General features: G+C 71.2%; 60 protein-coding genes and 4 tRNA genes (2 of these 64 running past the window's edge). 27 read left to right on the forward strand and 37 right to left on the reverse strand.

The window, feature by feature from the left end; all coding sequences use genetic code 11:
• The 3 genes from JIAGA_RS28315 to pepN all read right to left on the reverse strand — a co-directional run.
• On the reverse strand, positions 1-271 hold the 5' end (the start) of the coding sequence (locus JIAGA_RS28315) for a type IV toxin-antitoxin system AbiEi family antitoxin domain-containing protein (protein WP_051425854.1). 686 nt of this gene lie to the left of the window's left edge; the window shows 271 of its 957 coding nt (coding positions 1-271); its start codon is at positions 269-271; its stop codon lies off the left edge, out of view.
• A 111-nt stretch (positions 272-382) separates the two neighbouring features.
• Positions 383-1,183: an IclR family transcriptional regulator gene (locus JIAGA_RS0107885; protein WP_026875238.1), complete on the reverse strand. Its 801-nt coding sequence runs from the start codon at positions 1,181-1,183 to the stop codon at positions 383-385.
• Between the two features lie 103 nt (positions 1,184-1,286).
• Positions 1,287-3,845, reverse strand: coding sequence for an aminopeptidase N (pepN, locus tag JIAGA_RS0107890; RefSeq protein ID WP_026875239.1), 2,559 nt, complete (start codon positions 3,843-3,845; stop codon positions 1,287-1,289).
• 125 nt (positions 3,846-3,970) lie between these two features.
• Between pepN and JIAGA_RS0107895 the strand changes: the two genes are divergently transcribed.
• Positions 3,971-4,579, forward strand: coding sequence for a DsbA family protein (locus JIAGA_RS0107895; protein ID WP_026875240.1), 609 nt, complete (start codon positions 3,971-3,973; stop codon positions 4,577-4,579).
• Positions 4,580-4,599: 20 nt separating this feature from the next.
• Entirely contained in the window at positions 4,600-5,079 is a 480-nt protein-coding gene (locus tag JIAGA_RS0107900; protein WP_026875241.1) for a ribose-5-phosphate isomerase, read from the forward strand.
• Here the strand turns inward: JIAGA_RS0107900 and JIAGA_RS34415 are convergent.
• Positions 5,024-5,242, reverse strand: coding sequence for a hypothetical protein (locus tag JIAGA_RS34415; RefSeq protein ID WP_157552870.1), 219 nt, complete (start codon positions 5,240-5,242; stop codon positions 5,024-5,026). The genes JIAGA_RS0107900 and JIAGA_RS34415 overlap by 56 nt on opposite strands.
• Positions 5,243-5,255: 13 nt before the next feature.
• Here JIAGA_RS34415 and JIAGA_RS0107905 point away from each other — a divergent pair, with 13 nt between their 5' ends.
• Together JIAGA_RS0107905 and JIAGA_RS0107910 are read left to right on the forward strand one after the other, a co-directional pair.
• Positions 5,256-6,059, forward strand: coding sequence for an Fpg/Nei family DNA glycosylase (locus JIAGA_RS0107905; RefSeq protein ID WP_026875242.1), 804 nt, complete (start codon positions 5,256-5,258; stop codon positions 6,057-6,059).
• 77 nt (positions 6,060-6,136) lie between these two features.
• Positions 6,137-7,240, forward strand: coding sequence for a PP2C family protein-serine/threonine phosphatase (locus JIAGA_RS0107910; protein ID WP_026875243.1), 1,104 nt, complete (start codon positions 6,137-6,139; stop codon positions 7,238-7,240).
• Between the two features lie 127 nt (positions 7,241-7,367).
• Here the strand turns inward: JIAGA_RS0107910 and JIAGA_RS0107915 are convergent, their stop codons facing one another.
• The 12 genes from JIAGA_RS0107915 to JIAGA_RS0107970 all read right to left on the reverse strand — a co-directional run bounded on the left by JIAGA_RS0107915 (position 7,368) and on the right by JIAGA_RS0107970 (position 20,006).
• The gene (locus JIAGA_RS0107915; RefSeq protein WP_026875244.1) at positions 7,368-8,018 is read right to left on the reverse strand and encodes a Rid family hydrolase; all 651 of its coding nucleotides are present in this window, start codon (positions 8,016-8,018) and stop codon (positions 7,368-7,370) included.
• 38 nt (positions 8,019-8,056) lie between these two features.
• Positions 8,057-9,670, reverse strand: a complete 1,614-nt coding sequence (locus tag JIAGA_RS0107920; protein WP_035812248.1) for a flavin monoamine oxidase family protein — start codon at positions 9,668-9,670, stop codon at positions 8,057-8,059.
• A 158-nt stretch (positions 9,671-9,828) separates the two neighbouring features.
• Positions 9,829-10,497 carry a hypothetical protein gene (locus JIAGA_RS0107925; RefSeq protein ID WP_026875246.1) on the reverse strand — a complete coding sequence of 223 codons (669 nt, stop codon included), beginning with the start codon at positions 10,495-10,497 and terminating at the stop codon, positions 9,829-9,831.
• A 51-nt stretch (positions 10,498-10,548) separates the two neighbouring features.
• A complete protein-coding gene (locus JIAGA_RS28320; RefSeq protein ID WP_051425856.1) occupies positions 10,549-11,283 on the reverse strand; it encodes a hypothetical protein in 735 nt (244 codons plus the stop codon).
• Complete coding sequence (locus JIAGA_RS28325) at positions 11,276-11,881, reverse strand: RNA polymerase sigma factor (RefSeq protein ID WP_211239566.1); 606 nt, start codon at positions 11,879-11,881, stop codon at positions 11,276-11,278. Before JIAGA_RS28325 ends, JIAGA_RS28320 begins: the two co-directional genes overlap by 8 nt.
• A 52-nt stretch (positions 11,882-11,933) precedes the next feature.
• The gene (locus JIAGA_RS0107940) at positions 11,934-12,662 is read right to left on the reverse strand and encodes a DNA alkylation repair protein (protein WP_026875247.1); all 729 of its coding nucleotides are present in this window, start codon (positions 12,660-12,662) and stop codon (positions 11,934-11,936) included.
• Between the two features lie 22 nt (positions 12,663-12,684).
• Positions 12,685-16,644 (reverse strand): ATP-dependent RNA helicase HrpA, encoded by a 3,960-nt coding sequence (hrpA, locus tag JIAGA_RS0107945; RefSeq protein WP_026875248.1) that lies wholly within the window; start codon positions 16,642-16,644, stop codon positions 12,685-12,687.
• Between the two features lie 99 nt (positions 16,645-16,743).
• On the reverse strand, positions 16,744-17,184 hold the full coding sequence (locus JIAGA_RS0107950) for a hypothetical protein (protein ID WP_035812249.1): 441 nt from the start codon (positions 17,182-17,184) through the stop codon (positions 16,744-16,746).
• 35 nt (positions 17,185-17,219) lie between these two features.
• Complete coding sequence (locus tag JIAGA_RS0107955) at positions 17,220-18,023, reverse strand: NAD(P)H-binding protein (protein ID WP_026875250.1); 804 nt, start codon at positions 18,021-18,023, stop codon at positions 17,220-17,222.
• Positions 18,024-18,179: 156 nt separating this feature from the next.
• On the reverse strand, positions 18,180-18,767 hold the full coding sequence (locus tag JIAGA_RS28330; protein WP_035812252.1) for a GNAT family N-acetyltransferase: 588 nt from the start codon (positions 18,765-18,767) through the stop codon (positions 18,180-18,182).
• Between the two features lie 71 nt (positions 18,768-18,838).
• Positions 18,839-18,920, reverse strand: a tRNA-Leu gene (locus tag JIAGA_RS0107965).
• A 96-nt stretch (positions 18,921-19,016) separates the two neighbouring features.
• The gene (locus tag JIAGA_RS0107970) at positions 19,017-20,006 is read right to left on the reverse strand and encodes a helix-turn-helix transcriptional regulator (protein WP_026875251.1); all 990 of its coding nucleotides are present in this window, start codon (positions 20,004-20,006) and stop codon (positions 19,017-19,019) included.
• 108 nt (positions 20,007-20,114) lie between these two features.
• Here JIAGA_RS0107970 and JIAGA_RS0107975 point away from each other — a divergent pair, with 108 nt between their 5' ends.
• Complete coding sequence (locus tag JIAGA_RS0107975) at positions 20,115-20,510, forward strand: Rid family hydrolase (RefSeq protein WP_026875252.1); 396 nt, start codon at positions 20,115-20,117, stop codon at positions 20,508-20,510.
• Positions 20,510-20,764, forward strand: coding sequence for a DUF488 family protein, N3 subclade (locus tag JIAGA_RS28335; RefSeq protein ID WP_084469551.1), 255 nt, complete (start codon positions 20,510-20,512; stop codon positions 20,762-20,764). Before JIAGA_RS0107975 ends, JIAGA_RS28335 begins: the two co-directional genes overlap by 1 nt.
• A 39-nt stretch (positions 20,765-20,803) precedes the next feature.
• On the opposite strand, the gene JIAGA_RS0107985 is transcribed toward JIAGA_RS28335, so the two are convergent.
• Positions 20,804-22,960: a DUF8094 domain-containing protein gene (locus tag JIAGA_RS0107985; protein WP_026875253.1), complete on the reverse strand. Its 2,157-nt coding sequence runs from the start codon at positions 22,958-22,960 to the stop codon at positions 20,804-20,806.
• A complete protein-coding gene (gene bcp / locus JIAGA_RS0107990) occupies positions 22,957-23,442 on the reverse strand; it encodes a thioredoxin-dependent thiol peroxidase (RefSeq protein ID WP_026875254.1) in 486 nt (161 codons plus the stop codon). The genes JIAGA_RS0107985 and bcp overlap by 4 nt, the downstream gene beginning before the upstream one ends.
• Before the next feature lie 71 nt (positions 23,443-23,513).
• Between bcp and JIAGA_RS28340 the strand changes: the two genes are divergently transcribed.
• From JIAGA_RS28340 to JIAGA_RS0108005, 3 genes are all read left to right on the forward strand, one after another.
• Positions 23,514-23,843 (forward strand): DUF3618 domain-containing protein, encoded by a 330-nt coding sequence (locus JIAGA_RS28340; protein WP_035812255.1) that lies wholly within the window; start codon positions 23,514-23,516, stop codon positions 23,841-23,843.
• Positions 23,844-23,909: 66 nt separating this feature from the next.
• The gene (locus JIAGA_RS0108000) at positions 23,910-24,206 is read left to right on the forward strand and encodes a co-chaperone GroES (protein WP_051426616.1); all 297 of its coding nucleotides are present in this window, start codon (positions 23,910-23,912) and stop codon (positions 24,204-24,206) included.
• Between the two features lie 85 nt (positions 24,207-24,291).
• The gene (locus JIAGA_RS0108005) at positions 24,292-25,464 is read left to right on the forward strand and encodes an FUSC family protein (protein ID WP_051425857.1); all 1,173 of its coding nucleotides are present in this window, start codon (positions 24,292-24,294) and stop codon (positions 25,462-25,464) included.
• 62 nt (positions 25,465-25,526) lie between these two features.
• Here the strand turns inward: JIAGA_RS0108005 and ligD are convergent, their stop codons facing one another.
• Entirely contained in the window at positions 25,527-26,453 is a 927-nt protein-coding gene (ligD, locus tag JIAGA_RS0108010; protein ID WP_026875258.1) for a non-homologous end-joining DNA ligase, read from the reverse strand.
• 45 nt (positions 26,454-26,498) lie between these two features.
• On the opposite strand from ligD, the gene JIAGA_RS0108015 reads away from it, so the two are divergent.
• Positions 26,499-27,365 carry a phosphotransferase family protein gene (locus JIAGA_RS0108015; RefSeq protein WP_051425858.1) on the forward strand — a complete coding sequence of 289 codons (867 nt, stop codon included), beginning with the start codon at positions 26,499-26,501 and terminating at the stop codon, positions 27,363-27,365.
• A 58-nt stretch (positions 27,366-27,423) separates the two neighbouring features.
• On the opposite strand, the gene JIAGA_RS34420 is transcribed toward JIAGA_RS0108015, so the two are convergent.
• A complete protein-coding gene (locus JIAGA_RS34420; RefSeq protein ID WP_157552873.1) occupies positions 27,424-27,579 on the reverse strand; it encodes a hypothetical protein in 156 nt (51 codons plus the stop codon).
• A gap of 300 nt (positions 27,580-27,879) precedes the next feature.
• The gene (locus JIAGA_RS0108025; RefSeq protein WP_026875260.1) at positions 27,880-28,599 is read right to left on the reverse strand and encodes a hypothetical protein; all 720 of its coding nucleotides are present in this window, start codon (positions 28,597-28,599) and stop codon (positions 27,880-27,882) included.
• Positions 28,600-29,222: 623 nt separating this feature from the next.
• On the opposite strand from JIAGA_RS0108025, the gene JIAGA_RS0108035 reads away from it, so the two are divergent.
• A complete protein-coding gene (locus tag JIAGA_RS0108035) occupies positions 29,223-30,284 on the forward strand; it encodes a GNAT family N-acetyltransferase (RefSeq protein ID WP_211239567.1) in 1,062 nt (353 codons plus the stop codon).
• Between the two features lie 49 nt (positions 30,285-30,333).
• Here the strand turns inward: JIAGA_RS0108035 and JIAGA_RS0108040 are convergent.
• A tRNA-Lys gene (locus JIAGA_RS0108040) sits at positions 30,334-30,406 on the reverse strand.
• Positions 30,407-30,531: 125 nt separating this feature from the next.
• Here JIAGA_RS0108040 and JIAGA_RS0108045 point away from each other — a divergent pair.
• On the forward strand, positions 30,532-30,846 hold the full coding sequence (locus JIAGA_RS0108045) for a DUF3467 domain-containing protein (protein ID WP_026875262.1): 315 nt from the start codon (positions 30,532-30,534) through the stop codon (positions 30,844-30,846).
• Between the two features lie 2 nt (positions 30,847-30,848).
• Positions 30,849-31,226, forward strand: a complete 378-nt coding sequence (locus JIAGA_RS0108050) for a DUF3592 domain-containing protein (RefSeq protein ID WP_026875263.1) — start codon at positions 30,849-30,851, stop codon at positions 31,224-31,226.
• 63 nt (positions 31,227-31,289) lie between these two features.
• Here JIAGA_RS0108050 and JIAGA_RS33735 read toward each other — a convergent pair whose 3' ends face one another.
• Together JIAGA_RS33735 and JIAGA_RS0108060 are read right to left on the reverse strand one after the other, a co-directional pair.
• A complete protein-coding gene (locus JIAGA_RS33735; RefSeq protein WP_026875264.1) occupies positions 31,290-31,463 on the reverse strand; it encodes a CsbD family protein in 174 nt (57 codons plus the stop codon).
• Between the two features lie 79 nt (positions 31,464-31,542).
• Positions 31,543-32,016, reverse strand: a complete 474-nt coding sequence (locus JIAGA_RS0108060) for a MarR family winged helix-turn-helix transcriptional regulator (RefSeq protein WP_026875265.1) — start codon at positions 32,014-32,016, stop codon at positions 31,543-31,545.
• 105 nt (positions 32,017-32,121) lie between these two features.
• On the opposite strand from JIAGA_RS0108060, the gene JIAGA_RS0108065 reads away from it, so the two are divergent.
• Positions 32,122-32,679: a YceI family protein gene (locus JIAGA_RS0108065; protein WP_026875266.1), complete on the forward strand. Its 558-nt coding sequence runs from the start codon at positions 32,122-32,124 to the stop codon at positions 32,677-32,679.
• 103 nt (positions 32,680-32,782) lie between these two features.
• Here JIAGA_RS0108065 and JIAGA_RS0108070 read toward each other — a convergent pair whose 3' ends face one another.
• The 4 genes from JIAGA_RS0108070 to JIAGA_RS0108085 form a co-directional block, all read right to left on the reverse strand.
• Positions 32,783-33,958, reverse strand: a complete 1,176-nt coding sequence (locus JIAGA_RS0108070) for a Cmx/CmrA family chloramphenicol efflux MFS transporter (RefSeq protein WP_026875267.1) — start codon at positions 33,956-33,958, stop codon at positions 32,783-32,785.
• Between the two features lie 307 nt (positions 33,959-34,265).
• Positions 34,266-34,341: transfer RNA gene (locus tag JIAGA_RS0108075), tRNA-His, on the reverse strand.
• Positions 34,342-34,408: 67 nt separating this feature from the next.
• Positions 34,409-35,029, reverse strand: a complete 621-nt coding sequence (gene orn / locus JIAGA_RS0108080) for an oligoribonuclease (RefSeq protein ID WP_035813701.1) — start codon at positions 35,027-35,029, stop codon at positions 34,409-34,411.
• A 33-nt stretch (positions 35,030-35,062) separates the two neighbouring features.
• Positions 35,063-35,329 carry a hypothetical protein gene (locus JIAGA_RS0108085; protein WP_026875269.1) on the reverse strand — a complete coding sequence of 89 codons (267 nt, stop codon included), beginning with the start codon at positions 35,327-35,329 and terminating at the stop codon, positions 35,063-35,065.
• 665 nt (positions 35,330-35,994) lie between these two features.
• Between JIAGA_RS0108085 and aztD the strand changes: the two genes are divergently transcribed.
• The 3 genes from aztD (at position 35,995) to JIAGA_RS0108100 (ending at position 38,859) form a co-directional block, all read left to right on the forward strand.
• On the forward strand, positions 35,995-37,251 hold the full coding sequence (aztD, locus tag JIAGA_RS0108090; RefSeq protein ID WP_026875270.1) for a zinc metallochaperone AztD: 1,257 nt from the start codon (positions 35,995-35,997) through the stop codon (positions 37,249-37,251).
• A gap of 12 nt (positions 37,252-37,263) precedes the next feature.
• Positions 37,264-37,917: a hypothetical protein gene (locus JIAGA_RS0108095; protein WP_157552876.1), complete on the forward strand. Its 654-nt coding sequence runs from the start codon at positions 37,264-37,266 to the stop codon at positions 37,915-37,917.
• A 96-nt stretch (positions 37,918-38,013) separates the two neighbouring features.
• The gene (locus tag JIAGA_RS0108100) at positions 38,014-38,859 is read left to right on the forward strand and encodes a phosphatidylinositol-specific phospholipase C/glycerophosphodiester phosphodiesterase family protein (RefSeq protein ID WP_211239568.1); all 846 of its coding nucleotides are present in this window, start codon (positions 38,014-38,016) and stop codon (positions 38,857-38,859) included.
• 23 nt (positions 38,860-38,882) lie between these two features.
• On the opposite strand, the gene JIAGA_RS32915 is transcribed toward JIAGA_RS0108100, so the two are convergent.
• Positions 38,883-39,473, reverse strand: coding sequence for a class I SAM-dependent methyltransferase (locus JIAGA_RS32915; protein ID WP_051425859.1), 591 nt, complete (start codon positions 39,471-39,473; stop codon positions 38,883-38,885).
• Between the two features lie 190 nt (positions 39,474-39,663).
• Between JIAGA_RS32915 and JIAGA_RS32920 the strand changes: the two genes are divergently transcribed.
• The 3 genes from JIAGA_RS32920 (at position 39,664) to JIAGA_RS0108125 (ending at position 41,915) form a co-directional block, all read left to right on the forward strand.
• A complete protein-coding gene (locus tag JIAGA_RS32920; RefSeq protein ID WP_051425860.1) occupies positions 39,664-40,260 on the forward strand; it encodes a hypothetical protein in 597 nt (198 codons plus the stop codon).
• On the forward strand, positions 40,257-40,610 hold the full coding sequence (locus tag JIAGA_RS0108120) for a hypothetical protein (RefSeq protein ID WP_035812262.1): 354 nt from the start codon (positions 40,257-40,259) through the stop codon (positions 40,608-40,610). Before JIAGA_RS32920 ends, JIAGA_RS0108120 begins: the two co-directional genes overlap by 4 nt.
• Positions 40,611-40,841: 231 nt before the next feature.
• Positions 40,842-41,915, forward strand: coding sequence for a DNA glycosylase AlkZ-like family protein (locus tag JIAGA_RS0108125; RefSeq protein ID WP_026875275.1), 1,074 nt, complete (start codon positions 40,842-40,844; stop codon positions 41,913-41,915).
• Positions 41,916-41,956: 41 nt separating this feature from the next.
• Here the strand turns inward: JIAGA_RS0108125 and JIAGA_RS0108130 are convergent, their stop codons facing one another.
• The gene (locus JIAGA_RS0108130) at positions 41,957-43,096 is read right to left on the reverse strand and encodes an RNA polymerase sigma factor (RefSeq protein WP_026875276.1); all 1,140 of its coding nucleotides are present in this window, start codon (positions 43,094-43,096) and stop codon (positions 41,957-41,959) included.
• An 8-nt stretch (positions 43,097-43,104) separates the two neighbouring features.
• Positions 43,105-43,512: a YciI family protein gene (locus JIAGA_RS0108135; RefSeq protein ID WP_026875277.1), complete on the reverse strand. Its 408-nt coding sequence runs from the start codon at positions 43,510-43,512 to the stop codon at positions 43,105-43,107.
• A gap of 281 nt (positions 43,513-43,793) precedes the next feature.
• On the opposite strand from JIAGA_RS0108135, the gene JIAGA_RS32925 reads away from it, so the two are divergent.
• Positions 43,794-44,249, forward strand: a complete 456-nt coding sequence (locus tag JIAGA_RS32925; protein ID WP_157552879.1) for a hypothetical protein — start codon at positions 43,794-43,796, stop codon at positions 44,247-44,249.
• 72 nt (positions 44,250-44,321) lie between these two features.
• On the opposite strand, the gene JIAGA_RS36455 is transcribed toward JIAGA_RS32925, so the two are convergent.
• Entirely contained in the window at positions 44,322-44,426 is a 105-nt protein-coding gene (locus JIAGA_RS36455) for a hypothetical protein (RefSeq protein ID WP_483790128.1), read from the reverse strand.
• 161 nt (positions 44,427-44,587) lie between these two features.
• Between JIAGA_RS36455 and JIAGA_RS0108145 the strand changes: the two genes are divergently transcribed.
• Both JIAGA_RS0108145 and JIAGA_RS0108150 read left to right on the forward strand, forming a co-directional pair.
• Positions 44,588-45,160 carry a dihydrofolate reductase family protein gene (locus JIAGA_RS0108145; protein WP_051425861.1) on the forward strand — a complete coding sequence of 191 codons (573 nt, stop codon included), beginning with the start codon at positions 44,588-44,590 and terminating at the stop codon, positions 45,158-45,160.
• Between the two features lie 43 nt (positions 45,161-45,203).
• Positions 45,204-46,226, forward strand: coding sequence for an RNA polymerase subunit sigma-70 (locus JIAGA_RS0108150; protein ID WP_084469554.1), 1,023 nt, complete (start codon positions 45,204-45,206; stop codon positions 46,224-46,226).
• A 213-nt stretch (positions 46,227-46,439) separates the two neighbouring features.
• On the opposite strand, the gene JIAGA_RS0108155 is transcribed toward JIAGA_RS0108150, so the two are convergent.
• From JIAGA_RS0108155 to JIAGA_RS0108170, 3 genes are all read right to left on the reverse strand, one after another.
• On the reverse strand, positions 46,440-46,904 hold the full coding sequence (locus JIAGA_RS0108155) for a DUF4395 domain-containing protein (RefSeq protein ID WP_051425862.1): 465 nt from the start codon (positions 46,902-46,904) through the stop codon (positions 46,440-46,442).
• 150 nt (positions 46,905-47,054) lie between these two features.
• Positions 47,055-47,128: transfer RNA gene (locus JIAGA_RS0108165), tRNA-Arg, on the reverse strand.
• Between the two features lie 29 nt (positions 47,129-47,157).
• Positions 47,158-47,703, reverse strand: a complete 546-nt coding sequence (locus JIAGA_RS0108170) for a YbaK/EbsC family protein (RefSeq protein ID WP_026877991.1) — start codon at positions 47,701-47,703, stop codon at positions 47,158-47,160.
• A gap of 37 nt (positions 47,704-47,740) precedes the next feature.
• Here JIAGA_RS0108170 and JIAGA_RS35210 point away from each other — a divergent pair, with 37 nt between their 5' ends.
• On the forward strand, positions 47,741-48,460 hold the full coding sequence (locus JIAGA_RS35210; protein WP_211239571.1) for an NUDIX hydrolase: 720 nt from the start codon (positions 47,741-47,743) through the stop codon (positions 48,458-48,460).
• Between the two features lie 8 nt (positions 48,461-48,468).
• Here the strand turns inward: JIAGA_RS35210 and JIAGA_RS0108180 are convergent, their stop codons facing one another.
• A complete protein-coding gene (locus JIAGA_RS0108180; protein ID WP_026875282.1) occupies positions 48,469-49,407 on the reverse strand; it encodes a class I SAM-dependent methyltransferase in 939 nt (312 codons plus the stop codon).
• A gap of 4 nt (positions 49,408-49,411) precedes the next feature.
• Complete coding sequence (locus JIAGA_RS0108185) at positions 49,412-49,951, reverse strand: YbhB/YbcL family Raf kinase inhibitor-like protein (protein ID WP_026875283.1); 540 nt, start codon at positions 49,949-49,951, stop codon at positions 49,412-49,414.
• Positions 49,952-50,152: 201 nt separating this feature from the next.
• Between JIAGA_RS0108185 and JIAGA_RS28365 the strand changes: the two genes are divergently transcribed.
• From JIAGA_RS28365 to JIAGA_RS32930, 3 genes are all read left to right on the forward strand, one after another.
• Entirely contained in the window at positions 50,153-51,790 is a 1,638-nt protein-coding gene (locus JIAGA_RS28365; protein ID WP_084469556.1) for a P-loop NTPase family protein, read from the forward strand.
• Positions 51,787-53,421 carry a GTP-binding protein gene (locus JIAGA_RS0108195; protein WP_026875284.1) on the forward strand — a complete coding sequence of 545 codons (1,635 nt, stop codon included), beginning with the start codon at positions 51,787-51,789 and terminating at the stop codon, positions 53,419-53,421. Before JIAGA_RS28365 ends, JIAGA_RS0108195 begins: the two co-directional genes overlap by 4 nt.
• 345 nt (positions 53,422-53,766) lie before the next feature.
• Positions 53,767-54,055, forward strand: partial view of a single-stranded DNA-binding protein gene (locus tag JIAGA_RS32930; RefSeq protein WP_051425863.1) — the 5' end (the start) only. Its footprint extends 593 nt past the window's final position; only the first 289 of its 882 coding nucleotides appear in the window; it begins with the start codon at positions 53,767-53,769; the stop codon falls past the right edge of the window.

Below are 54,055 nucleotides of genomic sequence, written 5' to 3' on the forward strand. Positions count from 1 at the left end.
CGTCGCAGAGCCCGTCCAGGAACGCGGCTGTCCGGTGGCTTGCCACCGCGCCACGACCGGCCCGGAGGATCGCGGCCCATACGCGCGACTCGAGCGTGAGCGGTCCGGTGAACATCGCATAGACGCCGCGGTGCAGCCGCCGCCAGCGGCCGGAGGCGATCAGCCAGTCGATGCGGTGCGTGGTCAGGTCAGCCGCCAGCGCCTGCGCATGGCTGACGACGCCACACTGGACGGCGGCGATCTCGTTGAGGTCTGTGGGCCGGTCGGACACGCCATCGAGCCTGGTCGACAGCCGGCGCCCCCGCCAGTCCCAATTCTGAACCTGTGGACAACCATGATCATCAAGGGTTGTTCCGGCTATCGCCGGGTCAAGTCTTGATGATCATGGGTAGGCGAGGGCGGCGTGGTAGCCGAGGTTGGACGAGATCTGGTCGGCGTGTTCGATGGCGATCATGGCCAGCTCGTTCTGCCGTGCTGGCAGGTTCATGGCCGACAGGGGTCCCGACACCGACAGCGCGGCGACGATGCGCCCGGACCGGTCCCGGACGGGTGCGGCGATGCAGGCCCGGCCGAAGGCCAGCTCTTCCTGCTCGGTGGCGTAGCCGCGCTCGCGGACCTCGGTCAGGGCGGCGGTCAGCTCATCGAAGGACGTGATGGTGTGCGGGGTGTAGCGGGCGTACTCGGTGCCGATGAGTTCGGTGACGTCGTCCGGCGGGAGCTCGCTGAGCAGCGCCTTGCCCATGGCGGTGGCGTGCAGGGGGCCGCCGCGGCCGATCAGGGTGGCCGGCCGGGGTGCGTTGGGGCCTTCGAAGTGGCAGAGGTAGAACAGGCCGGCGTCGTGGCGTTCGGCGACGTTGACGCCGAGGCCCAGGGAGGCGGCCAGGTTCTGCGCGAGCTGCCGCGACTGCTGATGGACGGGTGACTGGTTGAGCCCGATGCCGGCCAGCGTGATGACCCGCGGTCCGACGCCGTACAGCCCGCTGCGTCCGTGGTGCGTCAGGTATCCGAGGTTGACCAGCGCACCGACCAGCCGCGACACCGTGGACTGGCCGAGGCCGGTCTCGGCCACCAGTTCGGAGATGCGGCGTTCCGGGTGTTCCTCGGTGAACGCCGACAGCAGCGACAGCGCCCGTTCGACGCTCTGGGTACCGCCGGCGGACTCGCGTGCTGGTGGTCGAGGCACGATCCTGATCCCCACATCACTCTCGGAACGTTCATCTACATGCTAGATGATCACTCGCGCCGAACCGTGGGAACAGGGCAGCGATCCGTGCCGGCGGTCCGGCTCAGCCGGCCTGCCGGTCGCGGTCCTGCGCGCGCAGCGCCCGGTCGACGTCGGCCAGGCCCTCCACGACCAGGCGGCGAGCGGCGTCAGGGACGTCCGCGGCCTCCAGCCAGGACCGCACGGCCGACGCCGTCGGCGCATCGGCCAGCACCCGCGGGAACAGCCCGACGACGATCGCCTGGGCGCTCTCGTTGGTCCGCTCGGCCCACACCCGCGGCACGGCTTCGAGGTACGGCTGGACGTAGGGCCGCACCAGCTCCCGCTGCTCGGGGTGGGCGAAGCCGCGCACCGTCGCCGTCAGCAGGGCGTTCGGCAGCTCGTCGGACTCGACGGCCGCCTGCCACGCCGCGGCCTTGGCGGCGTACGTCGGGACGGCCGCCCGGGCGTAGGCGGCCTGCCGCTGGCCGGTGGCGGTGTTGTCGCGCTCCAGCTCCGCGTCGATGTCGGTCACACCGGCCGCCCCGAGCACCACCAGCCGCTGCAGCAGCGTCCACCGCAGGTCGGTGTCGACCACGAGGCCGGGCAGCACGGAGTCGTCGCCGGCCAGCAGCGAGCGGACCTCACCCACGTGGTCGGCACTGGCAGCACCGGCCACCCAGGCGCGAGCGAAGGCGAGCTGCCGGTCGCTGCCGGGCTCGGCGCCTCCGGCCAGCTGGCGCAGCGCCGCCGCCCACCGCGACGACAGGACGGTGCGGTTGGCCGGCCAGGCGTACTGGTCGATGGCCGCTCGGGCGGAGGCCAGGACGTGCTGCACGACACCCATCGAGGTCTCGCGCTCGATGCCGCCCAGCACCAGTTCGACGAACGAGCTGGCAGACAGCTCCGCATCGCGCAGCATGTCGGTGGCGGCCGTCCAGCACAGCGCCCGCGGCAGCGACCCGAGCGCGCCGATGGACTTCACCACCGTCTGCTGCGACCGGTCGTCCAGGCGGATCTTGGCGAACGTGAGGTCGTCGTCGTTGACCAGCAGGAGGTCCGGCTGCTGCTCGCCGCGCAGTTCCTCGATCTCGGTACGCGGCCCGGCGATGTCCAGCTCGACCCGGCGGCGGCGCACCAGCTCGCCGTCCTCGGTGCGGTCGTAGAGGCCGACGGCGGCCCGGTGGGACCTGATGGTGGGGTGCTCCGGCGCGGCGGTCTGCTCGATGGCGACCGAGGTGTAGGAGCCCGAGGCGTCGACGGTGACGACGGGGCGCAGGGTGTTCACGCCGGCCGTGCGCAGCCACTGCTCGTTCCACTCCGACAGGTCGCGGCCGCTGGTGCGCTCCAGGTGCGCGAACAGGTCGCCCAGCGACGTGTTGCCCCATGCGTGCTCGGCGAAGTAGGCGCGCACGCCTTCCAGGAAGGCGTCGCGGCCCACCCAGGCCACCAGCTGCTTGAGGACGCTGGCGCCCTTGGCGTAGGTGATGCCGTCGAAGTTGACCTCGACGTCCTCGAGGTCGCGGATGTCGGCGGAGATCGGGTGGGTGGACGGCAGCTGGTCCTGCCGCAGCGCCCACAACTTCTCGGAGACGGCGAACGTCGTCCAGGCGTCGGTCCAGCGGGTGGACTCGGCCAGCGACAGCACCGACGCCCAGGTCGCGAACGACTCGTTCAGCCACAGGTCGTCCCACCAGCGCATGGTGACCAGGTCGCCGAACCACATGTGCGCCATCTCGTGCAGGATCGTCTCGGCACGGCGCTCGTAGGCGGCGTCGGTGACGCGGCTGCGGAACAGGTAGTCCTCGTGGTGGGTGACGGCGCCGGCGTTCTCCATGGCGCCGGCGTTGAACTCCGGAACGAACAGCTGGTCGTATTTGGCGAACGGGTAGGCCAGGCCGAACACGTCCTCGAAGAAGGCGAAGCCGCGCCGGGTGACGTCGAACAGCTCGTCGGCGTCCAGGTGCTCGGCGAGCGACTTGCGGCAGTACAGGGCCAGCGGGATGGGGTCGCGTCCGTCCTCGTGACCGGCGTATTCGGAGCGAACGACGTGGTACGGCCCGGCGACGATGGCCGTCACGTAGGTGGACAGCACCGGCGTCGGGTCGAACGTCCACCGCCGCTTGTCCTTGGTCTTGCGGCTGTGCCCGGGCGAGTTGGACACGACCTCCCAGTGGGCCGGCGCGTCGACGGTGAACGTCACGGCGGTCTTGAGGTCCGGCTGCTCGAAGCACGCGTAGACGCGGCGGGCGTCGGCGACCTCGAACTGCGAGTACAGGTAGACCTCGTCGTCGACGGGGTCGACGAAGCGGTGCAGCCCCTCGCCGGTGCGCATGTACGCGGCGTCGGCGACGACCCTGACCTCGTTCTCCTTGGCCAGCCCGTCGAGGCGCACCCGGTGCCCGTCGAAGACGTCGGCCGGGTCGAGCTGGTTGCCGTTGAGGACCACCTCGTGCACGGTCGGCGCGATGAGGTCGAGCCAGGTGCTGGCGCCCTCGGTCGCGGCGAACCGGGCCGTCGTCGTGGAGCCGAACGTCGTCTCGCCACGGGTGAGGTCGAGCTCGACGGAGTACTGCACCGACGAGGGGTCGATGACGGCGGCGCGTTCATGCGCCTCGTCGCGCGTCAGGTTCGTGCCAGGCATGACCTTGATCCTTGCAGAACATCCGGGGCAGTGCTGTGGATAAGGGCCCGGGAATCGGGCGCGTCGAAGTTCCGTTGGCCACATCGATACGTAATTGACATGTCAATCGATATGAAGGGCGTCCGATGACCCACAAGACCCCCGTCGACTTCTGGTTCGATCCGATGTGCCCGTGGGCGTGGATGACCTCCCGCTGGATCATGGAGGCCGAGAAGGTACGGCCCATCACGGTGAGCTGGCACGTGATGTCGCTGTCCTATCTCAACGCCGAACGTGACCTGGGCGAGGAGTACAACGACCTCATGCGCCGCGGCTGGGCGCCGGTTCGGGTGGTCACCGCCGTCCGCGAGCTCCACGGGCCGGAGCACGTCAAACCGCTGTACGACGCCATCGGCACCCGGCTGCACCCGGGCGGGCGCAAGGACTTCGACGCGGTCATCGACGAGGCTCTGGCCGAACTGGGGCTGCCGGCGTCGCTGGCCGAGTACGCCACCAGCGACCAGTTCGACGAGGCGTTGAAGAAGAGCCACGACGCCGGCATGGACCAGGTCGGCACCGAGGTCGGCACACCGGTCATCGCCGTCGAGGGCTACGCGTTCTTCGGCCCGGTGCTGTCGCCGGCCCCGCGCGGTGAGGAAGCGGGCCGGGTGTGGGACGGCGTCCGGGCGCTGGCGTCGTACGACGGCTTCTTCGAGCTGAAGCGGACCCGGACCCGGGAGCCCATCTTCGACTGACCGCGGGCATACTGGCGCCCATGCGCGTCCACGTCGGCTCCGATCATGCCGGGTACGAGGTCAAGAACCGTCTCGTCGAGGTCCTCCGTGACAGCGGCCACGAGGTCGTCGACCACGGGCCGTTCGTCTACGACGAACTGGACGACTACCCGACGTTCTGCCTGCGCGCCGGTGAAGGCGTGGCGGCCGACGCCGGCAGCCTCGGCGTGGTCATCGGCGGCTCCGGCAACGGTGAGCAGATGGCGGCGAACAAGGTGAACGGCATCCGGGCAGCGCTGGCGTGGTCGGAGGAGACCGCGCGGCTGGCGCGCGAGCACAACGACGCCCAGGTGGTGGCCATCGGCGCCCGGATGCACCCGTTCGAGGACGTGGTGACGTTCGTGCAGACGTTCCTCGCCACGTCGTTCTCGGGCGAGGAACGGCACCTGCGCCGCATCGGCATGCTCAGCCGGTACGAGGTGGACGGCGAGCTTCCTCCGCTCGCGGCGCCCGCTGACTAGGCCGCGGCGGCAGCGGCGTCGACTCGATCTTCTCCAGGGCCGCGGCGAGCTGGGCGGGACTGGGCCGTGACGCGTCGCGGGCGCGCAGCGCCCGCGACACCCCGACCTGCGAGCGCCGGTCGACCTGGTCCAGCTTGCGCGCGGACTTGTCGCGATCGTTCATGGAAGGACCGTACGTGCCCGAGGGTCACACGATCCACCGGCTGGCCGGCCAGATCGCCGACGCGTTCGGCGGCGGGCCGGTCGCGGTGACCAGCCCGCAGGGACGCTTCGCCGCCGGTGCCGCCGTCGTCGACGGTGTTCGGCTGCATGCCGCGCAGGCGCACGGCAAGCACCTGTTCGTCGAGTTCGCCGGCCGCCGCTGGGTGCACGTGCACCTCGGGCTGTACGGGAAGTTCGACGTCGTGGGCGGGCCGGCCGGGCCCGTGCGCGGCGAGGTGCGGATGCGGTTGGCGACGCCCGCCGCCCACGCCGACCTGCGCGGACCCACCGTCTGCGAAGTGTTGGGCGATGAGGAGAAGGCCGCCATCCACACCCGGCTCGGCGCGGACCCGTTGCGCGGCGACGACCCTACGGCCGCGCTGGAACGCGTCGGGCGCAGCCGCACCCCCGTCGGCGTGCTGCTGATGGACCAGACCGTACTGGCCGGCGTCGGGAACGTGTACCGCGCCGAGGCACTGTTCCGCGCCGGCGTCGACCCGGCCCGCCCGGGTCGCTCGGTGCCGGCTCCGGTCCTGGCGGCCATCTGGGACGACCTCGTGAAGCTCATGACGACCGGCGTCGCGACCGGCCGCATCGACACCGTCCGCCCCGAGCACGAGCCCGACGCGATGGGACGACCGCCACGGGTGGACGACCACGGCGGCGAGGTCTACGTGTATCGCCGCGCCGGCCAGCCGTGCCTGGTGTGCGGGACCGAGGTCCGCGCCGGAACCGCCGCCGCCCGGAACGTCTTCTGGTGCCCGCGCTGCCAACGCTGACCAGCGCGGGACCAGCCGTTGGCCTCCGGTTTTCCGCGATCTACCAGTGTCGCTGAATTTGCCGCTAGGGTCCTCGTGTGACGACTCGACCGGCCGCCCTCCTCGGGTTCGCCGGTGTGGTATCCGGTAGGCGTCCGGCCGGCCCCATCACCCGCCGGCTCATCCGCGAACCCGTGGTGCTGGCCTGCCTGCTCGCCGGCACGCTGCTGCTGGGCCTGGTCATGGTCGCCTGGACGTCCATGGTGCCGGCCATCGCGCTGGTGCTGCCGCTGCTGTTCGGCGGACTCTTCCTGGCGCCGCGCGCCCTGGCCTGGCTGGTCGGCACCGCCGCGTTCTGCCTGATCGCCGGCGGCATCGCCATCGACGTCGACCAGACGTTCGTCGCCGTCACCGTCGTCGTCGGCATCACCGCCGTGGTGTCGCTCGGGCTGGCTCGGTCGCGGGCGCGGCTGGGCTTGCAGGGCACCATGGGTGAGTCGATGCTCGTCGACCTGCGCGACCGGCTGACCGCGCAGGGCAAGGTGCCGGCGCTGCCCCGCGGCTGGGAGGTCGAGCAGGTCCACCATGCGGCCGAACGGTCCAGCTTCTCCGGCGACTTCGCGGTGTCCACGAGGTCAGCCGACGGCTGGACGCTGGAACTCGCGCTGGTCGACGTGTCCGGCAAGGGCCACAACGCCGGCACCCGGGCGCTGCTGCTGTCAGGCGCCTTCGGCGGGCTGCTCGGTTCGCTGCCGCCGGAGCAGTTCCTGCCCGCCGCCAACGCCTACCTGTTGCGGCAGCGCTGGCCGGAAGGGTTCGCGACGGCCGTGCATCTCGTCGTCGACCTGCGGACGGGGGAGTACGAGGTGCGCTCGGCCGGGCATCCGCCGGCCATCCACTTCCACGCGGGATCCGGCCGCTGGGCCACCCTCGACGCCGCCGGCGGTCTCCTCGGCGTGTTCGACCAGGACTCCTACGTGCCGGCGAGCGGCCGGCTGCGGCCCGGTGACGCCCTCATGCTCTACACCGACGGACTGGTCGAGGCTCCCCGGCGTGACCTGTCCGACGGCATCGACAAACTCCAGGGCGAGGCCGAGCGGCTGATCGCGAAGGGGTTCCGCGACGGCGCCAAGAAGCTCATCGACGCCGTCGCGTCCTCCGACGCCGACGACCGCGCCCTTCTGCTCCTCTGGCGCACCTGACGCGGTCCGCACCCGCGTGCCGGCCGGAAATGATCACGTCCACCATGGGTCTTCCCGCTCCACCAGGGATGCATGGGTGGTGGAGCATGAGCAGCCATGGTCCACGTGATCATTTCGCGGTCGACCGTCACCCGGGATACGCCGCGACGACCTCGATCTCGACCAGCCAGCCGGCCACTGGGAGCGTCGCCACCTCGAGGTTGGTCCGCGACGGGCGGGTGGCGTTGGGGAATCCGACCGGCTGGTAGGCCGCGATGACCTCGCCGGTCACCCGGTTCACGTTCGCCATCCACTTCCGGTAGGCGCGGTTCCAGCCGTCGTAGTCGGCGCGGGCGGTTCCGGGCGGGGCCTGCAGGTAGATGCGCATGCTGGTGACGTTCGCCAGTGTCAGCCCCTGGGATTCCAGGTTCTCCCGGATGCGGGCCATCGCGTTCATGCCCTGCGCCTCGGTGACGGTGACGCCGGCGGGCAGCTGGCCACCCGGGTACTGCTCCGGGTCGATGTACCGCTCGGGCGTGCCGGCCGGCGCCTCCGTGTTCAGTGCGGACGGGCCGATGCCGCTGGAGAAGTAGATCGACGCCTGCGAGCCGAACGCGACGCCGCCGGCCAGGAACGGGTCGGGCGCCTGGGCGGGCGGCGCCAGGTTGAAGCGGATCTCTCGCGGCCGCGGCTGGCCGATCCGGCTGGCCGCGATGGCGCCGCCGGTGACGGCGAGCGTGGTGAGTCCGGTGCCGACGGCGACGGCGAGGACGCGGCGCCGGGTGGGGTTCGAGGACATGGGGCTCCTTCGACGATCGGTGACGGGGAGGGTGGCGGTCAGGCGGCGGTGGCGGCGACGCGCTGGTGTAGAGCCGTGACCACCTGGCGCGCGGACCCGAACGCGCCGGCCTGCCAGGCGATCAGGTGGCTGAGGTGGTCGCCGGCGAAATAGACGTTGCCGTCGGGCCGCAGCAGGTGGTCGTACGCGGCGCCGCGGCCGCCGGGCCAGTTGACCCAGCCGCCCAGGCTGTACGGCATCTTGGGCCAGGCCACGGAGATGGAGGTCTCCAACTCGTCGCGGTACTTGGCGCCGTGGATCTTCATTCCTTGGGCGACGGCGCGGGACTCCCGGTCGGCGACGGAGAGGTCGGTGTACGAGCCGGAGTAGTAGCCGACGACGACACCCTTCTGGCCGAGGAAGCCGGACGAGGGGTACCAAATGCCGGAGATGTCCATGTTGGTCGCGGTGATGCCGCCGAAGATCTTGTCGTCCTCCTCCCACCAGCGGCGGCCGTACTGCAGGCCGATCTTCCCGGTGTTGGCGGCCGTCGGGACCGCGAGCGCGTCCTTCGTGGTGCGGGAGAAGTTGGACGGGATGTCCTTCAGGACCATCGGCGGGATGGTGTTGATGCAGTAGTCGGCCTCGATGGTGCGGGTCCGGCCGTTCATCCGGTAGCCGACGCGGACTCCGTCGGCGGTGTTGGTGATCTCGGTGACGGGCGCGTCGTAGGTGATGCGGCGGCGGCCGCCGACGGCGCGGGCGAGCGCGGCGCTGATCTGGTCCATGCCGCCGACCGGCTGCCACATCATCATCGCCTGGTCGAAGCCGAACTCGAAGGAGAAGCGGTTCCCGAACTGGCTCTGCAGGACCGCGGACATCGGTGGTGGCGCGTCGACGACACCGGCCTGGTGTCCGGCACCGGGGGGTTCGAGGTAGCCGCGGCGGCCGCTTCCGACGTAGCGGCCGCCGCTGAGGCCGCCGTGGTTCTGCGCGAACGCGACGAGCCGCTCGGCGTCGGCGGCGCTGAGCACGTCGTCCAGCGCGCCCTGGTCCACCGCCTGCGCGAGCAGTTCGGCGACGTAGCCGTAGACGTCGGCCTTGGCCTGCCGCTGGGTGACCGGTGTGCTGGCCAGCGGCCCGTAGTCGGTGCTGCCGGCGTTCTCGTGGAAGTAGAGGCTCTCGGCGTTCTGGTTGACCAGCGCCTCGATCTGGACGCCCAGTTCGCGGCAGTAGTCGAGTGTGACGTGGTGGTTCGGGATGCGTGCCGGGCCGGCGTTGAAGTAGAGCCCCTCGTCGAACCGGCAGACCTGGGTGACGCCGTCGGTGTCGGTGATCCGGTCGCCGCGGCGGATGGTCATGGCGCGGCCGCCCGGCTTGGAGCGTGCTTCCAGGACGTGGCAGTCGTAGCCGGCCGTGCCCAGCTCGTACGCGGCGGCCAGGCCGGCGGTACCCGCGCCGAGGATGACGACCTTGGTGCGATCACGGGCCGATGCGGGCAGGTCCGCGGCCCGCGGCGGCTGGAACTCTGCGGTGGCGGCCCCGGCCGGCGAGGCGAACAGGCCCAGAGCCTCCATGCTGCCGTAGAGCGCTGTGGCCCCGCCGACCATGCCGACCCTGGTCAGAAAGCTGCGCCTGCTGTGTCCTCGAGGTGTACCCGCGCTGGTGGTCAACGTCGCCTCCTGTCGTCCACCCGGCTGGGGTGCCGGGTCGCAGGAGCAGTCTCCGGACGTTCCGTTATGTGTCGATTTCGGCAGAGTTAGCTGGCGATCACCGAGTTCCCTTGATCATCAAGAGTTGACCCGGCTATGACCGGGCCAACTCTTGATGATCAAGGGACGTCGACCAGCTGCCAGCGGCCGCCGTCGGCACGGTCGCGGCGACGACCCAGCCAGCGCTCGCCCGCCGCGCCGAGCACCACCCCGGCGACGGCTGCCGGCAGTGCCCACGCCGGGCCGAGCCCGTTCCCGCCGCCTGCGGCCGCGGCGGAGCCGGACTCGGGCGCTTCTTCGGATCCGAGTGCCTCCGGCGCGATGTCGCCGGTCAGGCCGAGCCCCTTCAGCAGGCGCATCAGCTCGTTCGGGTCGGCCGGCCGGTGCCAGATGCCGGCGGCGCCGTGGTCGACCTCGGCGCCGATCGACTCGACGGTGTGAATCCACTCCGGCATTCCGCCGTCACCGAGCAGGACGCGGTCGACGCGCCACGGCTGGATGTCGTGGATCATCCAGGTGGCGACGACGGCGGTGTCCATGGGACCGGGCGGCACCGACCTGGGGGCCGGGACCTCGGCCGCCACCGGCGCCGGGTTCAGCGCCGATGCCAGTTCGTCATAGGCCGGATCCGCGTGGTGGAGCGCCGCGGACGTCGCGTGCTGCGGTGCGACCAGGAGGACGCTGGTCGGCCCGCCGGCCGACACCGGCGCGGGTGCGAGCGCGACGATGCCCAGGGCGGTGCTCAGGGCGGTGGCGACGACGGCAGCGGCCTGGCGGGCGCGGCGCATGGGGACTCCCACGGGTCGGTGACTCGGTCACCCCTTCTACACCGGTCGGGCTCATCCGGTTCCGAGCGTGGACCGCGCGATCGCGACGGCGTGCTCTCGCTCCAGGCCCTCCAGGCGCAGGGTGACGCCGTCGGCAACCCACACCAGGGTCGGCCCGGCCACCCGTATGGACTGCGGCGGCACGTCGCCGTCGTCGAGCAGTTCCAGGTCGTGCGGCTCGGCGAACCACCAGGCATCCGTGTCGCCGAGCGCCACGAGCGTCGCCTCCTCGCCCAGCGTCGCCGTCTTCACGAACAACGGCGACGGCCGCCCGTCGAACTGGTCCAGCCGGACGGTTTCGGTGCCATCGCCCCAGGTCATGGCGAGCAACCGGCCGTCCGCGGTGACCTCGACACCGTCGGGCGGGCCCAGCCGCGCGGGCTGGACCGGCTCGAACGGCACCAGCTCGCCGGCCTGGTCCATGGTCAGCCCGGCCGCGGGCGGGGGCGCCGACGCCGACGGCTGCGACGGACCGGGCCGGACCACCACGCCACCGATTCCCAGCCACTCGCCGAGCGCCGCCCGCACGGGCGGCGTCACCCCGAGCGCCACCACCACCGCGACGGTCGCGGCGACCAGCCGGGCGCGCCGAGACGGCCGCCGCCGGGCCGCGGGCGCCGAGCCGGCGACGTCCTCGGCCGCGATCCGGTCCAGGACCGCGACGGCGACGGCGTCCGGGTCCGGGCCGCCGGGAGGGAGGGACGCGCCGAGCTCACGCAGCTCCGCGCCCAGGGCGTGCTCATCCATGGTCCACCTCCTGCTCGACGTCCAGTGCCTGGCGGTACAGCTCGGCCTGCAGGCGTTTCAGCGCTCGGTGCAGCCGCGACTTCACCGTCCCGCGCGGCCACCCCAGCACCGTCGCGGTCTCCTGTTCGTCGAGGTCCAGGAAGTACCGGCAGGCGACGACCCGCTGCTGTGGCTCCGGGAGCGCCCGGACCGCGGCCAGCAGCGCCGCGCGCCGCTCCGTCGCCACGGCCTCGACGGCCGGATCGGGCGCGAGCAGCGCAGCGTCGAACCCGTCCAGCTGCGCCGACCGCTCGGTGGCACCGCGGTAACGCCGGGCCGCGCGGACGGCGTTGCGGGCCTCGTTGACGACGATGCGCAGCAGCCACGGCCGGAACGGCGCGCCGTCGCGGAACGACCCGATGGTCCGGTACGCCTTGACGAACGCGACCTGCACGACGTCGTCGGCGTCCGGGCCGGCCCCGACCAGCACGGCGACCCGGTGGGCGTCGGCGGTGTACCGGCGCACGAGACCGGCGTACGCGTCGCGGTCTCCGGCGCGTACGCGAGCGACGGCGGTGGCGTCGTCGATGGATGGTCCCGTCTCTCGGCGTGCTGGCACTCTTCCTACACCGCCGCGGCGAGCGTGGTTCCGGATCCGGACCGGGAATTCCTCAGCCGGCCGGCTTCCGCTGCGCGCGGTAGTGCGCCTTCTCGGCCGCGTCCAGGTGCTCGACGGCGTAGCGCAGCATGGTGGCCGGCATCGCGGCCGCGTGCTGGTCCAGGAAGCCGATGAGCCGGCCTCGGTCCTTCTGCCCGGCCGCGCGCAGCCAGCCGCCGGTCGCCTTGTGGATGAGGTCCTCGTCGTCGGTGAGGAGAAGTTCGGCGATGGCGAACGTGTCCTCCAGGTCGCCGGCGCGAATGAAGTACGAGGTGGCGACGATGGCGGTGCGTCGCTCCCACATCGACGCGGACCGGGCCAGCCGGTAGAGGACGTCGCGCGGCTTGTCGGCCAGGTAGCCGCCGACGACGAACGGCGCGCCCAGGTCGACGAGGTCCCAGTTGTTGATGCGGTCGTGCCGGCGCAGGTAGAGGTCGAACAGCTCGACGCGGCGCTCGGCCGGGGTGCGCTTGCGGCGGGCCTGCTTGTCCATGATGCTCATGGCGCCGGCCCGCACCTCGTGCACGTCGTCGTCGAGCAGCGTCTCGAGCTCCGCCGGCGGCAGCTCGATGAACTCCTTGGCCAGCGCGAACACCTGGCCCATCCGCACCCCGATGAACACGTCGCCGGCGGCGTACTCGCCGTCGCCGGACTTGAAGTACCGCTGGATCTTGCGCAGCTCGTCTTCGGACTGGTGCTCGCGCAGGCGTTGCACGAACTGGGCCGCGTCGAGGTTCGTCATGGGCGGAATTCTAGGTACGCCGTCAGCGAGCGAGTGCGTCGATGGCGCGCAGGACGCGCTTCTCCGACACCGGGTGGGCGGTGCCGAGTTCCTGTGCGAACAGGCTGACCCGCAGCTCCTCGATCATCCACCGGATCGCCTCGTGCTCCGCCGTGGGCCGGTGTCCTGGCGGCAGCGCGTCCAGCAGCGCCTGGTACTCGTCGGTGACCCGCTGGACGGTGGCCATGTTGGTGCGGTCTCGCTGCGGGCTGGTCGGCAGCTTCTCCAGCCGCCGCTCGATGGCGCGTAGGTAGCGCAGCAGGTCCGGCAGCCGTCGGCGTCCGGTGGCCGTCGCGAACCCCGGACCCATCAGCGCGGCGAGATGCGCACGGGCGTCCACCAACGACGGTGCCAGCGCCAGGCTGGTGGTGCTCTTCATCCCCGTCGACACCCGGTGCGCCACCTCGAGCACCTTCTCCACCTCGGTGACCATGGCGAACACCGTCTCGATGAGGTCGGAGCGGACTCGCTCTCGCAGTGCGGCGAACGCCGTGGCGCTCCAGGCCGGGCCGCCGGCGGCGGCGATCAGCGCGTCGGCGGCCGCCGCCGTGACGTCCTCCAGCAGCGCCGCGATCGACCCATCGGGATTCTGGCTCAGCACCAGCTTCGACCGGTTGTCCAGGTGCCGCTGCACGAACGGCACCGGCGACGGGACGCTGAGCAGCAGCAGCCGGCGGTTGCCCGCCCACATGGCGCGCGCCTGCTCGTCCTCGGTGTCCAGAACTTTCAGCGCGACACTCTCGCCCTCGTCGACCAGCGCGGGATATCCGGTGACGACGAGCTTGCTGCGGCGCTGCTCGAACGTGCGCGGGACGTCGCCGTCCGGCCACTGCGTCAGACCGGTCTTCTCGATGCTGCTGGCCGCAGCGGCCATGCTGCGGCGGACCCGGTCGCGCAGCCGGTGCTTGACCTCGTCGAGGTCCTTGCCCTCGGCGGCGGTCTTGCCCTTCTCGTCGACGACGCGGAACGTGACGGCGAGGTGCGCGGGCACCTTGGACACGTCGAAGTCGTACCCCGAGACCGGGGTGCCGCGCAGCCGGGTGAGCACCCGGGCCAGCGCGTCGGTGATCGGCTCACCGTCGCCGCCGCCCGGGGTCGACGGCAGCTGCGCCAGCGCCGCCGCGGCGGTGTCCGGTGCCGGTACGAAGGACCGGCGCAGCGCCTTCGGCAACGACTTGATCAGCGCCGTCACCAGTTCCAGGCGCAACCCCGGCACCTGCCAGTCGAACCCGTCCGGCTCCACCTGGTTGAGCACGTCCAGCGGCACGTGCACGGTGACGCCGTCGGCGGCGGCGCCCGGCTCGAACTGGTAGCTCAGCCGCAGGTCCAACCCGTCGGCCGGCCAGCTGTCGGGGTAGTCGGCCTGCGTGACCGCGCCGGCGGCGTCGGTGGTGAGTAGCTCGGGGTCGAAGGTGAGCAGGTCCGGGTGCTCGCGCTGTGCCTTCTTCCACCAGCTGTCGAAGTGCCGCGCCGAGACGACGTCCGCCGGCAGCCGCTGGTCGTAGAACTCGAACAGGGTGTCGTCGTCGACCAGGATGTCGCGGCGGCGGGCGCGGTGCTCCAGCTCCTCGACGTCCTCGAGCAGCTCGCGGTTGTGCTGGAAGAACCGGTGATGCGTGGACCAGTCGCCCTCGACCAGCGCGTGGCGGATGAACAGCTCGCGGCTGAGCTCCGGGTCGACCCGCGCATACGGCACCTTGCGCCGCGGCACGATGACGACTCCGTAGAGCATGACCTTCTCGTAGCCCATGACGGCGCCGGCCCTGCGTTCCCAGTGCGGCTCGCTGAACGTGCGCTTCACCAGGTGCTCGGCCAGCGGCTCCGCCCACGCCGGGTCGATGCGGGCGTTCACGCGGGCCCACAGCCTGGACGTCTCGACCAGCTCGGCCGACATGACCCACTGCGGGGGCTTCTTGAACAGCGCCGACCCGGGGAACACCGCGAACCGCGCGCCGCGGGCGCCCTGGTATTCGTTGGACGCCTCGTCCTTGACTCCGAGGTGCGAGAGCAGCCCGGCCAGCAGGGAGCGGTGGATGTCGTCGGGCTTTCCGTCTGCTGTGTTGAGCGTGAGGTTCAGCGGCTTCACCAGCTGGCGCAGCTGCGACTCGAGGTCCTGCCACTCACGCACCCGCAGGTAGTTGAGGTGCTCGGTGCGGCACAGCCGGCGGAACTGGTTGGAGGACAGCTCGTCCTGCTTCTCCTTCAGGTACCGCCACAGGTTCAGGAAGGCAGTGAAATCCGAGGTGGGGTCGGCGAAGCGGGCGTGGAACGCATCGGCGACCTCTCGCTGCTCCGTCGGCCGCTCCCGCGGATCCTGGATGGACAGCGCCGCGGCGATGATCAGCACCTCGCGCAGGCAGCCGTTGCGGTCGGCTTCCAGGATCATCCGGGCCAGCCGCGGGTCGATTGGCAGCTGCGACAGCGACCGCCCGACAGAGGTCAGCCGGCTCTTGTCGTCGCGCGCGGCGGGGTCGAGCGCACTCAGCTCGACCAGCAGGCTGACGCCGTCGGCGATGCTGCGGCGGTCCGGCGGGTCGAGGAACGGGAACGCGGCCACGTCGCCCAGGCCGAGCGCCGTCATCTGCAGGATGACCGACGCGAGGTTGGTGCGCAGGATCTCCGGCTCGGTGAACGTCGGCCGGGACTCGAAGTCCTCCTCGGAGTACAGCCGGATGCAGATGCCGTCGGACAACCGGCCGCAGCGACCCGCCCGCTGCCGCGCCGACGCCTGCGACACCGGCTCGATGGGCAGCCGCTGCACCTTCGTGCGGTTGCTGTAGCGGGAGATGCGCGCGGTGCCGGGGTCGACGACGTAACGGATGCCGGGCACCGTCAGGGACGTCTCGGCGACGTTGGTGGCCAGCACGATGCGCCGGCCGGTATGCGGTTGGAAGACCCGGTGCTGCTCGGCCGCGGACAGCCGGGCGTAGAGCGGCAGCACCTCTACTGGAGTGACCGAGCGCTCGTAGCGTTTGCGCAGCGCGTCGGCGGTGTCGCGGATCTCGCGTTCGCCGGACAGGAACACGAGCACGTCGCCGGGCGCCTCCAGGGCCAGCTCGTCGCAGGCGTCGACGATGGCCTGGACCTGGTCACGCGGCTCGTCCCGGGAGCTGCCGCGGGCGTCGCGGGCGTCGGGGGCGGCGCCGTCGTCGTCGGACTCGTCCAGCGGGCGGTAGCGGATCTCGACGGGATAGGTGCGACCGGAGACCTCGACGATGGGTGCGTCGTCGAAGTGGGCGGCGAAGCGCTCGGGGTCGATGGTGGCCGAGGTGATGACGATCTTGAGGTCGGGACGGCGGGGGAGCAGCCGCTTGAGGTAGCCGAGGATGAAGTCGATGTTGAGGCTGCGTTCGTGCGCCTCGTCGACGATGATCGTGTCGTAGCGCCGCAGCATCGGGTCCTGGCCGATTTCCGCCAGCAGGATGCCGTCGGTCATCAGCTTGACCAGGGTGTCGTCGCCGGCCTTCTGCGTGAAGCGCACCTGATAGCCGACGGCGGTGCCCAGCGACGTGCCGAGTTCCTCGGCGACCCGCTCGGCGACGGTGCGCGCGGCCAGCCGGCGCGGCTGGGTGTGCCCGATGGTGCCCCGCACGCCCCGGCCCAGCTCCAGGCAGATCTTCGGCAGCTGCGTCGTCTTGCCCGACCCGGTCTCGCCGGCGACGATCACGACCTGATGGTCGCGGATGGCCGCGGCGATCTCGTCGCGGCGCTGGCTGACCGGGAGCTCGGCGGGATAGCGGATGGCCGGGACGGACGCCTGCCGGCGCCGCACCCTCCGCTCGGCCGCCTCGACTTCCGCGGTGATCTCGGCGAGCGCGGTGTCGCGTGCTTCCTCGACGCGGACCTTCCGTAGTCCGTCCAGCCTGCGCGCGAGACGCCGCTCGTCCCGGAGCGAGAGCTCGGGCAGGCGGGCGCGGAGGTCAGCGACAGGGGAGGTGGGCATACGACCCCAAGCCTACGATCGGCGGGCGGCGAGTTCACCTCGTTATCGGCGAGCCGTCTGCGTCTTCTCTCCAGAAGTGGCGTGCGCGGTCGCGCCGCGTCAGGCGTCCTGGTCGTTCGGCCGCACGATCTCGGTGGTCAGCGGCAGGGCGGTGATCTGCTCCGCGGCGCTGGTGCTCGGCCGCCAGGAGACGCTGATCTCCTCCTGTGGGCCGTGCATCGGCTGGATGAGCACGTACTCCTCGCGGTGGCCGGGCGGGAGCTCGTGGAAGGCGGTGTCGCCCTCGTGGACCATGACGTCGCCGGTGTGCAGCCGCACGTCGTAGGCACTGACGGCGCCGTCGTTGTGCAGGACGTACCGGTGCCGGCTGATGCGCTCGAGCCGGAACCGCGGACCGGCGCGCTGGCGGCCGCGGCCACGCATGCGCTGGCGGACCCGCGTCGCGCGGCCGGGGCCGTCGACCGTCCGCCGCGCGTACCGGATGGCCGCGACGGCCACCAGCAGCGCGACGAACGCGATCACGAACGCGACAATCGTCACAATGCGAATCTAGCGCGCCGGTCGGGGTGAAACGGTCAGCGGAACTCGTCGGCGTGGGTGACCGCCCACTCGGCGAACGTCGTCGCCGGCCGGCAGAGTACGTCGGCGACGGTGGTGACCGCCGGCTGGGGGTTGTCGACCAGCTCGGCTTCACCGTCGATGTACCACGCCGCGAACTCGCCCATGGACGGGGTGAGCTCCGCGACCGCCTCCTCGTGGCTGAGCTCGACGTAAGGGATCTCGCGGCCCAGGGCCCGACCGATCAGCGCGACCCTCGCAGCGCGCGTCAGCGTCTCCGGGCCGGTCAGGGGGAGGGCTTTGCCGATGTACGACTCGTCCAGCAGCGCCGCGGCGGCAACGGCCGCGACGTCGTCCATGGCGATGGCGGCGTTCGCCGACTCCGGGTGGGCGTCGCGGACCTGGCCGGAGGTGCGGATCTGCTCGGCCCACATGGTCGAGTTCTCCATGAACTCCCCCGGCCACAGGTGCGTCCACGCCACGCCGGACGCCTCCACCGCCTGGACCAACTCGTACCACCAGCTCTCCGGCTCCCCGGACAGGTCGACGACGTGCTTGACACCCGCCTCGCGGGCGAGGGCCAGCACCTCCGCGGCCGTGTCCGGGTAGGAGGCGAGATACATCCGCTCGACGCCCTTCAGGGCAGCCGGCATGGTCTCGGGTTCACCGAGATAGCCGACGGCGACCTCGACGCCGTCCGGCAACGACGCCCGGTCCGGATTCTTGACCAAGGCGCGCACGTCGGCGGCGCCGTGGGCGAGGAGATGATCGACGACGAGGCGGCCGACGCTTGCGGTGGCTCCGGTCACGAGAATGGTCATGCAATCAGGGTACACCGTACGCATATAGGGCTGCGCCGCCCAACCGCGGGCCTGCCGACCGAAAATGATCACGTGGCGTTGGGGTCCTCCCGCCGCACCACCCATGCTTGCCCGGTGAGGCGGGGAGTCGCATGGTGGCGGGTCGCGACGGTGCCCTCAGCCGCGCGCCGGACGCAGCGCGCGGCGCATGACCAACCGCGTCGGCGAGCGCCGCACCACCTCGGTGAACCCGGCCTTCTCGTAGAGCGAGCGGGAGCCGAAGAACATGAAGTCGTCGTGGCTGCGTTGCGGCTTGTCCACCGGGTACGCCTCGAGCATGCGGACACCGTGGCCCCGGGCATGAGCGATCGCGGCGCCGAGCAGCCGGTGCTGTACGCCCTGGCCACGGAAGGGCTTGGCGACATAGGTGCAGATGATCGACCAGACCGGAATGTCGTCGACGGGCTTCATGATCGGGGAGCGGCGTAGCTTCGCATAGTCCTCGCGCGGGCCCAGGCTGACCCACCCCGCCGGTGCGCCGTCGACGTAGCCCACCAGACCGGGCGTGACGCCGTCGCCGTCGACCAGAGCGCGCAGTTCGCGCTTGTTGTCCGCCGCCGCGGCGGCACTCACCGACCCGCCGGTCTTCCGGTAGAACATGCACCAGCACCCGCGGACGATCGAGCCGCCGCGCAGACCGAAGAGGTCCTCGAGGTCCGCCCAGGTCGCGGGCGTGAGCGGCCGCACCTCGAACGCGTAGGCCATGGACACCAACGTACGCCGTGGCGGGGCAGGTCGGCACCATACGGCCCTGCCGCGGCGTGGGTGACAGAGGGTGCGGGAGAGGGGACTTGAACCCCTACGTCCGAAGACACCAGGACCTAAACCTGACGCGTCTGCCAATTCCGCCACTCCCGCGCGTCGGCCATCGTATGCCACGCAGCGTGCTGGGTCTGAGTCACGTGCTGGGTCTGAGCCGCGCTCGCGGGCTGGTCGGTCGGCCTTTCGCGGCACTCACGCCCACGACGTCACCCCAGGCCCGCCATAACAGGTGGCGATCGCGGCGGCGCGGTCGCGCAGAGAGGTGCGCAACCACTGCGGCGCCAGGGCCTCCGCGTCCGTGGCGAGTTGCCACAGCGCCCATCCAGCGTGTCTCGAATCCTGGAAGGTCACCTCGAGCCGCAGCCAGCCGTCTGCGTCGGCTTCCTCGGCGTGGACGGCCAGAGCGGTGCCCACCAGGTCCTCCCGGCGCGCCGGATTCAGTCGTACGAGCACGGTGACGTGGTCGCCGCCGGCCCGAAACCGCGTGCTGCGTTCCTGCCAGGCCTGGTCCAGGTCGACCCGGTCGGGTCGCTGTGCGGGTTCGGGGAGTTCCTCGGCGGCCAGGACCCGGGACAGCCGGTAGGTGCGATCCGCGCCAGCCCTCGTGGCCAGCAAGTAGCCATGGTCGCGGACCGTGACCAGGCCGATCGGGTCGACCGTGCGCCACTTCGGGGCCTGGTTCACAGCCGCGTAGTGGATGCGCAGCTTGTGTCCGGCGAACACCGCACGCCGGACCTCGGCCAGGACGGTGTCAGGCACCTCCTCAGCGATCAGCCGACGCGAGAGGAGGTCGGTCTCCGGGTCGATGAGCAATCGCTGGGCCGCGCCGGCCGCGGTGGCCCGGTAGCTTTCAGGTAGCGCGTCGACCACCTTGCGCATGGCCGAAGCGAGCGCCGAGCCGAGGCCGAATGCCTGCGCGCCGCGCCGCGATCCGGCGACCAGCAGGGCAAGTGCCTCGTCGTGGTTCAGGCCGGTGAGCTCGGCCTGGAAGCCGGGGAGCAAAGCGAAACCGCCGTGCCGGCCCCGTTCGGCGTAGACCGGGACGCCGGCCGCGGACAACGCCTCGATGTCGCGCAGCACGGTGCGGGTGGACACTTCCAGCTCGCGGGCCAGCGTGGCCGCGGACAGCCGGCCGTGCTGCCGCAGCAACAGCACCAGCGATACCAACCGGTCAGCACGCATACGAAAACCCTACGGAATACACGACACAAGATGTCGTGATTTGTTGGGAGGCTGATCGACATGACGAACACGAAGGCACCTACCGAATCGAACGGCGCTGAGGTGGCCCTGAAGCGAACGGTCGTCAATCCGTGGGCGTGGTCGGCGCAGATGGGATACAACCAGGGGGAGGTCGTCTCCGGGCACACCCGAACCCTGTACTGCTCCGGGCAGACCGCGATGAACGGCGACGGCAAGCCCCAGCATGCGGGTGACATGGCTGCGCAGCTGGCGCTGAGCCTCGACAACCTGGAGGCCGTTCTCGGCGAGGCCGGTATGTCGCTTGCGAACCTTGTCCGGCTCAACGTCTACACCACCGACGTCGATCGGCTCTTCGAGCACTACGGCGTGCTGGCGTCGCGGTTGGGCGCCGCCGGGGTGGCACCGCCCACCACGATGCTCGGGGTGACACGGCTGGCGATCCCGGTCCTGATGGTCGAGCTCGAGGCAACCGCCGTCGCGTGATGCGGTCTCGCCGATTCCGGCAGTCATTCGGTGCACCGGCACGAGCAGCAGGCACCGCCGAGTACACCCGCCGCTACACCACAGAGATCCTGGACCGCGCCGACCTGACGACGATCGTGTCGGCGCTGTCGAGCGGCGGGACCGCGGCGCTGCTCTGTGTCGAGCGCGACCCCGAAGCATGCCACCGCTCGCTCATCGCCCAGCGGCTGGCCGAGCGCCACCGCGTCACGATCGAGCACCTGCGTCCGGCCTGATGGGGAATGCCAGACTGTCGGGACGGTACCCAGGTGAGGTCAGGGGAGAGACCAGGTCATGGACAGCGGCTGCATCCGCTGGCCGGTGACCGTGGCCGAACCGTCGGTGTCGACCGACAGGACGAAACTGGCACTCTGCGAGATCTCCGCCTGGTTGATCTCGGAACCGCCCGGGATGGTGCCCAAGCCGTCGGCCTCGATGACGACGCTGTAGCCGGGATTGGCGCTCATCGTCTGGGTGCAGCTGATGGACGCCAGCGTGACGGCGCCGTACTCGGTGGTCAGCCAGTGGATGTCGTCGGGGTTCTCGATGGCGCAGCTGCGCGCGACGGTGCCGAACTCAGGCGGGGCGGTGTCGAGTTGCAGGCCGTGCTGGGGCAGCCGCGTCACGCCGTCGGCGTTGGTGAGGTCGACGCGTTCAGGCTCGACGCCGGTCTCGCCGTACTCGATCAGGGCGTCCAGGACCTCCTGGCCGCGGGCGGCCATGTCCTCGTCGGCGACGACGGCGGCACCGTCCTCGCCGGTGACCGGCGGCGTGATGGAGGTGGCTGCGGCCGGCTGGACCGCGAGGCTCGCGAGCCAGGGCGAGGCCGCGGTCTCGCGGGTCAGCAGGAACCATGGTGGTGCCGCGCCGTCGCCCGGCTCGCCGGTGACCACCGCCCACATCGGGTAGGCGTCGACGCGTGGCGACAGCAGGGTGCCAGGTGTGACGTCGAGCGGTTCGACAGCCGGGGCGTCACCGGTGGTCAGCCGCTCCTCGTAGGCGAACTGGGTGGTCTCCAGCAGCGTTCCGCCGGCGACGTCGGCGAGCAGGGTGGCGTCGAGCGCCGCGGACGCCTCGGTGCTGGCCTCCCCGAAAGCCGTGAAGAACTCGCCGGCCCGGTCCGGGGTGATGGCCGGGATGGAGGAGACCCGGTCGGCGTCGCTGATCTCCTGCGGAACCTGGGCGCAGGCGGTCACCAGCCCGGACAGGCCCAGGGCGACGACGATCCGGGCGCGCGCGGACGGCTTCGGCTTCGGGGGCGGCGGAGGTGCCGGTGGTGCTGGCGTGCCCTCCGGTGGCGCTGTGCCCTCCGGCGGCGGTGTGGGCTCGGGCGGTGTCGGTGCGCCCTGCGGCCGCGGGCGGTCCGACAGCGGGGTGCGCCGGGGCAGCGGCGTGACGGTTGCGATCTTCTCCCGCTCCGGTTCGGCGTCGCCGGCACCGTCAGCCGGCGGCGTGCCGCCGTCGCGGTCGTCGTAGCCTGAGTCCTTGTCTGAATCCTTGTCTGCGGGCTTGTCGGGTGGCTCGGCCGCGGCCGGCGGCTTGGTCTGCTCGCCCCGATCCAGCGGCGGGACGACGCGCAGCTCGCGCTTGCGCCGTCGCCGGCGCAGCCAGAGGATCAGCACCCCACCGACGACGAGCAGCAGCCCGGCTACCCCGACCAGCACGGCCGTGACGAACAGTCCGTCGATCTCGACGTCGATGCCCAGTGCCACATCAAGTGCGCCGGCCGCCGACGGCGTCATGACGACCGCGCGCAACGGCACGTCCGTCAACTCGAACGTCACCGCCTGGCGGCCGGCTCCGGAGGAGCTCTCCTGCCACCAGTCCAGGTCGCCCGGCGGCGCGGCCGGGCCGTCCGCGGCGGGCGCGTCGGTACCGAGGCCGCCGTCCGCGTCGGTACCGAAGCCGCCGTCCGCGTCGGTACCGGGATCGCCGTCCGTGTCCGTGCCGGAGTCGCCCTCAGCATCGGTACCGTGGTCGCCGTCCGCCTCGGCGTCCGGGTCGGTGCCGAGGTCAGCGTCCCCACCCGGGTCCGGATCCCTGTCCTCGCCGGCGCCGGCGTCGGACCCCGCGTCGGACCCCGCGTCCGGGCCGGAGCTCTCCAGGGTGAGCTCGCCGCGTGGGGTCAGGTCGGTGACGGTCTCCTGCGCCACGCCCTGCAGGTAGGAGTCGACGTGCACCTGGTGCGCCACGCCGACGAACGTCTCGGTGTCGCCGGCGTCGGCGCTGACGTGCAGCACCGGCCCGGTGAAGGACGTCATGGAGACGGCCGTGGAGATGACCGAGCTCTCGGTGGAGACGTCCCTGCGGACCAGGTCGACGGTGTCGTCGGGGCCGACGTAGCCCGCGACGACGGCGCCGGCCAGCAGCGGCGGTGTGCCGAGGACGATCAGTGCGACACCGGCGACGGTCCGCGGGGCGGGGAACCTCACGCCGCGTCGAGCCCGAGATCCCGCCGGAGCTTGGCGACGTGGCCCGTGGCGCGCACGTTGTACATCGCCTTCTCGATGCGCCCGTCGGCGTCGATGACGAACGTGGAGCGGATGACACCGGTGACCGTCTTGCCGTAGAGCTGCTTCTCACCGAACGCGCCGTAGGCCGTCAGCGTCTCGCGGCTCTCGTCGGACAGCAGGGGGAACGTGAGCTCGTCGCGGTCGCGGAACTGCACCAGCTTGGCCGGCGGGTCGGGAGAGATGCCCACGACGGCATACCCGGCGGCCTGCAGCGACGCGAGGCTGTCGCGGAAGTCGCAGGCCTGCTTGGTGCAGCCGGGCGTCATGGCGGCTGGGTAGAAGTAGAGGACGACCCGCTGCCCGCGGTAGGAGGACAGCGACACGGTGGCGCCGTCGGCGTCGGGCAGGGAGAACTCGGGTGCGGAATCGCCCGGGGAGAGTCGCGAGTCAGTCACGGTCACACCGTATCCACATTCCCTGGGCGCGTTGCATCGGTACGGTAGTTCCGTCACCGCCCGATCAGGAGGTACAGGTGAGCTCGATCGAACCCGCCCCGCCGGTGCCTGGCCGTCACCGGCAGCCGGTGCCACTCGCGCCCGAGGTGCAGGCCGAGATCGACCGTCGTCCCCGCAGCGCCGCGCAGATCGAGCAGGACATCACGGCGCGCACCGAGCGGCTGGCCGCCAACGTCGACGAGCTGACCGCGCGGTTGGCGCCGTCGCGGCTGGTCAGGGACGGTGTAGCGGGCGTGAAAGCGCGGGTCACCACGCGGGACGGGAACCCCCGGCTGGAGGTTCTGGGCGCACTGGCCGGTGCTGTCGTGGTCGCCGGGCTCCTGGTGTGGCGGGCGCGGCGGCGCTGAGGCTGGCGTGAGCACGTAATCTGTACTGTTGTGACCACCCAGGATCCCGACAAGCTGCCCATCCGGATGCTGCACGATCGCGTCCTCGTCTCGCTCGACGGCGAGGAGGGCGAGCGCCGCTCGTCGGCCGGCATCGTCATCCCCGCCACGGCGGCCATGGGCCGCCGGCTGGCGTGGGCCCGGGTGGTGGCGCTCGGCGCCAACGTGCGCACCGTCGAGATCGGCGACCGCGTCTTGTTCGACCCGGACGACAAGGCCGAGGTCGAGGTCCGTAGCGAGACCTACGTGCTGCTGCGCGAGCGTGATCTGCACGCCGTCGCCTCCGAGCGCCTTTCCGACGGCCAGACCGGCCTGTACCTGTAGCCGCAGCCTCCTCGCGTCCGCCGCTGAGCTGCGGCGGCGCCGCGCAGCCTGATGGCCGGCCGGGTGAACCCCTACCATCGATCACGTGGCTGGCCAGCCCGAGAACTCGCCGCGCGCCCACCGAGCCGAGGAGGCCCTGGAGGCGCTGGCGCAGCGTTCCCGCGAAAGTGCTGGCACCCGGTTGCGGCGGGTCCGTCTCACCGCGCTGCCCATCGTCCAGTCCGCCGTCGGTGCCGCGTTGGCCTGGTGGCTCGCCACGCTGCCGCCCATCGACCACACACAGCCGTTCTTCGCGCCCATCGCCGCGCTGATCGTCCTCGGCGGCGGCCTGGGGCAGCGGCTGCCCCGGGTGCTGGAGCTGGTCGGCGGGGTGGCGCTGGGTGTGCTGGTGGGCGACCTGCTGGTGGCGTGGATCGGGGCGGGGGTCGTCCAGATCGGCGTGGTCGTCACCTTGGCGATGGTGGTAGCCGTGCTGGTGGGCGGCGGGCCGTTGATCGTCACGCAGGCGGCGGCGTCAGCGGTCCTGGTGGTGGCGTTCGTACCGCCGTCCGACGGCACCGTGATCAACCTGGACCGCTTCGTCGATGCGCTGGTCGGTGGCGTCGTCGGGCTCGTCATCAGTGTGGTGCTGCTGCCGTTGAACCCCGTCTCGGCGGCGCGGAGGCAGATCGACCCGCTCCTCACGACGCTGGCGGAGCTGCTCGAGGAGTCCGCCCAGGCCCTCGTCGGCCGGGACCGCGCCGCCGCCACGAAGGCGCTGGAACGGGCCCGCGACACCCAGGCCGACGTCGACGACATGCACTCCGCCATGGAAGGGGCGAACGAGGTGGCCCGCATCGCGCCGGTGCGCTGGCGCGAACGCGGGCACCTGGGCGCCTACGTGGACGTCGCGGTGCCGGTGGACCACATGACCCGCAACGTGCGGGTGCTGTGCCGGCACGTGATCAGCATCCTGCAGCGCAACGAGCCGGTACCGCAGGAGGTGCCGCAGTCGCTGCGGGCGCTCGCCGGCGCGCTGCGCCTGCTGCGCATCGACCTGGACCGCGGCGACGAGCCCCGCGAGAGCCGGCTGTCGGCCGTCGCCGCGGCGCAGATGGCCACGGAGGCGCTGGACCACACCGGCGGGTTCGCCGGCCAGGTGGTGATCGCGCAGGTGCGCTCGCTCGCCGTGGACGCGTTGCTGGCGACCGGGCTGAGCCGGGACGAGGTACAGGAGCTGCTGCCGGGGCTGCCGGAAGGCCCGGTCAGCTACGGCTGAGGCCGCTGGCTCCCATGATCATCAAGACGTGACCCGCCTATGACCGGGCCAAGTCTTGATGATCATGGGAGGGGATGGGCCTGGTCGAGCATCGGGGCGAGCAGGTCGCCGTCGTCGTCGATGCGGCCCAGGACGTCGTCGATGTCGAACTGCAGCGGCAGCCTGGTCTTCGCCGTCGACCGTGCCGCCTTCTCCACCTCGTCCCAGGTGACCGGCGTGGACACCGTCGGCGCCGACCGGCCGCGCACGGAGTACGGCGCCACAGTCGTCTTCGCGGCGTTGTTCTGGCTCCAGTCGATGAACACCTTGCCGCCGCGGGCCGCGCGTTCCATCCGCGAGATGATCAGCTTCGGGTGGTCGCGCTCCAGCTGCTGAGCCAGGCCGCGCGCGTAGGCGCTGACGTCGTCGTCGGTGACACCACGGTCCAGGGGAACGTACATCTGCATCCCCTTCGACCCGCTCGTCTTGGGGTACGACGGCAGCCCGGCCTCGTCGAAGAGCTCACCGAGCAGCAGCGCCACCTGGCAGCACTGGATGATGTTCGCCGGCTCGCCGGGGTCGAGGTCGACCACGAGCCGGTCGGGATTAGTGGCGACGCCGTCGGCGACCGTCCACTGCGGCACGTGGATCTCCAGCACCGCCAGGTTGGCCAGCCAGACCAGGGTGGCGAGGTCGTCGGCCATGACGTAGACGACGGTGTCGCGGTCCTTCGTGCTGCCCGGCGACGGCAGCTCCGCCGTCCGGACCCATGATGGCGTGCCCCGTGGCGCGTTCTTCTCGAAGAAGCTGTCCTCGGCGACGCCGTTCGGCCACCGCTTCCGGGTGACCGGCCGGTCGGCCAGGTGCGGAAGCAACACCGGCGCGATGTGCGTGTAGTACTGGATGACCTCGCCCTTGGTGGTCCCCGTCTCCGGGTAGAGCACCTTGCCGAGGTTGCTCAGCGCCAGCGTGCGTCCCTCGACGTCGACGGTGACCTTGCTCGCAGCCATGCCCGCAGTCTTGCCCATCGCGGCGAGTCGATCCAGCATGACGGGGTGATCTCGGAAGTTCGGACGGCGCTGGCCCGGCAGTTGCCCGGGTACGAGGTGCGTTCGGTGACGCGGCTCGGTTCGGGCCTGGACAACGTCGCCTATGACGTCAACGGCGAGCTGGTGGTGCGGGGCGCGCCCGACGGCGGCGACGCGGAGCGCGAGGCCGCGCTGCTGGCCTACGTCGGCACGGTGTCGCCGCTGCCGACGCCCGAGCCGGTGTTCGTCGACGGCGGACTGCTGGCGTACCGGCGGCTGCCGGGAGTGCCGCTGAACCAGAGCCCGGCGGTGCCGGTGTCAGCGCTGGCCGAGCCGCTGGCGAGGTTCCTCGCGGCGCTACACAGAGTGCCGGTCGACGACGTCGCGGCGCTGGTGCCGGTCGACGACGCGCCGCTGACGGTCTGGCTGGAGGAGGCCGCGGCCACCTATCCGGACGTCGCCGGCGCCGTGCCGGAGCCGCTGCGTCCGCGGATCGAGGCCTTCCTGGCGTCGACGGCGCCGGACCCGCCGCCGTCGCGCGTCTTCTGCCACAACGACCTGGGCACCGAACACGTGCTCGTCGACGCCGCGACGTCCACCGTCACCGGCGTCATCGACTGGTCCGACGCCGCGATCGCCGACCCCGCGCACGACTTCGGCCGCTTGCTCCGCGACCTCGGGCCGGACGTGTTCGCGGCGATCGTGAACCTGTACACCGACAGGTTCGGCGGGCGCGCCGACGACGACCTGCGCCTGCGGGCGGTCTTCTACGCGCGGTGCACCGTGCTCGAGGACATCGCCTACGGCCTCGCCGACGGGCCACGCCGTTACGCCGAGCTGGGCCTGCGGCACCTGGACTGGACCTTCGCCGGCGACGAACCCACGGCGCTGTAGAGACGCACGAAGGGGACCGGCTCGCACCAGTCCCCCGTTCGCTCCCTACGGCACGGCCTCAGCCGAGCTGATGCAGGGCAACACCCAGAATCGAGAACGCCACCGCGACCAGCGGCCAGAGGTCCCGAAGGATCTGGCCGACGACCTCGGTGTACTGGCGGAACTTTCTCAGGTCGGCCAGCATCGGACGCTCTCGCCTGTTGTCGCGTTCCACGTGGATTCCTCCTGCGTGCTGAGGGCACCGGTGAACCGCTCCTAACAGTCCGCCCGGTAGCCCATCTCTGGACTACGTCGGGCGGATTCCCGATGTAGTTAGCTGATCAGGATGACACCGAGGCAGGTTGGTCGTCAACGGCGTATGCTGGTATCGGCCGGGGGAGGTGCTCCTAACACCGATGATCCCGGCTAGGCCCCCGGCGCGTTGCATGGATTCCTCCGCGCAGGGGGCTTCTTGCGCGCAGGCGCGGACAACGCGGTGGACTCCGCGAGATCGGCTCCTGGTGGCCGGATGCCGTCAGCCGGAAGGGGTTGCCGACGGAGTCGGGGTCTCGCTCGGCAGAATCGGCGTGGGATGCAGCGGGACGGGGGACGGGCTCGACGCAGAGCCACCACCGAGCAGGCACAGCGCCAGCTCCAGCGGGGACAGGTCGATCTCGAGGCACAGGCCTTCGTGCTCGTCCTCTTCGTCCGTCTCGTCCTCGTCCGGCTTCTCCGGGTTCCCGGTCGGTCTGCCTGCCGTCGGCGCCGAGGTCGGGAGCTCGTCGTCGGGCGAGGGCGACTCGGACGGCCGGTCGCCCGATGGCTCGCGTGACGGCGACCGCGTCGGTTCCTCCGGTTCGTCCGGAGTGCTGGACGGCGACCCGCCCGGGGTCTCGTCGTGCTGGCCGCCGTCGGGGTCCGGCTCGCCGGCCGGGTCAGGTGAGCCGTCAGTGCCGGGGCCGGAGGAGGTGCCGCTGCCGGGTTCCTCGCTCTCGTCCGGTGCGTCGTCCCCGGACCCCCCGGGCCGGTCGGGGTCGTCCTCGCGGTCGGGCCGGCCGCCGTCACCGCCGCCGCCCGAGCTGCTGTCGCCGGTGTCGGGTTCGTCGGCCGGGTCTGGCGAGCCATCGAGGTGCGGCTCGTCGGTGCCGGACGACGTGTCGGGCTTGTCCGCGGGGGAGGCGATCACCTGCGGGTCGAGACTGTCGCCGTCGATGCCGAGCGCGTGGTCGATCGAGGGGACCAGTACGTTCCCCAAGGTGATGCCGAGAGTGGCGGCGAGCCCGCAGACGATGACGGCGGGATAGCGGCGGACCTTGGTGGCGACCCAGCCGCCGGCCGTGCGGCGGCGAACGCCGAAGCGGGGGCCGCCCGGCCTGGCATCGTAGCCAGTTCGGCGTCCCCTGAGCTTCTCTTGCCTGGCCTTGCTGATCGACCGAGATCCTTTCCGACTCCTGGGGGATCCACCGGAATTCAGCCGAAGTGGCTACAGATCGCCCCAGTTGCGAACCCTACTCAGGCCCTCCGGGGCAGCAAAAGCGCCTTTCGCAGAATTCGTCAGTTCAGGCCACCGAGGGGGTACGTTCGGCCGGTAGACAGCATCGCGATACTGCGGCACGGCCCGCTGGCCTGGGGCGATGCCGGTCATGCACGGCGCGCCGAGCCGTCGCAGCCGGGGCGCGAGACGTGAACGGCGCGGAGAGCGGACCTGCTTGCCCGAATCCGTCCTGGTATGGCGTGATCAGCGTCGTCCGAATTGCGCGCAATCGGCTCGCGCCGAGCCGGGCGTGTTCCGATCTCACGCGGTTCGCGGCTGCTCCGCCTCGGCGGCGTGGACCAGAAGCGCGGCGTTCGTTGTCAGTCAGCGGCCTAGCCCCGGATGTGGCACAGGGCAATCGCCAGGTTGTGCTCGACCGCACCGACGGTGTCGAGAGCGACGTGCTCGGTGGTCAACGGCGGGAATTCGGCGCGCATGTTCTCCACGTGCTGCCAGTCGATCTCGTGCCAGCCGGGGATGTCGCGCCGGCGTCCGTCGACGCGTCCGCGATGGACGGCGAGGTCGCTGCAGCGGCACTCGATGACGACGAGCCGGGCGTGGTGTTCGGCGGCGAGCGTGCCCCATCGTGGGGCCGTCTCCGGCGGGGGGACGTCGAGTTCCGGTTATCATTTCAGATCGTGGCCGACGAGTTGCGCATCGCGCCGGCAGAGCCCGATCCAGCACGTCCTCGGATCATGCCAGTGGACGAAACGCTTATCCGGCCAGCCACGGAAGCGCGACTGAGCGAGCTGGACGTCGCGGGATCTTCACCGTTGCCCTCGCTGGTGCACGACTGGGTGTGGGGCTGGTCCATGTGCCGGGACCTGCCCGAGCCGCGCACCGAGCCCGACGGCTATCGCCTCGAGGTCGGCAGACAGGAGCAGCGAGTCCGCTTCGTCATGACAGACCTGGCCGCAGCATCAGCCCGTGCGCAGGCACCCGCCGAACCAGGCACCTGGCTGAAGATCATCGCTCATCGCGAGCAGGCGATATCCGCGCTGAACGCGAGATGGACCGTAGCCGAGCCAGAGTTCCTGATGAGTGCCCCGATCGGCCCGGGCCGCGCTCCGGACATCGACGGCTACACATCGCGGATCACCGACCTAGGTCGCTTCCGTGAGGTCGCGGTTCATGCGCGCGACGGCATGCGAGCCGCGTCCGGCCGCGTGGCCGTCCATGGCGACGCAGCGGTGATCGATCAGGTCGAGACGGATAGCGCGCACCGACGGCGTGGACTCGGGCGCCTGGTCATGGCCAGCCTGTGCTCGGTGGCGCGAGACGAGCGCGCGACGCGCGGGGTCCTCGTCGCGACGACGGACGGCCGCGGGCTCTACGAAGCACTCGGCTGGACCGTCGACTCCGACGTCGTCACCGCGAAGGCGGCGATCGGACCAGGCGCCTCCTAAGCCGCATCGCCCGCCGCGCACGGCTTCGCCGCTTGCCTGGCAAAGGGAGTGCGCCATCAGGGACTCGAACCCCGAACCCGCTGATTAAGAGTCAGCTGCTCTGCCAATTGAGCTAATGGCGCAACGACGCTAGAGGTTACCACCGGCGGGCGCGGAGTAGAAATCGCCAGGACGGCGGGCCGGCGGGGCCACACGCGAGTTCGCGCGGCCGGCACTCCGGGCGATCGTCGCGCCTAGAGTAGGCGGCATGGCCAACCAGCCCGAGCGCCGCGAGTACGACATCGAGATCCCGACCGATGTCGAGCCCGGCACCTATGCCGATTTCGCTTCCATCTGGCACACCGCCGACTCATTCGTCCTGGACTTCGCCGTGTTGAAGCGGCCACCCAAGCCCACGGTGGCCGACGACGGCAGCCGGGTGGTGAAGGTCCCGACCCGGGTGGTGACTCGGGTGCGGGTGCCACCGAGCCAGGTGTTCGAGATCATGAAGGGCCTCGAGAAGCAGCTCAGCATGTGGGAGCGCAGTCACGGTGTCCGTCGTCGCTCGCCCGAGGATTCCTGAGGGTGGACAACGGGCTGCGGATCGTCATCGGTCTGGCGGGCCTGATCGGTGCCGGCTGGTCGGCGCTGCGGGTGGTGCGGACGCGGCGGCGGGGCCGCCCGGCAGACGCCGTCGTGACGGAGTCGAAGCTGGTGCATCGGGCCGGTGCTCAGGGCGCGCGCAGTAGCCGCTGGGTCTCCACCGTGCATTACGAGGACGACGACGGCGCCGAGCGGGTGTCGGCGTTGCCGGGGAAGTACCAGGTGGGCGAGACGGTCCAGGTGGTGTATCTGCCGGAGCACTCCGCCGAGGTGTCGAGGCGGGGCGGCGGGTCGTTCAACGAGGCATTCGCGGTGCTCGGCGTGACGGCTGCGGCGATCGCTCTCACGCTGCTGATGTAGGCACCCGAACAGGGACCCGCCCCCGCTGGTGGTCGCAGCGGGGGCGGATGGTCCCGACGAGGTTCAGCGCTTGAACGCGTCCTTCACGTTCTCGCCTGCCTGCTTGAGGTCGGACTTGGACTGGTCGGTCTTGCCCTCGGCCTCGGTGCTCTCGTCGTCCGTGGCCTTGCCGACCGCCTCTTTGGCCTTGCCAGCAAGGTTCTCAGCGGTGTTCTTGACCTTGTCATCGGCGCCCATATCGTGCTCCCTCCCTTGGTCGCTGGTTGGATCCGTACCCGGGAGTGGTCGCAGTACACGTGGCGTCATGTGAATGACGTCACGACGGGCAGGCGTCGTTGGCCTCCACGCGTTCGATGACCCGTTGCGAGATGGCGGTCAGCGCCGTGACCTCGTCGGCGGTGATGGTGTCGAAGAAGAGCCGGCGGACGGAGTCGACGTGCGACGGTGCGGCGGCCTCGATCGTGGCGCGGCCCTCGTCGGTGAGGACGACGAACGCGCCGCGGCCGTCGCTGGGGCACTCTTCCCGCGCCACCAGCCCGCGCCGCTGCATGCGCGTGACCTGGTGCGACAGGCGGCTCTTCTCCCATCGCATGGCGCGGGCCAGCTCGGAGACGCGCAGCCTGCCGTCGTCGACGTCGGTGAGGTGGACGAGCACTTCGAAGTCCGGCAGCGACAGGGTGGTGTCGTTCTGGAGCTGCCGGCTCAGGGCCGCGGTGAGCACCGTGTTCATGCGCAGGTAGCTCCGCCACGCCGTCTGCTCGGCGTCGTCCAGCCATCGTGTCTCTGCCATGTCTGGGATTCTACGGAATAGTTGACACGTCATCCAAGTTCGATAATCTGTGACGCGTCAACGATTAAGAGTTGACCACAGACCCCCCTCGCAAGGAGTAACACCATGACCACGACGACTGACTTCACCCAGCTGACCGGCGACTACACGATCGACGCCAGCCACACCCGCATCGGTTTCGTCGCCCGGCACGCGATGGTGACCAAGGTCCGCGGCGCCTTCAACGAGTTCGACGGCGGCTTCCACATCGACGGTGAGGACCCGAGCAGGTCCACCGCGAAGGTCGTCATCAAGGCCGCCAGCATCGACACGCGCAACGAGCAGCGTGACGGTCACCTGCGGACCAACGACTTCCTCGAGATCGAGACCTACCCGGAGATCACGTTCGTCTCCACGTCTGTCGAGCAGATCGACGAGACGACGTTCCGCGTCACCGGCGACCTGACCATCAAGGACGTCACCCGCCCGGTCTCGGTCGACTTCGATTACCACGGCTCGGCCGTCGACCCGTTCGGCAACGCCCGGGTGGGCTTCGAGGGCTCCGTCGTCATCAACCGCAAGGACTTCAACGTCACCTGGAACGCCCCGCTCGAGGCCGGCGGCGTGCTCGTCAGCGAGAAGGTCACGCTGGAGTTCGAGGTGTCCGCGATCAAGTCGGCCTGAGGCCACTCATCGGCGGATCAGCTTCACTGACGCCGCGTCCGGGACTCGTCCGGGCGCGGCGTCGTCGTGTCCGGGCGGCGGCCCGGGCCCGGCCGGCGACGGGTTACCGGTGCGTGGACGTCTCGGCGAGGCGGCGTGAGGCCGGCACGATCCGCCCGAGGAAGACCGCCGCGAGCACGAGCGCCGCGCTGACGACGAGTGGGCCTCGCACGCCGGTCGCCTCGATGGCGATGCCACCGGCGACGGGGCCGACGATGGCGCCGACGTTGAGCGCGACCGTGGCGAAGGAACCGCTCATGGTGGGTGCGTGATGGGCGGTGGCCATGATCCGGGCGATCAGCGTGCTACCGAGAGCGAACGAGAGCGCGCCCTGGCTCAGGGCTAGGAGCCATAGGGCCGCCGGGCTGGCGGCAGCCAGGGCCAGCACCACCCAGCCGAGCGCCAGGAGCGGGCCGGTCAACGCGATCAGGCGCTGCCAGTGCTGGTCGCCGAACCGGCCGGCCGCGCTGACACCGAGGAAGGCACCCACACCGAAGACGCCCAGCAGCACCGGCACGGCGGGCTCAGCGAGTCCGGCTGGGCCGGTGGCGATGGCGGCCAGGTAGGTGAACGTGCAGAACGTCGCCGCGTTGACCAGGATGGCCAGTACGAGGTTGAGCTGGACTGGTCGTCGGCGCAGCGTTGCCAGCTCGCGCCTCAGCGTTGCGGCCGTGCCGGACCGGCCGCCCGTCTCGGGTCGGGTGGGGGTGGCCGCCAGTACGGCGATCAGCGCCGGCAACGAGACGACGGCGATGGCCCACAGCGTGGCTCGCCAGCCCAGGGCCGAGCCGACGAAGGCGCCCGCGGGCACTCCGGCGATGAGCGCCAGCGTCGTGCCGCCGAGGATGACCGACAGCGCACGGGCACGACGCTCAGCCGGGACGACACGGGTGACGGCCGACAGCGCCACTGCGAGGAACCCTGCATTGGCCAGGGCGGCGACGATCCGGGCCGCGAACAGGACTCCGAAGCTGTCGGTGAGCGCGCCGACGACGTGGGCGACGATGAAGAGCGTGAGGAAGCCGGTGAGGGTCCAGCGCGGGGAGAGTCCGCGGCCGGCGGCCGCCATGGCGGGTGCGCCGACGGCCATGCCGAGCGCGAACGCCGACGTCAGCAGGCCGGCCTGGCCGAGCGAAACGTCCAGGTCGGCAGCGATCGCGGGCAAGAGCCCGGCCAGGACGAACTCGGAGGTTCCCTGCGCGAAGACTGCGGCCGCGAGGAGGTAGAGCAATACGGGCATGAGTGTGCCTTCCGAAGCGTGCGTAGCTGACGGTGCGCGGACGGCGCTACCGGCGCTTCAGATGCGGTGGGATCAGCGAGAACAGCGACGCGCGACAGTCGCGCCAGGATTCGCGAAGAGAAGGTCAGCAGCATCTCGGGCTACCGGCAGGCCGGTAGCCCCGATCTGGACGCTTCGGGAGAACTCACGAGCACACAGTACCAACCCGGGTCCGTCGTCCACCGGAGCGAGGACCTGACCCGGAACGCGGACGAGGCCCGAACTGACGTGAGTTCGGGCCTCGTGGATGTCCGCGAGCGACATCGCGTGGGGTGACTGACGGGACTTGAACCCGCGACTTCCTGGACCACAACCAGGTGCTCTACCAACTGAGCTACAGCCACCATGGCGCCGTGGACGGCCACGGCTGAACAAGTATACGGCCCGTCGAGGGGTGCTCGCGCACGGGTCTCAGGTGGCGTTGTCGTCGGCGGGCTCGGAGGCCTTGGCGGCGTCCATGACCGCGACGGCGGCCGCCCGCGAAATGGTGCTGTCGGGGCCGGGCAGGGGGACGAACACCGTCTGCCGGTAGTAGCGCAGCTCGTCGATGGAGTCCTTGATGTCGCCGAGCGCCCGGTGGTTGCCGGTCTTCCTCGGGCTGGCGAAATAGACGCGCGGATACCAGCGCCGCACGAGCTCCTTGATCGAGGAGACGTCGATGTTGCGGTAGTGCAGCCACTTCTCGACGTCCGGGAGGTCGCGGGCGAGGAAGAGCCGGTCCATGTGGACGGTGTTGCCGGCCAGCTGCGCCTTCGACGGCTCCGGCACGTGCGCGGTGATGTACTCCATGACCATGGCGCTCGCCTCGGGCAGCGTGACACCGTGCGGAAGCTCGTCGAGCAGGCCGCTGGCGATGTGCATCTGGCGGACCACGTCGTTCATGGACGCGAGTGCGTCGTCCGGCGGCCGGATCACCACGTCGACGCCGTCGCCGAGCACGTTGAGCTCGGCGTCGGTGACGAGCACGGCGACCTCGATCAGCGCATCGCGCTGCAGGTCGAGCCCGGTCATCTCGCAGTCGATCCACACCATGCGGTCGTTACTCACGCCGACCACCCTAAGGGTTCACGACTGTCGTCGCCTGCGGCGTCGCCCGGCCGAGCCGCCGTGGTCGCGCTGCGGGGTGGGTCGCGACGACACCAGGACCAACACCCCGACGACGACGATCGCGCCGGCGACCACCGCCGCCGCGTGCCACCATGGGCGCCCGTTCACGACCATCACCACAGCCGCGATGACCGTGGCCAGACCCCCGTAGACGGCCAGTTCCGCGACCGACGGGACGGCGGAGCGGCGGGGCGGCCCGTCGGGGGTCGGTCCGGCCTCCGGCAACGGTGCGGGGCTCGGCGCGGAGGCCGCCGCGGGTAGGTCTGCCGTTTGTGGGGGTGACGCAGCGGATCGCCGCCCGGTCTTGGGCGGGTGGGAGGACGCGTCCGTCGCCCACGGGTTGGGTGTGTCGTTGGGGGACTGCCCGGATGCCGGGTCCGCGTGCGGAGTTCGGTCCGGCGCGCTGCCGCCGCGGGCCCGGCGATCGCGCCGCCGCGCAGGGGGTGGGCCGGGTGCGTCGTCGACGGGGTTCGGCGCCGGCTCGGCGGGCGCGGCCAAGCCGGGTGGTCCGCCTCGGCGTCGTCGCGGTTGAGGTGGAGCGCCGGACGGTGGCTGCTGGCGGACCGGTCCGTCCGGGTGCCGGAAGGGGACCGGGCCCGCCAGTCGCAGGTCCCGCGACGCGCCGGTCCGTGGTTCCTGGGGCGGTGTCCGGGCCTCCGGAGCCGCGTCGTCGGGGTCGTTGAGCTGCGACTCGTCCGGCGCCGGTGCAGGGCGACCTGCGACGCGTCGTCCTGCTTGACGTCGTCGCGCCACCAAGCTCTCCCTGCGGCGTTGATGCGGATGGTCGGGGGTGACCGGAGTCGGTGCAGCCGAGCGTAGTCCTCGTCGCCGCCGGGTTGCCCACCCATGCCATTTGAAGACGAGAACTATTCTCAAATAGGCTGCGCGGCATGAAGACACGTCACGTCACCACCATCAGCGCACTGGCCGTGGCCGGGCTGGTCCTGACCGCCTGCGGCGACGCCGAGTCGTCGGGAGACGCCGCGAGCGCGCCGTCCGGCGAGCCGTCGGCCGCCCCGTCGGAGTGGCCGAACCAGGCTGAGGAAGTCACCACCGCGCAGTCACGGCTGGTCGCCACCTACGACGGCGGTCTGCTCGTGCTCGACGGCCAGTCGCTCGAGGTCCTGGAGACCATCGAGCTGGACGGGTTCCTCCGGGTCAACCCGGCGGGCGACGGCCGGCACGTCATCGTCTCGACCGACCAGGCGTTCCAGGTGCTCGACACCGGTGCGTGGAGCGTCCCCCACGGCGACCACGCCCACCACTATGTCGGCGAGCCCGCTCTCACCGACATCGCCTTCGACACCGACCATCCCGGCCATGTCGTCCGGCACGCCGGCTCGACAGTGCTGTTCAGTGACGGCACCGGCCAGGTGGAGATCTTCCCGTCCGGCGACCTCGCCGACGGCCAGCCGGAAACCGAGATCATCATGGCCGACCAGCCGCACCACGGTGTCGCGGTGCGCCTCGCCGACGACGAGCTCCTGATCACCCTCGGAGACGAGGAGACTCGCACCGGTGCCAAGGTCCTCGACGCCGACGGCACCGAGATCGCCCGCAGCGAGGAATGCCCCGGCGTCCACGGCGAGGCGATGGCCGCCGGCGAGACCGTCGTCGTCGGCTGTGAGGACGGCGTGCTCGTCTACAGCGACGGCGCCTTCACCAAGATCGCCAGCCCGGACCCGTACGGCCGGATCGGCAACCAGGCCGGATCCGAGGAGTCCACCGTCGTGCTGGGCGACTACAAGGTCGACCCCGACACCGAGTTGGAACGCCCGGAGCGGGTCTCGCTCATCGACACGGCGACGAACACCCTGCAGCTGGTCGACCTCGGGGTCAGCTACACCTTCCGCTCCCTCGCCCGCGGTCCGGCGGGCGAAGCGCTGGTGCTCGGCACCGACGGCGCCATCCACGTCATCGACCCGGCGACGGGGCAGGTCGCGACCACCATCCCGGTGATCGGCGCATGGACCGAGCCGGAGGACTGGCAGTTGCCACGCCCGACTCTCGTCGTCGACGGAGGCACCGCGTACGTGACCGACCCGGCGGCCGGTGAGATCCACGCCGTGGATCTGGCCGCCGGCAGCGTCGTGACCAGCGCCAGCCTGCCCGAGACACCGAACGAGCTCGCTGCGGCGAACGGGTAGCATCCTGCCTCGATGAGCACCCCACCCCTGCCGCCGGCCCCGCCGCCGGTGCCCCCGCCGCCACCACCCACGGCGCCCGCCGAACGCCGTCGTCGGTGGGTATGGCCCCTGGTCGCCGTGCTGGCGCTGGTGGCGGGGGCCGGCGGCGGACTGGGCCTGGCCACAGTACTCGACGACGATGTCGATCCGTCCGCCGCCGCCGAGTCCGGTGAGGTCGCGGAACTGCGTGACGAGCTCGAGGCCGTCCGCGAGGAGCTCGGCCAGGTGCGGGGCCAGCGCGACGACCTCAAGCACCGCCTCGACGAAGCCCGGGCCGCGCTCGCGGAGACGGAGACCTCGGCTGAGACGCCGGCTGAGCCGCCAGCGGACGCCACGCCGCTCGACGGCTCGTTCACCGCAGGGGAGTTCACCTTCACCGAGGTCGAGGTGCGCGAGGACGTCGTCGGCGACTTCGAGGTCGGTGCCCAGGTCGCCAACGACGGCGACGCGACCGTGTCATACGTCTCGTGGACGGCGACGGTGCTGTTGGCCGGCGAACCGGTGTCCACGCTGACCGCCTCGGCCATCGAGCTCGCCGCCGGCGACACCGTCGAGGTCACGTTCATCGGCTACGACGAGTTCGGGGAGTGGGACTCCGTCGAGTTCCAGGTCGACCCGACCTTGTGACCTGACGCGTCCGGCCCCGGCCGTTGGCACACTCGTCGCCTGGCCGTCGCGACGTCGTCATCGACTGGTTGTCACGCCGCCGTGACAATGTCCGGCATGAGCGATCGATCCCGCTTCCGGCGAATGATCACCCGACTCCTGGCGCTGCCGGCCGCGGCGGCCCTCGGCATCGCGGCGGCGGCCACCGCCTCCGCCATCGGCGAGCCGCTCGACCCGGCCCACGCCCACAACGACTACGAGCACGAGCGGCCCCTGCTCGACGCGCTCGACCACGGGTTCACCAGCGTCGAAGCCGACGTCTGGCTGGTGAACGGCGAGCTGCTGGTGGCACACGACGCCTGGGAGGTCCAGCCCGGCCGCACCCTCGAGTCGCTCTACCTGGACCCGCTGCGCGACCTCGTCCACGCCAACGGCGGCTCGGTGTACCCGGGATGGGACGGATCGCTGCAACTGCTCATCGACATCAAGAACACCGGCGAGGCCACCTACGCCGAGATCGACGCGACCCTGCGCCGCTACCAGGACATGATGACCCGGTACGTCGGTGGCCGCGTGCGGCCCGGTGCCGTGACCGCCGTCATCAGCGGTGACCGGCCGCTCGCCGCGATGCAGGCGCAGCGGCTGCGCTTCGCCGGCTACGACGGCCGGCTCGGCGACCTCGACAGCGGACTGTCGGCCGGCCTCATGCCGCTGGTCAGCGACAACTGGGGCAACCACTTCACCTGGCGCGGCGACGGCCCGATGCCGGCCGCGGAACGAGCGAAGCTGGCCGACATCGTCCAGCGGGCGCATGCCGCCGGCTACCGCATCCGCTTCTGGGCGACGCCCGACGAACCCGGACCGGCGCGCGACGCGATCTGGAGCGAACTGCTGGCCGCCGGCGTAGACCACCTCAACACCGACGACCTCGCCGGACTGCGTGACTTCCTGGCCGGCCGCTGACCGGCTCCCCGGTGACGCGTGGTCTAGGCAGCGGCGCGGCGGGCGCGGATCTCGACCGACGGACCCAGGCGGTGGACCTCGACGGCGGTCAACGCCGGCTCCGCGGCGAGCGTCGCCGCGACCCGCTCACCCACGTCGGACCGCGCGCCGTCGCCGTCGTCGCCGGCCGGGTGGCTCGTGACGGCGCCGTGAGCGGCCCGTCCTCCGTAGCCGTAGAACAGGTGCAGCCGCCCGCCGGGTACCCGGAGCAGCGCGGCGAGCGCGGCGACGTTGGCTCGGGCCGGATGAGTCCAGAACACATTGACGTTGCTGGCCAGGACGACGTCGAATGATGCGGCCGGAAAGTGAGCGGCGCCGGGTTCGATGGCCGCGAGGTCCTGCCGCAGGACCGTGACCCGGCCGGCGCCGACGAGGTCCCGGTTGCGCTCGGCGGTGCGCCTCACCCCGGTCGCGGATCGATCGACGACGGTGACATGCCCGCCGCCGGTCAGGAGCCGGGCGATCGCGGCGGCGGCGACGCCTGGTGCACCGCCGAGTTCGAGGACGCGTTCAGTGCCCGCCAGCCCCAGCCGTGGGACGAGCCGGGCAATGTGTGGCGGCGTCGGGTCGCTCATGGGAACGAGTGTGCCGCCCTGTTCCTGACAAGCCGCGTCAGTGACACGGGCCGGCACCGACCGGGATTGCCCATCTGTGGTCGTCATGCATAGAGTGGCTCGGCTCGGTCATGATCAACCTGGGACAGTGGAACTGTTCGCTCGCCGTCCCGGTAGTCGTGGCCGCCGAACTTTCACGGGAGGGGAACCCGTGTCCGCAGCACAGCCCGACAGCGCCCGCTCCGGCCCGTTCGCCTGGTCGACCTTGGGCGGCGCCAGTCCGGGCTACCTCGTCGCCAGCTATGACGAGAACGGCCCGGTCATCGATGTCGTGCTCCTCGACGACGACGCCCCGGTGCGCTCGGTCGCTCTCCGCGCCGACGAGGCGTCACGGCTGGCTGATCAGCTGCGCGAGCTCGCCGGCATCCCGGGACAGCAGACATCCTGGACGCTGCCGGACGTGGGCCGCGACGTCGAGGCGCTGGACGGAGCAGTGCGGACGTGGGAGGCCACCCGTCGCTCCCGAGCCGCGCATCCCGGCGCCCTCGAGGCGCCGGGAGCGGAAGAGGACGCCATGGCCGGCCTCGTCGCGCTCGAACAGGTCGACGCCCTGATCCGCCGCCTCTTCGACGTCCGCGACTCCCTGGCCGCCGACCTCGCCCGCGAGTCCGTCGTGGTCGACCAGCCGGCCAGCGCGGAACCAGCGGAGCGCAAACTCACCACGATGGGCGGACTCCTGCTCGCGGCCGGAATCGCCGCGCTGTTCTGGCTGGTCATCGGCCTCGTGGTGTGGATACTGCTGAGATGACATCGTCGCGGCTGGAGTCCGTGCGCGACTACCTGTGGGTACCGGTGCCCATCCTGGCGTTCCCGGCCGCGGCGCTCTACCTGTTCCTCGCCCTCCTTCACCTCGCCTTCGGCGGCGAGCTCAAGGAAGAATGCATCTACTTCGGGGCACCCAGCGGTGCCCACTTCGTCCGGATGCGTGAGAGCATCCTCCCGCTCGAACGGACCTGCGTGTTCGCCGACGGCAGCACCCAGGAGTCGGTGCCGGACTGGCTCAACCCGGTCGTTTTCGGGGCGGTCGCTGTGGCGGCGCTCTGCTTCATGACCGCCGTCCTCCTGAGCCGCCACCTCAACCGTCGAGCCACCGGCTGACCAGCGCAAACACGCGGACGCCGGTTTGCCGGCGACGTTGAGTGGCGGTCCCAGCTTGCTGCTCTGTTTCATCCTCGGGCTGAACGTGCCATACCAGCAGGCTCGGTTGCGCCTCATCGCGGATGCGCGGGACGGCGTGCCCTGACACAGGTCTGCGGAACGGTGACGGCGGGTGGTTTGGTGGTGCCAGGGCGCCACCAAACCACCCGCCATCGTCGCTATGGTCCCGGCATGGTTGTCCACCGACTCGATCGTGGTGAGGCTCGGCGCATCGCGGTGCGAGCCCAACTGCTCGATGCCCGCAGGCCGGAGGGCCTGATGGCGGTCGTGAACCACCTGACGTTCCTGCAGCTGGATCCGACGGCCGCGGTGGCGCCGAGTGCCGACCTCGTCGCATGGAGCCGCCTGGGCCATCGGTACCAGCCCGCGCATCTGCAGGAGGCGTTGGAGCGCGATCGGTCGTTGTTCGAGTACCTGTGGCGTACCGCCGTCGTCCGGCCGATGGCGGACCTGGGGCTCTACCTCCAGGACATGGCCGAGTGGCCACCGAAGGGGTCGAGGTCGCACGCGTGGCTGCACGCCAACGCGTCCTTCCGCCGGCACGTGCTCGACCAGTTGCGCGACGCGGGGCCGCTGCTCTCGCGCGACATCGAGGATCGGGCGGATGTGCCGTGGCCGTCGACCGGCTGGACGAACAACCGCAACGTCACCCAGATGCTCGAGTTCCTCGCCGCACGCGGCGACATCGCGGTAGCCGGTCGGCGGGGGCGCCAGCGCACCTGGGACCTGGCCGAGCGCGTTTACCCGCCGGATGTCGCGACAGTGCCGGCCGCCGAGGCACGACGGGTGCGCGACGAGCGGCGGTTGCGGTCGCTGGGTATCGCCAGGGCGAAACTGGTCGGTGACGCGGGGGAGCCGGCGGAGGTCGAGGACACCCCCGGTGTCTGGCGGGTCGACCCGGCGGCCCTGGGCCAGGAGTTCACCGGACGGACGGCGTTGCTGTCGCCGTTCGACCGGCTCATCCACGACCGCGTCCGCGCCCTGGAGCTGTTCGACTTCGAGTACACCCTGGAGATGTACAAACCGAAGGCGAAGCGGCGCTGGGGCTACTTCGCGCTGCCGGTCCTGCACCACGACCACATGGTCGGCAAGATCGACGCCACGGCTGATCGCAAGAAGTCCGTGCTGCGGGTGGACGCCATCCACCAGGACGTCCGGTTCACCCGCGAGATCACCAAGGCCGTCACCACCGAACTCGACGCCCTGGCGTCGTGGCTCGGCCTGTCCGCGGTCACCACACCATGAAGGTCGTCAGTGGCAGCGGTTCCGAGCACCGCCCCTCACCGTCACCGTCGGGAGTTGAGCCGGGCGGCCTGGCGCGTCAAGTGGTCGCGCTCGGCGAGGTTGGAGGCCTTCCGGGCCGCCGCCGTATACAGCCGCGCCGCCGTCGCCAGGTCGCCGTCGCGCTCGTGCAGGTAGGCAGCCACCGCGGTGTGGCGGGGCAGTGTGTCGTCCAACGCCGCGAGTGCTGCCAGCCCGGCGCGCGGTCCGTCGGCCTCACCGAGGGCGACCGCTCGGTTGAGCCTGACGACCGGGCTGTCGGTCAGGCGCGCCAGCTCGTCGTACCACTCGACGATCTGCACCCAGTCCGTCTCTCCGGCGGTGGGCGCGTCAGCGTGGAGCGCCGCGATGGCGGCCTGGGCCTGGAACTCGCCCAGCCGGTCGCGGGCCAGCGCCGCCTGCAGGATCTCGACGCCCTCGGCGATCGACGTCGTGTCCCACCGGCTGCGGTCCTGGTCGGCAAGCGGCGCCAGGCTGCCGTCGGCTGCGGTTCGGGCTGCCCTCCGGGCGTGGTGGAGCAGCATCAGGGCGAGCAGCCCTGCCACCTCAGGGTGGTCGATCGCGCCCGCGAGCTGCCGGGTGAGCCGGATGGCCTCGACGGCGAGGTCGACGTCGCCGGAGTAGCCCTCGTTGAAGACCAGGTAGAGGACGCGCAGCACGGTGGCGACGTCGCCGAGCTGGTCGAACCGCACGTCGGAGACGGTGCGCTTGGCACGGCTGATCCGCTGCGCCATGGTGGCCTCGGGCACCAGGTACGCCTGGGCGATCTGGCGGGTGGTCAGCCCGCCGACGGCGCGCAAGGTGAGCGCGACGGCAGATGACGGCGTCAGCGACGGGTGGGCGCACAGGAAGTAGAGCTGAAGTGTGTCGTCCACCGCGGGCACGGGCCCGGGCGGCGGCTCCTCGTCGGCGATGTCCTCACGACGGCGGCGGGCGGCCTCCGCGCGGGTCGCGTCGAGGAACCGGCGCCAGGCCACGGTGATCAGCCAGCCTTTCGGGTCCCGCGGCGGGTCGGCCGGCCAGGCACGGATCGCCTCCACCAACGCGTCCTGCACGGCGTCCTCGGCCGCCGCGAAGTCTGCTCCGCGGCGGACGAGGACGGTGAGCACGCTCGGGGTGAGGCTCCGGAGCAGGACCTCGTCCACGCGAGGGGTCACTCCGTGATGGCGGGCGGCATGGTCAGGAACGGACGCAGCTCGAGCCACTCGTGGATCGGCTTCCCGCCCGCCCCCGGGGCGGCCGACAGCTCCCCGGCCAGCTCGACGGCGCGCTCGTAGCTGTCGACGTCGATCACCATCCAGCCGGCGATGAGATCCTTGGTCTCGGCGAACGGGCCGTCGGTGACCGGCGGGCGACCTTCGCCGTCGTACCGGACGAACGTCCCCTCGGGTGCAACCGCCTGGCCGTCGACGAACTCGCCGGTCTCCTCGAGCCGGGCCGCGAAGTCGTCCATGAACTTCATGTGGGCCGAGATCTCCTCCGGCGTCCACTGGTCCATCGGCACGTCGTTGACCGCAGCGGGGGCTCCGCGGTAGTGCTTCAGCAGCAGATACTTGGCCATGGTGTGCTCCTCGGTGCTGGTGCGACCCATTGTGGTCGCCTTCACACCGGGGACGGAGCCGGCCTCGGGTTCTCGACATCGCCGGCCGAGGTTTTTTGATTCCCGTCGACGAGACGGGCGAGCCGGCTGGTGTGTCCGGGTCCACGGCCCCGACGTGGTGTAGCAGACTGACGGCGATGGCGGAGATCAAACCCGCGTTAGACGCGGATGCGGCGCGGTGGTTGCTGCGGCCCGGTGTCGATTGGTGGGATCTCGTTCGGTACGGTCCGCCAGGCTTCGACGTGTACGTGCGCATCGCCTTCGCCTCCGACGCGGATGCCGACGCGGTAGGAGAAGATCCCGCGCTCCGCGTGGCCCTGGGGACTCTCGCCTCCTTCACCGCCACGCCCGCCCGAGGGTATGCGGCGATCTGGGAGGGCTGGGGCGGCGAGCCGGTTCCTCGAGCGCCGCGCGTGCCGATTCCCAACCGCACCATGCTGCTGTTCACCGGCCCGGTCGGAGTGCTCAGAGACGCACCGTCGCTGGCCTGGTACGGCTCCGTGGAAGGCGGTGTGGAACCGCACCTCGTGTGGCCGGAGGACCAGGCCTGGTGCGTGGCCTGCGAGGTCGACGAGGAGATCGAGTTCACGGTGGGATGCTCCGCGGACGCGTCCCAGGCGCTGGCCGAAGCCCTGCCCGGCGCCGTCCGACAGGTGCGCTACGGCGACCCGGCACCGTTGTACCGCGACGCTGACTAGTGCCGTCCGCGCTCATCGGCAGAGCCAGGCGAGCTGAGCCTGTGTGATCGGCCGAGGCCCTCGTCGTGCTGCCTACGAGGATCTCAAGAGAGCCATCGATTCGATGAGGCCGGAGGTCTCCAGCTGAATCGTCACGTCTTCGACCGCCTCAGGAGGGTTGTTGCGTGAGTCGGCGATCTGCTGGAGGCATGCGCAGCCTTGCGGTCGTCGATACCGATTTGATCCAGCAGGAAGTCATCGGGCTTGGCCTCTGCCGAGGACGTCCAGCACACGGTGATGAGTAATCCCGCCCGCATCCGTCTTACCTACGCGGAGACACATCTACCCGCGGAGGACCCATGCTGCGCGACCCCGAACCCCAGACCGCTAGCGGCAAGGTGCTGTGGCACTTCACGATGACCCTGGACGGGTTCATCGCCGGACCCGAGCACTCGATGGAGTGGATGACCGGGTTCACCGGCCGCCCCGGTGTGGAGGAGGGGTACGTCGCGACAACCGGCGCGGTGCTCGCCGGGCGGGATGCGTTCGACAGTGCCATCGGGGACAGCCGGCCGTACAGTGACGAATGGCAGGGCGCGATCTTCGTCCTCACGCACCACCCCGAGGACGCTCGGCCCGCCGAGGGCATCACGTTCCTGAGCTGTGACGTGGCCGAGGCAGTGCGGATCGGGCTGGGGGCGGCAAGCGGCAAGAACCTCGAGGTGTTCTCGGCGGACATCGGGCGACAGCTGCTCGACCTCGGGCTGATCGACGAGATCGACATCCACCTTGCGCCGGTGCTGCTCGGCGATGGCATCCGGCTTCTCGACAACCCGGGCGGCGCGCCGATCCTCCTGGACCTGATCAACTCCGACGACCCGACCCGCGAGGTTGACCTCCGTTACCGCCCGAGGGCCGCAGCAGGCGACTGATGAGTTATCGCGCCCATCCCCGTCATACGTACGACGGGACACCATGAGACGGAAGGATGGCGCGGTGAAGGCGAATACGCGGCCGAAGGAGCCGGGCGTGGACGATCTGACCGAGGTCGACGAGCCGGCGTTCTCGGCGCTGGCCGAGCCCTACCGACGCGAGCTGCACGTGCACTGCTACCGGATGCTCGGGTCATTCCAGGACGCCGAGGACGCTGTGCAGGAGACCTTCCTGCATGCCTGGCGCCGACGAGAGACCTTCGAGGGCCGGTCGACGTTCCGGGCCTGGCTGTACCGGATCGCCACCAACGCCTGCCTGGACCTGCTCGCCAAGCGCCGCCCGGAACCGGCGACCGGCGGCGAGGTGCTGTGGCTGCAGCCTTATCCGGATCGGCTGCTCGACGAGCTGACCACCGGCGACGCGGACGAGCCGGAGAGCGTTGCCGTCGCGCGTGAGACGATCGAGCTGGCCTACCTGGTCGCGGTCCAGCACCTGGCGCCGCGCCCGAGAGCCGTACTCATCCTGCGCGACGTGCTCGGCTGGCCGGCGAGGGACGTCGCGGAGCTCCTCGGCGACTCCGTCAACTCCGTGAACAGCGCGCTGCAGCGGGCCCGCGCCGGCATGCGGGAGCACCTGCCCGCCGAGCGACAGGACTGGACCGGCGGCGACGAGGACGTGGCGACCCGCGAGTTGGTGCGCCGCTGGACCGACGCCAGCGTGGCCACGGACATCGACGCTCTCGTCGCGATGCTGCGCGACGACGTCCGCTCCTCGATGCCGCCCACGCCGGGACTGCAGGTCGGGCGCGACGCCGTGGTGAGCTACTGGGTAGAGAGCGGCTTCGGGGGCATGACGGGTCTGCGCGCCGTCCTTACCTCAGTGAATCGGCAGCCCGCCCTCGGCTTCTACCAATGGGACCAGCACCAGGGCGCCTATCTGCCGCTCACCATCGACGTCTTGCGCATTGCCGGCGGGTCGATCGCTGAGATCACTACCTTCCACGACGACCAGTTCCCACGTCTCGGGCTGCTGGAGCGCCTGCCGGCGGAGCACTCAGAGGAGTAGTCCCGTCACGAGCCCGGCCGTGATCGCGACCGCGCATTCGATGACGTAGTAGGCGACGGTAACTGCGCTAGTCGCAGCCCGCGGGTCAGTTGCTCGGTCTCGGTGGTGGAGCGTTCCGGGCGGTCTCGGGCTCGGGAGGCCGGGATTGGCGCTGGTTGTCTTGTCGATCGTGAGCAGCGCCTGGACATGTGGTGGGTTGGCGGTCGACCAGGCTCAGGCCGGTGTCAGCCGGCGGATTCGATGGTAGGCCTTGCAGCCCAAACACAGCCCGGTGGATGCGTTGAGGGCTGCCACGCCGAAGGCGAGAGCGGTGAGGCCATAGCCAGCGACATCGGCGCCGAGTGCAAAGGTGGTCAGCCCCAGAGCGGTGAACACGAAGCCGACGAATTGGGCGAATCTCTGCGGCCGAGCATCCTCCAACTCGGCTGGCGCTCCGATCCGCGGCCAGATGACACGGGCGAAGATCTGCGCCCACAACGACCACTGAAAACTCACGAACGCGGTGAACGCAAACACGGCGACCTGGGAGGCGAGCAGGCCGAGACCCAATGGTCGAGCAACGTCAACGATGAGCAGCACGACGGCGAGCACGCTCGCTGTGGCCCCGGCGCTGAATCGCAAGAGGCGCGGATCGACGTGGGCGCGGAGCGGGCACGCGCCAATACTGGTGCCGCGCATGTGGCTCTCCGAAGAGTGAGATGCCAGCTAGTCCGATCCAGGTCAGTGTACTCGGCCCGCACCTGCGTCTATTCGGACCAGTGTTTGAACCACGGGCGCCGCCGGATGCGAGCCCGCAAAGGCACGACCGGTCCTGTTATGTGAGCTGGGCGCGCCTGGAGGGACTCGAACCCCCGACCAAGAGCTTAGAAGGCTCCTGCTCTATCCGACTGAGCTACAGGCGCCGGATGCTTGCCACCATTGTGGCCGACGGTCAGCCCTGCTGCACGGGACGGCCGAGCCCGTCGACGACCTCGGCGCCGGGCCAGGACGCCAGGACATCCCCGGGCACGGCGAGCTTGGACCCGCGCAGCCCGCTGCCGACCACCGCGAAGGGTAGCGCGGCGACGGCGGGGTCGACCAGGATCGGCCAGTCGGCCGGCAGGCCGAGGGGCGTGATGCCGCCGTATTCCATGCCGGTCTGTTCGACGGCGGTGTCCATGGGCAGGAACGAGGCCTTGCGCACGCCCAGACGGCGCCGCACGACGCCGTTGACGTCGGCGCGGGTGGTGGCGAGGACGAGGCAGGCGGCCACCCGCATCGTCCCTTCGCGTTTGCCGGCGACGACGACGCAGTTGGCCGATTCCGCGGGGGCAACGTCGTACGCGGCGCAGAACGCGGCCGTGTCGGCAAGCGTCGGGTCGATCTCCGCGGCGAAGACCGAGGCCGATGCCGCAACGCCGTCCAGGGCCGCCTTCACCGGCCCGGCCAACAGGTCTGGGCGCGACAGCGCGGGTTCCGTCGCCAGCCGGCCGATCATCGGAGTTGTCACCCCACGATGCTACGGTCACCTGCTCGTGGCTCTTCTCCCTCGGTTGCGAGTCTCCGCCTATGTCATCTGTTCCGACGACGACGGCCGGCTGCTGCTGGCGCGCTGGATCGGGTGGCACGCGCCGCAGTGGACCCTCGCCGGCGGCGGTCTCGACCCCGGTGAGCAGCCTCAACACGGCGCGTTGCGTGAGCTCACCGAGGAGACCGGCTACACCGGCGAGCTGGAGGCGCTGATCGGGGTGGACGTCGAACGTTTCGTCGGCACGAATCAGGTGCCGGCGGGGTACGACGGGTTCGACTTCCACGCGGTGCGCATCGTCTATAGCGGCCGCGTGACCGGCGGCGCGCTGACACACGAGGTCGGCGGCACCACGGACCTCGCCGCGTGGATCCCGCGCACCGACGTGAAGGGTCTCGACGCGGTCGAGCTGGTCCGCACCGGCGTGGCGATGCTCGACCACCCCGGGGTGCCCGTCCAGCCGGTGCCGCCCACGCCACGCATCGCCGACGGTGTCGTCGTCGAGAACCGGGTCGCCGCGGTGGGCCGGACACCCGACGGTCGGGCCGCGGGCGGGCTGCTGGAGCACGGCGCCGACCCGGAGGCCGCCGTCGTCGACGCCTTCAAGGCCGACCACGGCGTCGACGTCGAGATCGTCCGCCCGCGGGCGGCCACGAGCACGGTCGACGACGGGGACGGCGTGGCCCGGTGGGTGGTCACCCTCGAGTACGACGTCGCCGTCAGCTGAGCCCCTCGTCAGCTGAGCCGACCGCCGTCAGCCGCCCCCTCCAGGTCGAAGTGCCAGATGATCGCGGCCGGGCTGCCGCGGTAGGCGGCGTTCGCGGCCTCGGGCGCGAACGGGTGCAGTGCCCAGATGTTCGGCGGTGCTCCCGTCGTGGCCAGTGGCGGCGGCGGTCCGACCGCGCCTGGCGGGACCCCGTCGTCGTCGACGAACGGCTCAGGCCGAAGGGGCTCCTCGCAGCGCCGCACCCGCAGGCCGAGCGGCAGTGCCGCGGCTAGATACTCGCTGGCCAGCCGGCTGCGGTTCTCGAAGTACCCCGGCCGGCCGTCGGGGCCGGGCATGACGATCGGCAGGCCGACGTCGCCGAGCCGGCCACGCGGGTCGGAGACGATCAGGTGCCCCCCAGGCCGCAACACCCGGACGAACTCGGCGAACACCGGCTCCAACTCCGGCACATGACTCAGCGCCAATGCGCACACGATCACGTCGACGTGCGCATCGGGGAGCGGCAGCCGGTGCAGGTCGGCCTCGTGGAACTGGCCGTCCGGGACCTTCTCGCGCGCCACGGCGAGCATCTCCGGTGAGCTGTCGACGCCGATGACCGTGTGGCCGAGCTCGGCCAGGTAGGCGGCGTGGCGGCCGGTGCCGCAGGCGGCGTCCAGCGCCACGCCGACCGGCAGGCCGTCGAGGATCTCCCGGACGATGGGCTGTTCTATGTCGACGAGCTGGTTGCCGGGCCGGTCGTACCCGCCGGCCCAGGCCCGGTAGCCGTCGGTGGTGGAGATGGGCCACGCCGTGCCGCCGTCGCCGAACTCGTCGGCGGCGGCGAGCAGCGTCCGGATCTCGGCCAACCGCGCCTGGACGAACTCGCGGTCGTGCTGGCCGGCGAAGGCTCGCAGCAGCGCGACACCTTCCAGACCGAGCAGGTAGGCCAGTGGATGCTGGTGGATCACGGTCTCAGTGCGAGAAGACCGGCACGACCATGCCGCGCGCCAGCGTGTGGAACGCCAGGTTGAACGACACGACGGCCGGCGACGCGTCGCGGTCGACACCGAGCGACTCGACATCGACGGCGTGCACGACGAAGTAGTAGCGGTGTGGCATGTCGCCCTGCGGCGGCGCGGCGCCGAAGTAGCCGGTGGAGCCGGAGTCCTGACGCACCGAGAACGCCGGATAGGGCAGTCCGGAGCCGTCCGGGGCACCGGCGCCGCGCGGCAGCGACGTCGTGGTGGCGGGCAGGTCGACCACGGCCCAGTGCCAGAAGCCGCTGGGCGTCGGCGCGTCGGGGTCGAAGCAGGTGACGACATAGCTGCGGGTGCCGTCCGGCGCCCCGGACCAGGCCAGGTGCGGCGATGTGTTGGCGCCGCCGGCCGCCTCGGCGACGAAGTCCGGCGCGAGCTGGTCGCCGTCGCTGACGTCGTCGCTGGACACCGTGAACGAAGCGACGGCGGGGAGCAGCGAGTACGGGTCGGGTGCGACGGGACGTTCGAGCGACATCGGGCCTCCATCTCGTACGTTTCAGCGGCTTCGACCGTAGCCGATCCGCCCCGCATTGTGACTCGGCATGTGAACGATTCGCATCAATGGGGCCATGGCACTTGGCGACCGGCATCCGCAGCGTGCAAGATTCGCCAGGTGGACACCGCGGAACCGAGCATTCACCGTGCTCTCGCCGCGCTCCGGGGAAGATTGGCGGGAGTGCAGTACCCGCTCGAGGTCACCGGGGCCGACGAAGCTCGGCGAGTTCGCCGCGAGGTTCTGGCCCAGCTCGACGACTACATCCTGCCGCGGCTCGACCAATTGGACGCGCCGATGCTCGCCGTCGTCGGGGGTTCCACCGGTGCCGGCAAGTCAACGCTGGTCAACTCGCTGATGCGACGCCGGGTCAGCGACACCGGGGTGCTGCGGCCCACCACCCGCTCGCCGGTGTTGGTGCACCACCCCGAGGACGCCGGCTGGTTCGACGAGCTGCGCGTCCTGCCCGACCTGCCGCGCGTTGAGATCCACGACCAGGCCGGCGGCGCGCTGCGCCTGGTCGCCGACGACGGGCTGCCGGCCGGCATCGCGATCCTCGACGCACCGGACGTCGACTCCGTCGTGACGGAGAACCGCACGCTCGCCGCGCAATTGCTCGCCGCCGCCGACCTCTGGCTGTTCGTGACCACGGCGGCCCGCTACTCCGACGCGGTGCCGTGGGACTTCCTCCGAGCGGCGGCTGACCGGCACGCCGCAGTTGCCGTCGTCCTCGACCGGGTCGCGGCCGACGCCGTCAGCGAGGTCCGCAGCCACCTCGCGGCGATGCTCTCCGAGCAGGGCCTCGGTGACGCGCCGCTGTTCGTCGTCGAGGAGACAACGCCCGACGACGACGGCCTGCTGCCCGAGGCCGCGGTGGCCGGTGTGCGCGGCTGGCTGGACGGGCTTGCCGCCGACGAAGCCGCCCGAACCGAGATCGTCCGGCGCACCCTCGACGGCGCCGTCGACGGCGTGCTTCGCCAGATCGACGAGCTCGCAGCGGCCGCCGACCAGCAGGTCGAGGCGCTGACCGGGCTGCAGGCCGACATCGCTCACGTCTACGAGGCCGCCTGCCGGCGCGTGGACGAGGCCGCCGCCGACGGCAGCATGCTGCGCGGCGAGGTGCTGGCGCGCTGGCAGGACTTCGTCGGCACCGGCGACTTCCTGCGCTCGTTGGAGGCCCGGGTCGGCCGGGTCCGCGACAAGGTGACGGCGTTCCTGCGCGGTCGCCCGCAGCCGGCCGCCGCCGTCGAGGAAGCCATCGAGAACGGCCTGGCCGCGGTGGTCGTGGAGGAGGCCAACCGGGCCGCCGAACAGGCCGACAGTCGCTGGCGCGAGACGTCCACCGGCCGGGCCCTGCTCGGTGAGGACGACCTCACCCGCGCCGCGCCGGAGGTGTCACAGCGGGCCGCCGAGATGGTTCGGGCCTGGCAGGACGCGGTGCTGGAACTCGTGCGCACCGAGGGTGCCAACCGGCGGTTCAACGCCCGCCTGCTGTCCTTCGGAGTCAACGGCCTGGGGCTGGCGCTGATGATCGTGGTGTTCGCGTCGACGGCCGGTCTGACCGGCGCGGAGGTCGGCGTGGCCGGCGGCACCGCAGTCGTCGGCCAGCGGCTCCTGGAGGCCTTCTTCGGTGACGATGCGGTGCGGCGGCTGGCGGCCAGGGCCCGCGCGGACCTGTCCACCCGCGTGTCCGCGCTGCTGGAGACGGAGTCCACGCGGTTCACCGACCGACTCGGAGGGCTCCAGGTCGAGGCCGCCGCGGGTGATGGGTTGCGAGCGTTGAAGATCGACGCCGAACAGGCCCGGGAGCGTGCCACATGAAGCCGTGGCCGCGCCGCGACCGCGTCACCCTGCCCGAGCGCGTCCAGGCGCTGGAAGCGGCGGTGGCGGCCGCAGGCCCGCTGCTGCCGGGCGAACTGGCCGACACCGTGCAGGCCGTCGTCGACCGCGCGGGCGAACGCCGCCAGCTCTCCGTCGACCACACCGTGGTCGCCCTGGCCGGAGCCACTGGCAGTGGGAAATCGTCCCTGTTCAACCGGATCGCCGGTATGGAGGTCTCCCGCGTCGGCGTGCGCCGCCCGACGACGGCGGACCCGCTGGCCTGCGTCTGGGGTACCCAGGGCGTGGTGCCGCTGCTGGACTGGCTCGACGTCCCGCCTCGCCACCGCGTCTCCCGTGAGAGCGTCCTCGACTCCGGGGCGGGCGACGATCTCGACGGCCTGGTCCTGCTCGACCTGCCCGACCACGACTCCACCCAGCAGGCGCACCGTGACACCGTCGACCGGCTGGTCGAGCAGGTCGACCTGTTCGTCTGGGTGCTCGACCCGCAGAAGTACGCCGACGCCGCCCTGCACGAGCGCTACCTGCGGCCGCTGTCGTCGCACCAGGCGGTCACCGTGGTCGTGCTCAACCAGATCGACCGGCTGGCCCGCACCGACATCGTCGAATGCGTCACCGACCTGCGTCGCCGCCTGGACGAGGACGGTCTCGACGACGTGCCCGTCGTGCCGCTGTCCGCGGCGACCGGCGAGGGCATCGACACCTTGATCGACCTGATCCGGGTGGCGGTGACGAAGCGCCGCGCCGTGGACGAGCGCATTGAGGCCGACGTGCGCATGACGGCCGAACTCGTCGCGTCCACCGTCGGGTCCGGGTCGCCGGGCACGGTGGACCGTCGCGCACAGACGTCGCTGGCCACAGCGGTGGCGGACGCCTCCGGGGCAGAGGTGGTGGCCGAAGCGGTCGGCCGGTCCTACCTGCGCCGGGCCAGGGCCGCCACCGGCTGGCCCGTCACCCGCTGGCTGGGCCGGCTGCGCCGTGACCCACTGGACCGCCTCGGCGTCGCCGCAGGCCGGTCGGGTGAGGTGGACGCGGGAGTCGCCCGCGTCGCCCTGCCCTCGCCGACGCCGGTGCAGCGTGCCCGCTCGGACGCGGCGGTCCGCTCGTTCGGCGACACCGCCGCCGGCGACCTGCCGATGGCCTGGCGCGACGAGGTGCGCCGCGCGGCAGCCGACGCGGGTGCCGCCCTGCCGGCCGCGCTGGACAAAGCCGTCGCGGCCACCGACTTCGGGATCACCCGCCGGCCACGCTGGTGGCGGCTGTTCAACGTGCTGCAATGGCTGGCACTCCTGACGGCCGTGGCCGGGATCGGCTGGCTGCTCGCGCTGGCCGCGACCGAGTTCCTCCAGTTCTCGGTGGCGTCGCCGGCCGTGGCCGGAATTCCGGTGCCCACGCTGCTGCTGGCCGCGGGCGTCGTCCTCGGCGTCTTCCTGGGCGTGGTGGGACTCGCGGCGGCACGCCGTGGCAGTCGCCGGCGCGAGGCGTCCATGCGGCGCGCGCTGCTCGACCTGGTGGAGAAGACCGTCGGCGAGGTCGTGGTGGCCCCGGTGTCCGCGTCGCTGGAGCGCTACAAGACCTTCCGGTCGGCGCTGGAGCGGGCCCAGACCCGGTGACGTGCTGCGGCGGTGCGCCGATCGCCGCCCCGCTCCCGCCTGGGTTCTTCGAAATGATCACGTGGACCATGGGTGCACCCGCTCCACCAGGGATGCAGGCATGGTGAAGCGGGAGATCGCCTAGTGGTGAACAGCGCGACGCCGTGACCCGGCCTGGCACCGTGACCGGACCCGCTCCGACCGGCGCGCGGCGACCGAGGCCGCCTCGAGCCGGCCGGTGCTGTCCACAGGCCGGCTCGGTCGCTGAGGTCGTCCACATTTCGTGGTTTCGGTCTTTCGCGCGGTCCGGCGGCGAGGCAACGTCGGAGGCGTCAACCTCACCGGCACGAGCGCCAGGAGACCCTCATGAGCGACACCAACGTCACCGTCATCGGCAACGTCGCCAGCGACGTCCAGTCCAAGCCCACGCCCACCGGCGTCGTCACCAGCTTCCGGCTGGCCAGTCAGCGCAGGTACTACAACCGTCGCGCCGGCCGCTGGGTCGACGACGATCCGGCGTTCTATCGGGTGGTCTGCTGGCGATCACTGGCCGAGAACGTCCGTGACTGTGTGCGTAAGGGCGAGCCGGTCGTGGTCCAGGGCCGGTTGAAACTGACGGACTGGACCGACGAAAAGGGACATACCCGTACCGATG

It is taken from the genome of Jiangella gansuensis DSM 44835 (assembly GCF_000515395.1).
In the GTDB taxonomy this organism is placed as follows: Bacteria; Actinomycetota; Actinomycetes; order Jiangellales; family Jiangellaceae; genus Jiangella; species Jiangella gansuensis.

Excerpts from the sequence above, each read along its gene's own strand:
- hrpA (WP_026875248.1), bottom strand. The coding sequence starts at position 16,644 with ATGCCCACCTCCCCTGTCGCTGACCTCCGCGCCCGCCTGCCCGAGCTC.
- JIAGA_RS0107955 (WP_026875250.1), bottom strand. The coding sequence starts at position 18,023 with ATGACCATTCTCGTGACCGGAGCCACCGCAAGCGTCGGCCGCCTCGTC.
- JIAGA_RS0108185 (WP_026875283.1), bottom strand. The coding sequence starts at position 49,951 with ATGTCGCTCGAACGTCCCGTCGCACCCGACCCGTACTCGCTGCTCCCC.
- JIAGA_RS0108145 (WP_051425861.1), top strand. The coding sequence starts at position 44,588 with ATGCTGCGCGACCCCGAACCCCAGACCGCTAGCGGCAAGGTGCTGTGG.
- aztD (WP_026875270.1), top strand. The coding sequence starts at position 35,995 with ATGAAGACACGTCACGTCACCACCATCAGCGCACTGGCCGTGGCCGGG.
- JIAGA_RS0107895 (WP_026875240.1), top strand. The coding sequence starts at position 3,971 with ATGACCCACAAGACCCCCGTCGACTTCTGGTTCGATCCGATGTGCCCG.
- JIAGA_RS0108135 (WP_026875277.1), bottom strand. The coding sequence starts at position 43,512 with ATGGCCAAGTATCTGCTGCTGAAGCACTACCGCGGAGCCCCCGCTGCG.
- JIAGA_RS0108150 (WP_084469554.1), top strand. The coding sequence starts at position 45,204 with ATGAGACGGAAGGATGGCGCGGTGAAGGCGAATACGCGGCCGAAGGAG.
- JIAGA_RS32915 (WP_051425859.1), bottom strand. The coding sequence starts at position 39,473 with ATGAGCGACCCGACGCCGCCACACATTGCCCGGCTCGTCCCACGGCTG.
- JIAGA_RS0108095 (WP_157552876.1), top strand. The coding sequence starts at position 37,264 with ATGAGCACCCCACCCCTGCCGCCGGCCCCGCCGCCGGTGCCCCCGCCG.
- JIAGA_RS0108065 (WP_026875266.1), top strand. The coding sequence starts at position 32,122 with ATGACCACGACGACTGACTTCACCCAGCTGACCGGCGACTACACGATC.
- JIAGA_RS0107900 (WP_026875241.1), top strand. The coding sequence starts at position 4,600 with ATGCGCGTCCACGTCGGCTCCGATCATGCCGGGTACGAGGTCAAGAAC.
- JIAGA_RS0108195 (WP_026875284.1), top strand. The coding sequence starts at position 51,787 with ATGAAGCCGTGGCCGCGCCGCGACCGCGTCACCCTGCCCGAGCGCGTC.
- pepN (WP_026875239.1), bottom strand. The coding sequence starts at position 3,845 with ATGCCTGGCACGAACCTGACGCGCGACGAGGCGCATGAACGCGCCGCC.
- JIAGA_RS0108000 (WP_051426616.1), top strand. The coding sequence starts at position 23,910 with ATGCTGCACGATCGCGTCCTCGTCTCGCTCGACGGCGAGGAGGGCGAG.
- JIAGA_RS0108070 (WP_026875267.1), bottom strand. The coding sequence starts at position 33,958 with ATGCCCGTATTGCTCTACCTCCTCGCGGCCGCAGTCTTCGCGCAGGGA.
- orn (WP_035813701.1), bottom strand. The coding sequence starts at position 35,029 with ATGGTGTGGATCGACTGCGAGATGACCGGGCTCGACCTGCAGCGCGAT.
- JIAGA_RS0108125 (WP_026875275.1), top strand. The coding sequence starts at position 40,842 with ATGGTTGTCCACCGACTCGATCGTGGTGAGGCTCGGCGCATCGCGGTG.
- JIAGA_RS0107925 (WP_026875246.1), bottom strand. The coding sequence starts at position 10,497 with ATGCGCCGCGCCCGCCAGGCCGCTGCCGTCGTCGCCACCGCCCTGAGC.
- JIAGA_RS0108100 (WP_211239568.1), top strand. The coding sequence starts at position 38,014 with ATGAGCGATCGATCCCGCTTCCGGCGAATGATCACCCGACTCCTGGCG.
- JIAGA_RS0107940 (WP_026875247.1), bottom strand. The coding sequence starts at position 12,662 with ATGACGAACCTCGACGCGGCCCAGTTCGTGCAACGCCTGCGCGAGCAC.
- JIAGA_RS0108045 (WP_026875262.1), top strand. The coding sequence starts at position 30,532 with ATGGCCAACCAGCCCGAGCGCCGCGAGTACGACATCGAGATCCCGACC.
- JIAGA_RS28330 (WP_035812252.1), bottom strand. The coding sequence starts at position 18,767 with ATGGCCTACGCGTTCGAGGTGCGGCCGCTCACGCCCGCGACCTGGGCG.
- ligD (WP_026875258.1), bottom strand. The coding sequence starts at position 26,453 with ATGGCTGCGAGCAAGGTCACCGTCGACGTCGAGGGACGCACGCTGGCG.
- JIAGA_RS0108155 (WP_051425862.1), bottom strand. The coding sequence starts at position 46,904 with ATGCGCGGCACCAGTATTGGCGCGTGCCCGCTCCGCGCCCACGTCGAT.
- JIAGA_RS0108170 (WP_026877991.1), bottom strand. The coding sequence starts at position 47,703 with ATGATCGGCCGGCTGGCGACGGAACCCGCGCTGTCGCGCCCAGACCTG.
- JIAGA_RS28320 (WP_051425856.1), bottom strand. The coding sequence starts at position 11,283 with ATGGATGAGCACGCCCTGGGCGCGGAGCTGCGTGAGCTCGGCGCGTCC.
- JIAGA_RS34415 (WP_157552870.1), bottom strand. The coding sequence starts at position 5,242 with ATGAACGATCGCGACAAGTCCGCGCGCAAGCTGGACCAGGTCGACCGG.
- JIAGA_RS0108120 (WP_035812262.1), top strand. The coding sequence starts at position 40,257 with ATGACATCGTCGCGGCTGGAGTCCGTGCGCGACTACCTGTGGGTACCG.
- JIAGA_RS0108060 (WP_026875265.1), bottom strand. The coding sequence starts at position 32,016 with ATGGCAGAGACACGATGGCTGGACGACGCCGAGCAGACGGCGTGGCGG.
- JIAGA_RS33735 (WP_026875264.1), bottom strand. The coding sequence starts at position 31,463 with ATGGGCGCCGATGACAAGGTCAAGAACACCGCTGAGAACCTTGCTGGC.
- JIAGA_RS28335 (WP_084469551.1), top strand. The coding sequence starts at position 20,510 with ATGCGGTCTCGCCGATTCCGGCAGTCATTCGGTGCACCGGCACGAGCA.
- JIAGA_RS0107915 (WP_026875244.1), bottom strand. The coding sequence starts at position 8,018 with ATGTCCTCGAACCCCACCCGGCGCCGCGTCCTCGCCGTCGCCGTCGGC.
- JIAGA_RS0107970 (WP_026875251.1), bottom strand. The coding sequence starts at position 20,006 with ATGCGTGCTGACCGGTTGGTATCGCTGGTGCTGTTGCTGCGGCAGCAC.